Raw genomic sequence first — 55,120 nt, 5'->3', positions numbered from 1 at the left:
GAAATCAAGGAGAGACAACTCGGGTGTGCAACAACAGGGGCAATGATACGGGCCGGAGCATGGGCAGCCGGCCCCAGGTTCATCAGGCCAGATAGGCGCGCAGCATCCAGACCAGTTTTTCCTGCTGCTGCACATAGTCGGAGAGGATGGATGCAGTCCCTTCATCACCGGCATCGGCGGCCTGACCCAGGATGCGGCGCTGGGCAACCAGCAGTTCGCGGAAGCTCGCCAGCAGGGATTCCACGCAGGCACGACCGTCATGCAGCCCCTTCTGCTCGGGGATGGCGGACACCTGGATGTAGTCGCTGAAGCTGTGCAGGGGCACGCCATCCAGGGTCAGAATGCGTTCGGCCAGGGCATCGACTTTCAGCAGCAGGTCGTTGTAGATCTCTTCGAATTTCAGGTGCAGCTCGAAGAACTGGTTGCCGCGGATGTTCCAGTGGAAGCCACGGACGTTCATGTAGAGGATCTGGTAGCTGGCCAGCAGCTTGTTGAGCTCGGCGGCCAGAGCTTGTGATTGAACGGTATCAAGACCAATGGGGCTCTTCATGATTCACCTCCAGGTGGTAAGCATTATCGGGAACGGAGTCAGCTTATCCAGAAGCAGACTCAAAGGACAATCGTCTGTGCCTTGCCGATCCATAGCCAATGGCTATCGTCGGCAAAAATGCACCGGCGTTCATTGCTCAAGCCGTTCGATATAGAGGATCACCTCGCCGAGATGAATGCCGAACTTGCTGATCTTCGCGCGGTTGATCAGGCGATCGTCGTCCAGCAGATACATCCAGTCATCGAAGCTCACCCTCACCACGCTCTCATCCGGCAGAGCCAGATCGAGTTGATAACGCCAGTTGAGGGCAAAGCCCTCTGTCTTGCCTACCGCCTCCCCCACCACGTCTGAAGCCGTGCCGCGCCAGTGGCCATCCGCCCCCTTGCTCAAAAACCAGGTGCGGGTCTGCCGACGGCCATCATCGAAGTAAAACTGCTCGAACAGCTCCCCCTTGCCCTCTCGCCAGTGCCCCTGCATCTCGACCCGAAAGCGACTGGTCACTTCGCCGCTGCGGTCCGTCACCAGGCCGTGGGCCACCAGCTTGCCATTGAAGAAACGGGCGAGATCCCAGCCCGGCCGGGAGCCGCGATAATCATCAAGACCCGCGCCGCAACCAGAGAGCCACAGCAGGGGCAGCAACCAGGCAAGACGCCACCAGGAAGAGAACTTCATGGAATACTCCATCAGGATTGGCCGCGCAGGCGGCGTGTCAGAGCGGGATCCCGGCTGTCGTCAGTCAGCCAGATGGCAAGAAACGCGGGGGCGAAGGCGGGATCATCAAGAGAGCCAAGGAGGCGATCTCGCAACCAGAAGTGGCCCGCCCCCTGCTCGTCCACATAAAAAACCAGCTTGTCGCCGGGGGAGACATCCGGCCAGAGCGTGGCCAGTCGAGCCAGCCAGCGTTGGCGCTCACTCTCGCTGCCAAGGCCGAGCCGCTGCCACTCGGCGGCGGTCGCCTCCAGCAGATCCTGGCGCTCGATGGCCCTCGCGTAGGTAATGCTGAGGGCCTGCGGGTAGCGCCCCGGCTGATAGCGGCCACTCTCGCTGTAGAGGGTGGCGTCATAGAGCTTGAACCAGAGCCAGCGCATCTCCCCCTGCCCCACGGTACGCAGCCCCTGCCAGGGGGCGGCAACGCTCTGGGCGGTCGCAAGCAGTGGCAGGCTCAAGGCCGCCAGCAGCAGACTAGTTCCACCCCATGTGCCAACGGGCGGGATCCTCCAGTTCATGCCAGTCCATCTCCTGTTCCTGCAGGGTGTTGATATCCTGCATCACCACGCTCGCCAGATGCCCCTGGGCATCGCGCTGGCAGGCCACCACCAGGTAGAAACGCTCGGCCAGCTCGCACTGGCCATCCCTGGTCCACTTGGAAAACAACAAGGTGTCGGTCGAAAAGGTGTTCATCTCGTCTCACCCTCCAGCTTGACCGTTACCCACAGGAGTACGGGTAACCACCACATCCAGATCACCGCCAGCAGCACTGCGCTTGTCCAGATGCCCCAGGGTAAGTTTACTGCCCCCATGGCGGCCCCCGCCATATAGGAGGAGGCGCCCCCCACCATGCCGAACAGCCCCTGTTGCCAGCGCGGCAAGAGGCGAAGCCAGGGAAGGCCGTGGGAGAGGGTCAGGGCGAAACCGCACCAGAGCAGCAACAGCCAGAGCGGAAAACCGGACGGAAAGTGAAACAGGCCGAGGCGCCAGAGCAGGATGTCGAGCAGGCAGCCTGCCAGGGCGACCGGGATGAGGCGCCAGTCCTGCCCGCGGCGGGGGGAGAAGATGAAATGGAGCAGCAGCATCCCGAGCAGCGGGCCCGGTTGCTGCCATCTCACCGCCAGCAACCAGTAGAGGTTGAATCCCAGCAGGTGGGCCCACTGCCACATGATCAGCGACCGTGTGCCGGCAAGTCCCCGGACCAGCCATGGGGCCCCGGCTTGGCGGCCTCCAGTTGTACCAGGCTGATGGCCCGCTCCCAGAATCCCCCTTCACAGTAGGCGAAATAGAAGTGCCAGAGCCGGATGAAATCCTGGCTGTAACCGAGCTTGGGCAGCTCTGGGGCCAGCGCCAGGAAGCGTTCGCACCAGTGGGCCAGGGTACGGGCATAGTGGTGGCCGTGATCGTGCAGCCGTACCAGCTGCATGTCGGTCTCCCGCGCCAGCAGACCCGCCATCTGGGAGACGCAGGGCAGGCAGCCTCCCGGGAAGATGTAGCGCTGGATGAAGTCCACCCCGCGCAGATACTGGGCGTGACGCTGATCGGCGATGGTGATGGCCTGGATCAGCAGGCGTCCGCCGGGCTTGAGCAGGCGCGACAACTGGCGGAAATAGTCGGGCAGGAAGGCGTGCCCCACCGCCTCGATCATCTCGATGGAGACCAGCTTGTCATAGCGTCCCTCCAGCTTGCGGTAATCCTCCAGCAGCAAGGTGATGCGATCCCCCAGCCCCTCCCGCTCGATCCACGCCTTGGCATAGTCGTGCTGGGCCCGGGAGATGGTAGTGGTGGTGACCCGGCAGCCGTAGTGACGGGCCGCATAGACGGCGAGACCGCCCCAGCCGGTGCCTATCTCCAGCAGGTGGTCATCCGGCCCAAGCTCAAGCCGCTCACAGATGGTGCGCAGCTTGGCCTGCTGCCCCTCCTCCAGGGTGGCATCCGGGTGGGGATAGATGGCGCTCGAATACTGCATGTGATCGTCGAGAAAGCCCTGATAGAGGGTGTTGCCAAGGTCATAGTGGGCGGCGATGTTGGCGCGCGAACCGGTCAGGGTATTGCGATTGAACCAGTGGCGCACCTTGTTGAACGGGAAGCTGAGCCAGCCGAGGCGCCGTTCCAGGGCGTCGAGCAGCGGCAGATTGCGGGCCAGCAAGCGCACCAGTGCCACCGGCTCCGGGCTGGTCCAGAGACCCTCCACCCAGGTCTCTCCTGCGGCGATGCTGCCCCCCAGCAGCAGGCGGCGATAAAACGCCGGATCCTGCACCACCAGCTCGGCATGCAGGTCGCTGCCCGCCTTGCCGAAACGGTGGCACTCGCTGCCGTCGTGGAGCACCAGCTGGCCCTGCTCAAGGCGCGCCAGCAATTTGAGCAGCAGTTGCTTGGCCTCCTTGTCGATGAAAGAGGCAGAGAGGGTTGATTGAGCAAGTTCCATTAGCGGCTCTCCGAATGGGTCAAGAGTGAGGTCGTTCGGTTGGGATGAACCCGCACCATGGGCTGCTGACAACACCAGGAAGCGGAATTAAACGGGTGTGTCAGCGTCACGGGCGGCTCTCCGGATGGGTGAAGACGGGGGTGCGTTTGATAAAAAGGCGCAGGGCCTGCCAGTAGATCCCGAGCAGCACCTTCAGGGTCATCCAGGGCCAGCGAACCAGCAGCGCCGCCAGCCCCTTGCGCGACAGCGGCGCGCGGCGCAGGGCCAGGGTGGCGTCAAACAGCTTGCTCTCACCGGATACGGGGTGGCTCTCGATATGGATCAGCGCCTCCTCTTTCGGCGCCCGGATGCGCCAGTGGTAGCGCATCCCCAGTCCCATGAAGGGGGAGACATGAAAATCCTTGTCATGGGGGGAGAGCGCCGCCAGATCCAGCAGGTAGTAGTGGCGCTCGTTCCAGGGGGTATTGGAGACCTCCGCCAGCAGGTAGCGGGTCTCCCCCGCCCGATCGCAGAAGTAGAAATTGACCGGGCTGAAATAAAACCCGAGGCAGCGCACGTTGCCAAGGAGCAGCACCCGCCCGCCGGGCTCCGCATCCCCCCCAAGGGCCGCCACCTTGTCCCAGACCGCCTGCTTGAGGGGCCCTTCGCTGCCCCGCAGATAGTCCTCGCGGCGAAACGAGAGCAGTCCGGCCCGCTCCACGGCAAACCAGCGCCCCTGCTCAAGCCCGGGCAGTTCGTCCAGATCCAGCCCCAGCATGAAGAGGCTGTATGAAAAAGCGTGGGCCCTGGGGGCGAAGCGGCGATGGCGCACCGAGCCTTGCCAGATGGCGCTGATCCCCTCCCCCATTCCCTCGTCCCCTTGCGTCAAGGCCGCGGCGCCGCTCATAGCTCGGCCCCGAAGCGTCTGGCCACGTCCAGGGCGCTGCGCACCCCGTCCTCGTGAAAACCGTTGTACCAGTAAGCCCCGCAGAAGTGGGTGCGCTGATGGCCACAGATCTCGCCCCGTCGCTGCTGGGCGGCGATGGAGCCCTGATTGAATACCGGATGATGATAGACGAAACGGCGCAACACCTTGCTCTCGTCCACCCGTCCACGGGGATTGAGGCTGACGCAGAAGGGCGCTGGGGAGCTCACCCCCTGCAGGATGTTCATGTTGTAGCTCACCAGGGGGCGCGCCCCGTCATCCTCACCGAGCTGGTAGTTCCAGCTCGCCCACGCTTTGCGGCGCATCGGCAGGCAGGAGGCGTCGGTGTGCAGCCAGACGTCGTTGGCCTGATAGGGCATGTTCCCGAGGATGGCCCTCTCTGCGTCGCTCGCATCCGCCAGCAGGGCCAGGGCCTGATCGCTGTGACAGGCGAAGATCACCTCGTCAAAATGGGCCTCCTGCCCCTGGCTGGTGACCACGACGCCATCCGCCACCCGGCGCACCGCCTCCACCGGGGTAGCGAGGCGGATGCGCGACTGCCAGCCCGCCGTGAGCGGCCCTATGTACTCTCGCGAGCCTCCCGGGATCACATACCACTGGGGCCGGTTCGCCACCTCCAGCAGCCCGTGGTTGGCGAAAAACCGCAGGAAGAAGCTCAAGGGGAAGGCACGCATGTCCGCCAGGGTGGAGGACCAGATGGCCGCCCCCATGGGCAGGATGTAGTGGCGGGCGAAATAGTCGCTGAATTTCCCCGCCAGCAGGAAGTCCCCCAGGGTCAGCTCGGGGGTCAGCTCCCGCTGGCGATGCGCGGCCAGCCAGGCCCGCGCCTCCCGGTTGAAGCGCAGTATCTCGGCGACGAAGCGATAGAAGCGCGGGCTCAGCAGATTGCGGCGCCGGGCGAACAGGGTATCGAGGTTGTGGCCGTTGTACTCCATCCCCTCGGGACTCTTGACCGAGAAGCTCATCTCGGCGGGTTGGCGCCCCACCCCGATGCGTTCCAGCAATTTGAGGAAGTTGGGATAGGTGCGGTCATTGAAGACGATGAAGCCGGTGTCGATGGCATAGTGGCGCCCAGCCTGTTCCACCTCCACGGTGGCGGTGTGGCCTCCCAGGGTCGGCGCCGCCTCGAACAGGGTGATGTCATGCAGCTTGTGGAGCAGAAAACCGGCGGTGAGACCGGAGATACCGGAGCCGACGATGGCGATCTTTTTCTTCATGAAGGGCGTCCTTTCGAAACGAGTGTGCGGCCAAGGCGCAGCCAGAGCCCCGTCGGCAGGGCGCCGAGCAGGCGCAGCAGCCAGATGAAGCGACGGGGAAAGTGGATCTGGTGGCGACCGGCGGCAAGCCCCGTCATGATGGCGCGGGAAGCCTCTTCCACCGTCACCAGACAGGGCATGGGAAAATCATTCTTGTCGGTGAGCGGCGTCTGCACGAAGCCCGGGCGGATCAGGGTCACCCCGATGCCCTTGCTGGCCAGATCCAGGCGCAACGTATTCGCCAGATAATCGAGGGCCGCCTTGGAGGCGCCATAGGCTTCGGCCCGTGGCAGGGGCAGCCAGCTCACCGAGGAGCTGACGATGGCAAGCCGTCCACCCGCTCCCAGCCGCGGCAGCAAGGCGGCCAGGGCGTTGCCGGTGGCGATGAGGTTGGTCTCGATGACCCGGGCAAACAGGGCGCCGTCAAAGCCTTCTGCCGGATCCATGTATTCACAGTTGCCCGCATTGAGGATGAGCAGGTCGAGGGCGGGCAGGCTTGCGGCCACCCCGGCCATGGTGGCGCTGTCGCGCGCATCGAATCGCAAAGGGGTGATCCCCAGGTCGGCCAGTGCCTGCAAGCGCACTTCGTCCCGGCCACAACCCCACACCTGCCAGCCGGCGCGCCGATAATCCAGCGCCAGCTGGCGGCCGATGCCCGAGGTGGCCCCGGTGATCAGCACCCGGCCACTCATGTCCCCAGCCTCCCCTTGATGGCCCGTACCACGGGCCCCAGCAGCGGCAACTGCTCGTAGAGCATGGCCCCGAGATCGAAGTAGTCCCGGTGCAGGCACACCTTGCCCCAGGAGTCGAACGTCAGCCGGGTGGCACCCTCGACCCTGACGGCCCGGCCACCGGCAATCCTGGGGTGGGAGAAGGTCATGACCCAGGCGAGCCAGGCTTCGTTGCCCGACTGCTGCTGACTCGTTATCTCGAAACTGCACTGGGCAAGGCGCTCATAAAGGGAGGAAAAGTAGCGGGTGAGCGCGGCCAGCCCCTCTATCCGGTGCGCAGGATCGATGAAGAGCACCTCATCGGCATAGACCTCCGGCAAGCGGTGCAACTGATGTTTGTCCAGTTGCAGGTAGAGGATGACAAAGCGGGCCAGCGCGTCATTCATGCTAGTTTTTCTCCAGTTCGCGGAACATCTCGATGGCGCTCACCCGTGCAACGGCATGATCCACCATGGGGGCCGGATAATCCTGCCGCCCATTGAGCCGCAACCAGTCGTGGGGCTCGTGGAGATAGGCAGCAGGCACATCCGCCAGCTCAGTGACCCAGGTACGAATGAACTCCCCTTGTGGATCAAATCGTTGCCCCTGGGTGGTGGGGTTGAAGACCCGGAAATAGGGCGCCGCATCGGCCCCGGTCCCCGCCGCCCACTGCCAGCCACCATTGTTGGCCGCCAGATCCCCGTCGATGAGCCGACTCATGAAGTAGTCCTCCCCGAGCCGCCAGTGGATGTGGAGATCCTTGGTGAGGAAGCTCGCCACTATCATCCGCAGCCGGTTGTGCATCCAGCCGGTGGCGTTGAGGCAGCGCATGGCCGCATCGACCACGGGGTAGCCGGTGCGCCCCTCGCACCAGGCGGCGAAGGCATCCGGATCCCAGCTCCACGGCAGGGCCGCCGTCTCCGGCTTGAAGGGGCGGTTCATGGAGAGGCTCGGGATCAGCACCAGCAAGTGGCGGTAGAACTCGCGCCAGATGAGCTCGTTGAGCCAGACAAAACCGGGTTGGGCCTTCGACTGGGGCCGGTAGCCGAGACGCTGCTGCAGCGCCCCCACGCACTGGCGAGCACTGATGATGCCCGCCGCCAGATAGGGGGAGAGCACGGAGGTGCCCGCCAGCGCCGGAAAGTCCCGGGTCTCGCCGTAATCGAGCACCGCCTGATCCAGAAAAGCGTGCAATCGGCGGCTCGCCTCGGCCTCCCCCACCGGCCAGCGGGTGTCCGGCGTCAGATCCCCCAGCCCGTCGTCCACCCACTCCCGCTCGGCCAGGGGCAGCCACGGCAACGGCTCGCCGCGTGGTGCGGGGGCACGGTGAATGACGAAGCCATCCTCCTCGAGAGCCTTGAGCCAGGCGCGGCTGAAGGGGGTGAAGACCTTGAACATCTCCCCCGACCCGGTCAGTACCCGACCGGGCGGCAGCACGCAGCAGCCGTTGAACCAGTGGCTGGTCAGGCCCTGCTCCCCCAGCGCGGCGCTGACAGCGTGGTCGCGGCGCAGCTCGTCAATCTCGATGGCCTGGTTGGCGTAGAGCTGGCTCACCCCGAGCTCCCGGCAGAGCGCCGTCAGCGCCGTCGGCACCTCGGCAAAGGTCTCGACCCGCAGCAGATGAAGCGGAATGCCGAGGGCCGCCAGCTCGCGGCCCATGGCATCCACCTGTACCAGCATGAAGCGCTGGCGGACCGGGGCCAGCTTGTGCGCCTGCCACTGGGTCGGCGAGACGATGAAGAGTGCGGCGACCGGTTCATCTCCGGCGCAGGCGTGGCGCAGGGCCGGGTTGTCGGCCAGACGCAGATCGTTGCGAAACCAGACCAGCCTCATGACGGTGTTCTCCCGCCCTTGCCCTTCGCCTTGGCAGTGCGGGTCGTCGCACTGACCTCTGCCAGGGTGGCGTGCCAGTTGCGGGCACGCCGCCACGGCTCATCGTAGAGGCGTCCCAGCTCGCCAAAGAAGCGGGTACCCGCAGGCCATTCGGCGGCCTGGTCCTGCTTGCCGAGCCCGGCCCCCAGCAGGATCAGCCAGGGGGGTGTGGCGCGCCCCTCCAGCAGGGTGGCATGGCGGGGCTCCACCGCCCCCAGCAGTTGCACCTCATATCCCTGACCGATGAGCTCATACGCAGCCCAGACCAGATCCAGCGGCCCCACCTGCCCCCAGCTTGCCAGGGTGACGAGGACGCCCTTCTCCTGCTCGATGAGGTGGCGGGCGAAGCGGGTATGCAGCCAGCCGAGCCACACCTGTTGCAGCAGCTCGCCATCGGGGCGCTCGCGCCACAGCCCCAGCAGCCGCTCCACCAGGGGCTGCAGCACCCGGTTGCGCACCAGCTCGAAGGGGTAGCTCGCCAGCAGATCGCCAAGCTCGGCCTCCGCCTTGCGCTGGTTGAAGGCAAGCAGCGCCTGGCTGAACTGCTCCAGGGTCTGCTGCCAGTGATCGCTCACTGGCGCACTCTGGGGCTCGCTCAACAGCCCCTTCACCTGACCTATGCTCACTCCCCGCTCCAGCCAGCTCAGGATCTCGCCTATCTGGCGGATATCCTGCTCGCTGTAGAGGCGATGGCCCTTCTCGGTTCGGGCCGGTTGCACCAGCCCGTAGCGGCGCTGCCAGGCGCGCAGGGTGACGGCGTTGACGCCGGTGAGGCGGGAGACCTCGCGAATGGGGTAGACGCCCTCGTCGGGGAGAGGCGCGGCTGCTTGTGATTCATCAGACATGAGAGAGTCCATCAGACGTTGGGAAGAGGCCCCGGTCATCCACCAGGGCCTGCACAGAGGGTTCAGAGCCCGTAGCGCAGCTTGAGCGTGTCGGGATGAAGGTCGAGGTAGGCCTGATCGGCCAAATCCAGCCACACCTTCACAGCCCGTAACGCAATTTCAGCGTGTCGGGATGGGGATTGAGGTACACCTGCTCGGCGAGATAGGGGTTCGGGTACTCGCGCAGGTAGTGGCGGATCAGGGTAAGGGGCACCAGCAACGGGAAGACCCCGGTGCGGTACTTGTCGATGGTGTCGCACAGCTCCTGCTTCTGGGCCGGGGTCAGCACCCGCTTGAAGTAGCCCTGCAGGTGCATCAGCACATTGGTGTGGCTGCGGCGGTTGGCCCGCAGGGTCAGCGCCGCCATCAACCCCTGGATGTAGCTGTCGGCCACCTCCTGCAGGTTGGCCTTGCCAAGGTTGGCGAGCAGGCGCCCCAGCGCCCGGTAGTGGGTGGTGGCGTGGGAGAGCACCAGGTACTTGTAGCGTGAATGGAAGCGGATCAGGGCTGAGGCGGTGATCCCTCGGGCGCAAAGCTGCTGCCAGTCGTGGTAGGCAAAGACCCGCAGCACGAAGTTCTCCCGCAGGATGGGGTCGCACAGGCGGCCATCTTCCTCCACCGGCAGCAGGGGGTTGGCCTCCATCAGCGCCTTGGCGAAGAGGCCGACCCCCTCCTTGGCGCTCCCCTCGTTGTTGGCGCCATAGATGCGCACCCGCTCCATGCCGCAGCTGGGGGACTTGGCGCAGAGGATGTAGCCGGAGAGGAAGTCGAGCTGTCGTGCCTTCTGCTCGCTGAAGGCAATCAGCTTGTCGGTGACGTCGAAGCTGCCGTTGCTTGCCTCGGCCCGCACCTCGCCCTGGCGCTTCACCAGCCGGATGGCGGCGCGGGGTGCGCCCAGGCCAATGGCCATCTCGGGGCAGACGGGGTGATAGTCGAAATGGGCGCCCAGATCCCGTTCGCAGAAACTGGATCGTTTGTGGCCCCCGTCGAAGCGCACTTCCTGGCCGAGCAGACAGGCACTGATACCGACCTTGATCTTGTACATGATGAAGCCCCTTGTATAAGCCTTGAGTAAGTTATAGCAGTTATACAAAAAATTGGAAGCTGTATAACTATTGCGAACTGATACGGCCAGGGGGCGGCGGGCGGATCAGCCCCCATAAAAAAAACCCATGACCGAAGTCATGGGTAAAGGTGAAGACCCTGCAGGAAGGATGATCAGAAGCTGTATTTCACACCCAGGCTGGAGATGGAGCCTTTTTGCAGATCCCAGTTGCGATAGGTGTAGTCGGCGGTGAGGGCCAGGTTCTGGGTCAGCTTGTAGGCCGCCCCCGCCTTGAAGTCGTGCATGTCGTCGGTCATGTTGGCGTAGCGATAGCCGGTGGAGAGCTCGACGGCGCCGATGTCGTAGCGCAGGCCCACTTCTCCGTAGAGGCTGCCGCTCTTCTTGCGGGCCAGGGTATCCCAACCGGAGTGGTTCACGTCGGAGGCCAGCTCCCGTTCCAGGCTGTAGCCCATCAGGCCGGTTTCACCGTAGAGGTTCAGGCCGGTGCTGAGGGGGGTGTAGACACCCATCCCCAGGCTGGAGATGGCCATGCTGTCGTTGCCGCTGCTGCGGGAGGTGTATTCGCTGCCGATCCGGCCATAGACATTGCTGGTGAAGCTCTTGGAGAGATCCAGGCTCAGGCCGCCGAAGTCGCGGTTCTCCCCATCCTTGCCACCGATGTAGTCAGACTTGGTGTGGGCCCAGGTGGCAGATCCCTTGGCATAGCTGAAGGCATCTTGCGCCAGGACGGAGGTGGAAGAGAGACCGGCCAGAACCAGAACAGACAGTGCGATCTTTTGCATTTTGTTGACTCCATGGGTTGAGTTAGGCGGACCTAACTGGAATGGAGCCATTGTGACGGGCAAAGGGGGCAACGCCGAGGAGCAAGCTGTTGCCAAACCATGTCAGATGTAAGCGGATATTGCTGGTGGTTACCGGTGCAACACTCTGCGGGGGAGCGAGGGCTCCCCCGCCGTCATCCTAGCGGAACTCCACCTCGTCGATCTGCACCCGCACCAGCGGCTTGCCGGTGAGGCCAGCGGGTCGTGCCAGCTCGATGGCCCGGGAGGCGCGAGCCTCCCCCTTGCGCAGGTAGGAGTCAGGCAGGCGGTTCTCCCCGACCCAGAAGCGCACGGGCTCGCTCGAGAGCTGCACCCCGTCGGCGCTGAACAGGGTCAGGCTGCCGTTGACGCGCACCACGTTGCGACTGCCGGTGTTGCTCACCACGAACTGCAGGCTGAGGGGATCGTCCCCCGCCACCTGGTCCAGCTTCACCGTGATGCCGTCCCGGGTCGCCTGGGAGAGCAAGTCGGGATGGGCCATGGCCTGCTCGGTCAGCACCGGGGCCACGACACTCGCCGTCACTGCCTGACCGGCTACCGTGGCTGCCGGCTTGACCAGCAGGTATTCCCAGGTGAAATCGTCATTGAGTTGCACCTGGCGACCATCCGGCAAGGTGATCTGGTGCAGGGGAGCCGCCTCGGCCAGCAGAGGGCACAGACAGAGGGCGACCAGCAGTCGGGAGAGGGGTTTCATGGGCAGGCACTCGATAAAGGATGCGAAGGGGGCAGTATAAAGAGTCGTGCCCTCCTTGCCTATGACCCCCCTCACGTTACGCCCCGGCTCAGATGACCAGGGGGTGGGGATCCTCCAGCGTGGCCAGATCCAGGGTCACCAGATCGAACTGGGCACTCCTGAGGGCCTTCTGGATGGTGGGCTGCATGTCGAACACCAGGGCCCGCAGCCGTTCGGGCACCCGGATCCTCGCAAGGGTGGTGACCCTGTCACCCAGGGTATGGAAGAAGACCTGGGCTCCCCCCAGCCCCATGTCCACCAGCATCTGCTCGGCCATGTCGACCATCCGCAGGTGCCGCCTGTCCAGGGAGGTCATATCGACAAACCGCCGGCTCAGGCAGGCCTCCCCCACGTCTCCCCAGAGCGCCAGTTGCCGCTGGTGAAAGCCGTAGCGAAAATCCCGGTTGGTCATCCCCTGCTCGGCAAAGATCCAGAGGGTGTTGGCGGGCAGGCTGTGGAATCGGCGCAGGTACTCCCGCTTCTCCTCCACCGAGGCCGACATCAGCAGCGGCGGGCCCTCTTCATGTTCGAGCTGCTGGCAGAGGTAGCGCACCGGGTCGGTCACCTCGGCGAGGTGGCCCAGGTGGGCGCTGAAGATCATCTCGTCGGTCTTGAGCACCTGATGGGGGATGCCGTAGTGCCGGCAGTAGCGCTGTGCCCTGGCCACCGACTGGCGGCTGAGGGTGGGGTTGTCCAGGGTGATGGCGCGAAATCGCACCCCGCTGGCCCGGCACAGATCCATGCTGTAGCAGGATTCCAGTCGGCCGGAGAAGGAGACAAGCAGTTCGCTGTAACCGGCCAGGGTGTTGATGAGCCTCTGTTCCCTGGCTTGAAAGGTCTGATCGTATCCCCGATGCAGCGCAACGACATTGGCATCCATAACAACAACTCCGGATGATGAACTGGATACCATTTTGCCCGCCCCAAGCTGAATATACACTTAAAGAGTGCGGGTAAAACTGTACATTATTTGCTCCAAATCAACGCTTCCCCCACTTTTTTCGCTGCGAAGCGAAACTGGCTCCCCTCAGGCAGGCAACAACCCCTGATCGATCAGATGCGCCCGGCACCGGGCCGGATCGGTGAAGATCAGCCCCCGCAGACCGAGCGCCTCGGCCGCCGCCACGTTGGCCGGGCTGTCGTCGATAAAGAGGCACTCCCCAGCCTTGAGGTCGAACGACACCAGCAGATAACGGTAGATGTCGGGCTCGGGTTTGAGCATCCGCACCCGGGCCGACACCACCTTGCCGCTGAAGAAGCGCCAGAAGGACTGATGCTGCTCCAGCCAGTCGATGCTGGCGTGCCCCATGTTGGAGAGGGCATAGAGGGTGTGGCCTGCACCGTGCAGTTCTTCGATGAGCGCCACCATGGCGGGATCCGGCACAAGGGAGGACGGCACCGCCTGCAAGATGGCCAGATTCTCCGCCATCGACAGGCCGGTGCGCCCCTGCGCCTGACGGGCCATGGTGTGCAGAGAGAGGGTCCCCCTGTCCACCTCCAGCCAGTCCGGGTGGTTGAACAGCTGCTCCGCGATCGCTGTCGCCCCCTCGGGTCCGCGCACCCCACTCACTATGGCCACCGGATCCCAGCGCACCACCACCCTGCCCAGATCGAAGATCACCGCCATCGTCTCGTCCCCTCTATGTGTTGTTGCCACGGATGTGGTTACAGCGGTTGCCATAAACAGGGACCAGAACGACGCTCACTCTCCCCCGGCAACCCGAGCCACCACCCTGCCCCGTTCAACGCCCCCGGGCAAGTTTTACTTGCATCGCACCGCCAAATCCCTTAATGGTTATGGCGTTACATTCAGGACACGCCCATGAACACACCATTCTTCTTTGTTTTCTCGTTTACCCGGCCCACATGAGGGAAGGCCCGTCGTCACATGAACCATTCGCGTAAACAGAAACCAAAGACGAATCGAGCCTCCCCAGCGGAGGCTTTTTTTTGCACCACACACCACAGAATCACTGGATAGGGAACCACCATGGCAACGCTCGACGAGATCAGACACGACATCACCCAGTTGGATCAGGAGCTGCTCGCCCTGCTGGCCAAACGCAAGACCCTCAGCATCGAGGTCGCCCGCGCCAAGCAGGCCAATCCCCGTCCCATCCGTGACCACCAGCGCGAGCAGGACTTGCTGGTCGCCCTGATCCAGAAAGGGCGCGCCCTCGGACTGGATGCCCAGTACATCACCCGCATCTACCACACCATCATCGAAGACTCCGTGCTCTCCCAGCAGGCCTACCTGCAGAGCCTGCTCAACCCCCAGCAGCAGGAGCCCATGACCAGCGTTGCCTACCTGGGACCGCGCGGCTCCTACTCGAGCCTGGCCGCCCGCAAGTACCTGGCCCGCTACAAGGATCAGGTGATCGAGGTGAACTGCCAGAACTTCCGCGAGGTGCTGGACACCGTGGAGTCGGGCCGTGCCGCCTTCGGGGTGCTGCCCATCGAGAACACCAGCTCGGGCTCCATCAACGAGGTGTACGACGTGATGCAGCACACCACCCTCTCCATCGTGGGTGAGCTCACCTATCCCATCGAGCACTGCATCCTCACCGCCGTGCCCACTGAGATCGAACGCATCAAGACCTTCTACGCCCATCCCCAGGTGTTCCAGCAGTGCTCCCATTACCTCAGCAAGCTGGAAGGAGCGCGCCACGAGATCTGCGACTCCTCCTCTAGCGCCATGATGAAGGTGAAGGAGCTGGCAAGCCCGGAAGCGGCGGCCATCGGCAGCGCCGCCGGCGGCGAGCTCTACGGCCTGGACGTGCTGGCCGAGCAGCTCGCCAACCAGAAGGAGAACTACAGCCGCTTCATCGTGGTGGCGCGCAAGCCCATCGACGTGGCGCCCCAGATCCCGGCCAAGACCACCCTCATCATGTCCACCTCCCAGAAGCCGGGCTCCCTGGTGGAGGCGCTGCTGGTGCTGCGCAGCCACGAGATCAACATGACCAAGCTGGAATCCCGTCCGGTGCAGGGCAACCCCTGGGAGGAGATGTTCTACCTGGATGTCTCCGCCAACCTGCAGACCCCGGCCATGCAGGCCGCCCTGCTGGAGCTGACCAAGATCACCCGCTACATCAAGGTGCTGGGCTGCTACCCGAGCGAAGACGTCAAGCCGACCGCCGTGCCGCCCGTCTTGATGGGAAGCTGATGGGAAGGGGATCCCGCCCCTGCCACACAAAGGCGAGCCCCGGCTTGCCTTTGTGCTCTCTGCGCCCTCCCCGTGAGACGCGGCCCAGTCCCGCCCTTCCCTTCCGGCGTTAAACCGCCCTCCACCCCCTTCCTCGTGGACCCGGGATCCTGGCGCGGCTGTCTTTCCACTCACCATCAGGCCATCTTCCTCCCGTTGCGGCCCCCTTTTGCCGCCTGCCGGGCCTTTCTATCGTTTGGCTTTATTTAACGACATGGTGATATCGTTAGATTTCCCTAAACAAAAAAGGCCGCCATTCCGACCCCCGGGCACCTCTTGTGCGATCTCAGCCCCCTTTTTCCTCGCCACAGGCCGGATCCCGACCGGCCCATCAACTCCGTTTCTCCTGCCGAAGACCAGTTCCCCCCCAAGACGCCAACCCCGGTTATCCTCTCCAGGCGCTATACCGCCCACGCGCCAACCCCGGTTACCCTCACCGCAGGCCCTATCCCGTCCAAGGCACCAACCCCGGTGATTCCCCGCAGATCCGAGCCCTTTCCCGACCAAACAAAAAGGCGAGCCTGCGCTCGCCTTTGTCTGTGCCGTGATGAACGCCCGGCTCATGCCGGCGCCCCCCGGACCCGCCCTAGAACTGGCCCGCCATCAGCTGGTTCAGGTGATAGAGGTTGCGGGTGTCGAGCTCCAGCTCGGTGGCATAGGTGTTGCCACGGGGATAGGTCGCCACCACCCGGGCACCGCGCACCATGCCCGCCACCGACACATCCAGGGAGTTGGAGGTCTGGGTCAGGTCCTTGTAGCTGCTCTGGCCGCGCACCTGCTGGCCGTTGAGCTGCTCCGCCAGCTCCCGGTAGGCGTCCATCTTGGAGGCGCGGATCGCCTGCAACATCTTCTCGGACTGGGAGGGACCGGGCTGGATGTCGATCACCGCATACCCCACCGCCTTGAGCACCGGGAAGTCATCGGGCTTCTCGCCCACGTCATAGTTCACCACCCGGTTGCCACTGCACGCCGTCAGCAACATGGCCATCAGGCAACCCAACAAGATTTTCATCGCTGTTTCCCCGTTTTCCTGTTCACCACACCCGATGTTTCACGGCTCAATGTCAGCCAGCCCGCTTCACGCTTCATGACGCGCCACCTCAAGGGATCAGGTTGACCAGATGACCGGACGGGCTCTGGCCCCCCCGCATCAGGTAACCGCGATTGATGGAGGCCCGGCCAAAGGAGTTGCTGGCACCGGACAAATATTGTTTCGGGATCAGGCTCTGGGCCGTGGTCTCGACCATCTTGGTGCGCAGATCGATGATGCGGGCGTTGACCAGGATCCCCTGCTGATTGCGGCTGAAGGTGCCGGTCAGGATGCGGGAGATGGGCAGCCGGGACGAGAGATCCTTGTAGTTGCGGCTCATCACGAAATCCCCCTGCGGGGTCACCTGGATGTTGCCCGTGGTCTTGAAGTCCACCACCACCTCACCGCGCCGGTTCAGCTCGTAGATGAAGCTCTCCTCGATCTGCTGTCCCATCCAGTTGGTGTCCTTCAGGGTGTCGAGATCGACAAAGGAGGCGACCGCAATGGGCTCGGTCAGGGTCGTGAGGGACTTGCGCTCCATCAGCTGATCCGTCATACGGGCCACCAGCCAGTTGAGCTCCATCCCCTTAGCCGCCTGGCGAGGGTCTCCCAGCTCCCGATTGATGGGGTCGGCCGACCCGCAACCGACCAATGCCAGCGCCACCGCCAGCACCGTGATAACTCTCTTCATGGATACCTTTCCTGTATCTGCACCTGACCTGTTATCGGTCGCAACCGCCAACACTTGAGGCGGGAATGCGCGCAGGATCCTCGATGATCCCCGGGCAAAGGCGCGCACTGTGCCACCGGAGCCCGCCGTACGGGCTCCGGCCAGGGAAGAAGGCATGGTTCTTGCTTTTATTTGGTCACCCGCTCCGGTGCAGACCGGATCTGTGTCCAGGATCCCTGACCCGCCCCACCGGCGGCAGCGGGGTCGCCCACTCAAGGTGTTTGTTATGAAAGTTTCGCTGCTGTTCACCCTGCTGCTGGCCAGCCTGTCGGCCAGGGCCGAACTTATCGAGGCCCAGGGCAGTGCCGCCATTCTGGGGGGCGACGAGGTCTACGCCCGCGAGCAGGCGACCCGGGATGCCCTGCGCCAGGCGCTGCTGGCCAGCGGTGCCTCCGTCTCCAGCATCCAGCGCCTGGAAAACGGCAGCCTGCGCTCCGAGCAGATCCAGATCCGCTCCGGCGGCGACATCCGCCAGTACCGCCTCAAGCGCGAAGAGGTGCGCAACGGCCGCATGTACATCACCCTCGTGGCCGACATCCAGGCGGAGCGGCAGATCTGCCAGACCCAGCACTACGCCAAGGATTTGACGCTGGTGCGCCTGCGCATGCGCTACCCGGACCAGGCGAGCACCGGTGCCCTGGACGACATGCCCGCCGATCTCTCCCGCCGGCTGTTTGAAACCCTGGCGACGACGCCCCAGGTGGTCGCTCGCCAGTGGCTGGACGAGAATCTGCGCATCGACCCTCTCCATCTGCAACAGGGGGATCGCAGCGCCCTCGAGGAGATCAAGGCCCTGAGCCTGCGCACCGACAGCCAGTATCTGGTGCTCGGCAGCATCGACGACCTCTCCCTCGAGCCCCAGGGCAACGCCCTCACCAGCTGGTATGAGGATCCCGTGCGCAATTTCTCCATGCAGCTCTACCTGTTCGACGGCATCAACGGCAGCCTGCTCGGCCGCAAGGAGTACAAGGGCCGCGCCAACTGGACCTTCTCCAAGCGGGAACAGGTGGGCAGCAGCGGCGGCCAGTTCTGGCAGTCGAGCTTTGGCCAGGAGGTGGGCTACCAGTTGAAGGAGGCGGCCCAGGACATCGCCGCCGAACTCGCCTGTGCCCCCGTCACCGCCCGGATCGTGGCCCAGCACGAGCGCGGCCCCCACATCAACCTGGGCCGTCGCAACGGGGTCAAGCTCGGGGACCAGTTCCGGGTCCAGCACAGCGCCGACTTCGTCGACCCCTATGGCAAGTCCAGGGTGATGCGCAACCCCGCAGACGGTCTGTTCGAGGTGGTGCAGGTGTTCGAGGATGGCGCCATCATCAGCAGTCAGAACAAATATTCGCCGTTCAATGTCCAAATCGGTGACCTGGCCGTATTGGAATAGGAATCAAGGGTTTAAAAGCACAATGCTTCTTGTATAATGCCCGCCACAAGGTTCCCGTAGCTCAGCAGGATAGAGCGGTCCCCTCCTAAGGGACAGGCCACTGGTTCGACTCCAGTCGGGAACACCATACACAGCAAGGGGCTGGCATCGTCATGATGCCAGCCCCTTGTGCGTTTCTGCGCCATTTCCCCTGCATCCATGGCGGCCAGGTCCCGCCCCCCTCTTCAATGTCTCACTGCCACCAACAACCCCGCGAGCCCCACCAAAAATGATCCCGGCCATCCCCCGGTAGTTCCCACTCCCGGTGGCGGCACACCGTCATCTACCCTTGAAGGGCGCCGTCCGGCAGGACGGCCTTCCATTCGCCGAGACACAGAGAAGGACATCATGGGCAGCAAACGAAAATCCAGAACGGAAGAACCGGTCGTGGCCGAGGCGCAAAAGCCCCTTGGCAACAAGGCATACGAAAAAGCGCTGCGCCTCTTGCACGTGGAGCTGGTCAGGCTGCAGCAGTGGGTGGTGCACAAGGGGCTCAAGGTCTGCATCGTCTTCGAGGGGCGCGACGGGGCCGGCAAGGGGGGCACCATCAAGGCGATCACCGAGCGGGTCAGCCCCCGGGTCTTTCGGGTCGTCGCACTGCCCGCCCCCACGGAGCGGGAGAAGAGCCAGCTCTACTTCCAGCGCTACATCCCCCATCTGCCGGCGGCGGGGGAGATCGTCATCTTCGATCGCAGCTGGTACAACCGGGCCGGGGTGGAGCGCATCATGGGTTTTTGCAGCGAGGAGGCGAGCGACAAATTCCTGGCTGGCACCCCCATGGTGGAAAAAGCCCTGGTGGACTCTGGCATCATTCTGCTGAAGTACTGGCTGGAGGTGACTCCACAAGAGCAGGAGCGGCGGCTGCGGGATCGCATCGACGATGGCCGCAAGATCTGGAAGCTCTCCCCCATGGACATCAAGTCCTTCGATCGCTGGGATGACTACACCCGGGCACGGGATGCCATGTTCATCGCCACCGACACCGCCTGGGCCCCCTGGTTCGTGGCCCACTCCGAGGACAAGAAACGGGTGCGCCTCAACATCATCTCCCACCTGCTGGCGCACATCCCCTACGAGGCGCTGCCGACGGAGCCGGTGAAGCTGCCCAAGCGCAAGATAGGCAAAGTCAAACCATCGGAGCACCCGCTTCGCATCGTGCCAGCCCTCTTCTAGCCAGAGGGGGTGAGCCCTGGCTCACCCCCTTTCCCTTCCTGCCCCAAGGGACAACCGGCGCTGCCGGTATCATCCAATGGCTTGTTGTTGCTCACGTTTTCCCGTTTGCCTCCCCTATACTTCAGCGACATTCAGGTCTGGCCGAGCGAGGAGGCCCCCATGTTGCGACTGTTTGCCCTGCTGCTTGTCTGCCTGGTGCTCCCGGTGCGGGCGCTGACCCTGACCCCGGTGGCGGGGGAGCTACGCCACCCCTGGGGACTGGCCTTGCTGCCGGATGGCGGCTACCTCGTCAGCGAGCGCCCTGGGCGCCTGCTGCGCATCGACGCGGGTGGCAACCGCCATGTGGTCTCCGGCCTGCCGCCCCTCGCCGCCACGGGCCAGGGGGGTCTGCTCGATCTCGCCCTGGACAGCGATGGCTGGCTCTATCTCAGCTACAGCGAGCCGGGGGACGGGGGCGCCGGCACCGCCGTGGCCCGGGCCCGGCTGCAAAAAGACGCCCTCGTCGACTGGCAACTGCTGTTTCGCCAAGAGCCCAAGGTGGCTGGCGGCACCCATTTCGGCTCTCGCCTGGTGCTGACGGATGACCACCTCTTCATCACCCTGGGGGATCGCTACACCGAGCGGGAGCGGGCCCAGACGCTGGACAACCACCTCGGCAAGACAGTACGCCTGCACAAGGATGGCCGGGTCCCCGCCGACAACCCCTTCGTCAAGACGCCGGGGGCCCTGCCGGAGATCTGGAGCCTGGGCCATCGCAACATGCAGGGGGCGGCCCTGCGTCCGGGCAGCCAGCAGTTCTGGGCTCACGAGCACGGTCCCCAGGGCGGGGACGAGGTCAACCTCATCCTGCCAGGCCACAACTACGGCTGGCCCAGAGTGACCTTTGGCGAGGAGTACGGGGGCGGCAAGATTGGCGTGGGCCAGAGCGCGCCGGGCATGACGGCACCGCGCTGGATCTGGGTGCCCTCCATCGCCCCCTCGGGCATGGCCTTTTATCAGGGGAACCTGTTCAGGGAGTGGCAGGGGGATCTGTTCGTCGGCGCCCTGCGCGGTCAGGCCTTGTTGCGCCTGCACCTCGACGGAGACAAGATAGTGTCGGCAGAGCGGCTGCTGACCGATCTGGGGGAGCGGATCCGTACCGTCAAGGAGGGCCCCGACGGCGCCCTCTACCTGTTGACGGATTCAGACCAGGGGCGCCTGCTCAAACTGACCCCATAGCATGAAAGGAGCAAGGATGAAGACGAATCGCATGCTGCTGGTGCTCTGCACCAGCCTCTGGTTGCTGGGCTGCAACACCATCCACGGGATGGGACGGGACATCGAGAAGGCGGGGGAGGTGATCCAGGGCTCCGCCAAGCTGACGGACGCACCGGCCGCAGAGGGTCGCTGATCCCGGCCGGGTGGCGCCATGGTTCGCCCCCTGTCGTCCCTTTCCTTATCCCTGTTCGGCGCTGGCCACCAGACTGGCCAGCGGCGCCATAGTCACCCTGACCCCGTTCTGTGCCAATGCCTCGCGGGCGCTCTGGGGCAGTTGCTCGTCGGTGATCACCTGATCGATCGCATCCCAGCTCACCACGTTGAAAGTCCCCACCTTGCCATATTTGGACGAATCGCAGATGAGGATGCGGGTCGCCGCCGACTCCACCACGGCCCGCTTCACCGGCACCTTCTGTTCGCTCGGGGTGGAGATCCCCTGACTGTCCCAGGAGGAGGCTGACAGGAAGGCGATGTCCAGATGGAGGTTGCGCAGGAAGTGGGCGGTGGCCTCCCCGGCACAGGACTGGTTCTCGCGAATGACCTGACCCCCGGTGTGATAGAGGCGGCAGCGGCCGTGCTCGATGAGGTAGGCGCAGACCATGAAGTCGTTGGTCACTATCATCAAGTCTTCCCGAAGCGCCAGCTCCCGGGCCAGCTCCAGGGAGGTGGTACCGGCGTCCAGATAGACGGTGCTCCCCTCGCTCACCTGGGCGGCGGCGAGCCGGGCAATGGCCAGCTTGGCCCCCTGCATCAGGCTGCGCTTGGCGGCGTGTGAGGGCTCGCTCTTGATCCGCTGGGAGAGGCTGACCCCGCCGGAGACAGAGAGTACCCGCCCCTGCTCCTCCAGCTTCTGGATGTCGCGCCTGATGGTCATGTGGGAGACCTGCAGCCAGTCGGTCAGCTCCACTATGCTGACCACGCCGCGCTCTGCCAGCAGTTGCAGGATACGTTGCTGTCGCTCTACGGGAATCATCTTGCCTCGCGCCTCGGGAAAAGGAAGGTGCCATTCTATCCCAGCGACCTGGGAAAAAATGATAAATAACCTGAAACGGGCTCACAAATCACATTTATTCACAAAGTTAGCGCCAAAACTTGACCCAAAAGAATCTCAACCCTCTTAAATAACAAAAATTAACATGCAGTAAGTTATTTTTTGTGACGACTGCCTGATATTTCATCGCCGCAAGCCTCTACTATCTGCTCATCAGTCGTAATCGAGGAATCACGAGATGAGCACTCCCTATCATGTTGCGGTCATCGGCCTGGGCGCCATGGGCATGGGCGCCGCCCGTTCCTGCCTTCGGGCCGGGCTCACCACCTATGGCATCGACCTCAGCGAACAGGTCCGCGGCCAGTTGCAGCAGGCCGGTGCCGCCGCCGTCATGGCCGATGCCAGGCCCCTGGCGGAGACGCTCGATGCCGTGCTGTTGCTGGTGGTCAACGCCACCCAGGTGCGCCGCATCCTGCTCGGCGAAGCGGGGTTGGCTCGCCACCTCAAACCGGGCACCGCCATCATGGTCTCTTCCACCATCGCTGCCGAAGAGGCGAGCGCCCTGGCCGCCGAGCTGGCGCAGATGGGACTGCCGATGCTGGATGCGCCGGTTTCCGGTGGTGCCATCAAGGCCGATGCCGGCGAGATGACGGTGATGGCCGCAGGCTCCGACGCCGCCTTCGACAAGCTGGCCCCGGTGCTGGATGCGGTGGCCGGCAAGGTCTACCGGGTCGGCAGCGAGCCGGGCCAGGGCAGCACGGTGAAGATCATCCACCAGCTGCTGGCCGGGGTGCACATCGCGGTGGCCGCCGAGGCCATGGCCCTGGCCAGTCGGGCCGGCGTGTCCCTGGATCTCATGTATGACGTGGTGACCCATGCCGCCGGCAACTCCTGGATGTTTGAAAACCGCATGCCCCGGGTGCTGGCCGGTGACTACCAGGCCCGCTCCGCAGTGGACATCTTCGTCAAGGATCTCACCCTGGTGGCGGACACCGCCAAGGCGCTGCGCTTCCCGCTGCCGCTCGCGAGCACGGCGCTGAACATGTTCCTCGGCGCCAGCAACGCAGGGCACGGCCAGGAAGATGACAGCGCCGTCATCAAGATCTTCTCAGGCATCACCCTGCCGGGTCAGGAGGAGCAAGCATGAAACTCGGAGTCATCGCAGACGACTTCACCGGCGCCACCGACATCGCCGGTTTCCTGGTGGAGAACGGCCTCTCCACCATCCAGTTTGCCGGCATCCCGGCAGAGGCGGATCTGACCGGGGTCGACGCCGTGGTGATCAGCCTCAAGAGCCGCTCCTGCCCGGCCGATGAGGCAGTGCGCGACTCCCTGGCGGCCCTCGACTGGCTCAAGGCCCGCGGCTGCCCGCGCATCTACCAGAAATACTGCTCCACCTTCGACAGCACGGCGGCGGGCAACATCGGCCCCGTCACCGACGCCCTGCTGGCGGCGCTGGAGAGCAAGTTCACCCTGATCTGTCCGGCCCTGCCGGTGAACGGTCGCACCGTCTATCAGGGCAACCTGTTTGTCGGCACCCAGCCGCTCGCCGAGTCCGGCATGCGCCATCACCCCATCACCCCCATGACCGACAGCAACCTGCTGCGGCTGATGGAGGGGCAAGCCCAGGGCCGCGCCGGTCTGGTGCCGTTCAATACCATCGCACAGGGTCCCGGCGCCATTGCCGACGCCTTTGAGCAGCTAACGCAAGCTGGTGTGCGCTACGCCGTGGTCGACACCCTGACCGAGCAGCACCTGCTGGACATCGCCACCGCCGCCCTCGACATGCCCCTGGTGACCGGCGGATCCGGCCTCGCCATTGGCCTGGCTCGTCAGCTTGGCAGCGGCGATCTGCAGGGTGCCCGCGAAGCGGGCTGGCCCAGAGGCAGCCGCGCCGCGGTGCTGTCGGGCTCCTGCTCCGAGATGACCAACCGTCAGGTGGCCCGCTATCGCCAGCACGCCCCTGCCCTGGCGCTGGATGTGGTGCGCTGCCTCGAAGAGGCCGACTACCCCGCCGAGCTGGCGCGCTGGGTACTGGACCAGTCCCGGACCCCGGCCCCGCTGGTCTACGCCACCACCAGCCCGGTTGAGCTGGCCCGCATTCAGGAAACCCACGGCCAGCAGGCGGCCAGCGACGCGGTGGAACACTGCTTTGCCCACCTCGCCCAACTGCTGCAAGGCGCCGGTGTGGACCGCTTCATCATCGCCGGTGGCGAGACCTCGAGCCGGGTCACCCAGGCCCTCGGCGTCAAGGCGTTCCACATAGGCCCGCAGATCGCCCCCGGTGTGCCCTGGGTGCGGGCCATCGACGCCCCCCTGTCGCTGGCCCTCAAATCCGGCAATTTCGGGAGCGACGACTTCTTCGACAAGGCTCAGGAGTATTTCCATGACTGAACAGGCACTGCGCGACACCATGGTGATGCTGGGGGCTTCCCTCTTCCAGCGCGGTTATGCCACCGGGGGCGCCGGCAACCTCTCCGCCCTGCTGCCGGACGGTACCCTGATCGCCACCCCGACCGGCTCCTGCCTGGGACGGCTCAGCGCCGACAGGCTCTCTCACGTCAACCTGCAGGGGGAACACCTGGGAGGTGATCGCCCCTCCAAGGAGGTGGCCTTCCACCTTGCCATCTACCACAACAATCCGGACTGCCGGGCCGTGGTGCACCTGCACTGTACCCACCTGACCGCCCTCTCCTGTCTGGAGGGGCTGGATCCGGCCAACGTCATCCGCCCCTTCACCCCCTACTACGTGATGCGGGTCGGCCAGTTGCCGCTCATCCCCTACTACAAACCGGGGGATGCCCGCATCGCCGAGGAGCTGGGGCGCCGCGCCCCCGAAGGCAACGCCTTCCTGCTGGCCAACCACGGCCCCGTGGTGACGGGCAAGGATCTGGTGGATGCGGTCAACAACATGGAAGAGCTGGAGGAGACGGCGCGCCTGGCACTGATGCTTCATGGCCACGCCATCCGCTACCTGAGCGAACCCGAAATTGATGAATTGAGGAGGATGAAACCATGAGCAAGTTTGCTGCCAATCTCACCATGCTGTTTACCGAGGTGCCGTTCCTGGAGCGCTTCGCCGCCGCCCGCGACGCAGGCTTCGAGGCGGTGGAGTTCCTCTTCCCCTACGAGTGGCCGGCCGCAGAGCTGGGCCGCCGCTTGCGCGAGCAGGGGCTCTCCCAGGCCCTGTTCAACATGCCGCCGGGCAACTGGGGCGCGGGGGAGCGCGGCATGGCCGCCATCCCGGGGCGGGAAGCGGAGTTTCGCGCCCACCTGCCAAGCGTGCGTGACTATGCCCTGGCGCTCGGCTGCACCAAGGTACACGCCATGAGCGGCATCGTGGACCCTGCTCATAGCCTCTCGGCCCACCGCCAGACCCTGATCGACAACATCCGCTTCGCCGCCGACTTCCTGGCCGAAGACGGCATCAAGGTACTGCTCGAGCCCCTCAACGATCGGGATGTCCCCGGCTACTTCCTGGCCCACCAGCTCGACGCCCTGGCCCTGGTGCAGGAGATAGACAGACCCAACGTGGGGGTGCAGCTCGACCTCTATCACGCCCAGATCATGGACGGGGATCTCACCCGTCTCATCGGCAAGCTGGGCCCGGCCATCGGCCATGTCCAGATCGCCTCGGTGCCGAATCGCCACGAGCCGGACGAGGGGGAGATCGCCTACCCCCACCTGTTCAAGGTGCTGGCGCAGGCGGGCTACCACGACTGGATTGGCTGCGAGTACAACCCCAGAGCCGGCACCCGGGAAGGGCTGGCCTGGCTGACACAACAATAACGACCCTGAACATGAACGAGTCTGAGGATAACAAGATGCAGATCATCATCACCGGCGGCGGTGGCTTCCTGGGCCAGAAACTGGCCAAAGCCCTGCTGCAAGGCCCCCACCCCTTCACCGAGCTGCTGCTGGTGGACATCCAGCAGCCGCAATCCCCCCTGCCGGACCCCAGGGTTCGCTGTCTGCGGGCCGACCTCACCGAAGCCGGTGTCGCCGAGTCCCTCATCAGCGAGCGGACCGCCGTGGTCTACCACCTGGCGGCCATCGTCAGCAGCCACGCGGAGCAGGACTTCGATCTGGGCTGGCAGGTCAACCTGGACACCACCCGCACCCTGCTGGAGGCGTGCCGCCATGCCCGGCCCGGCATCCGCTTCGTCTTCACCAGCTCGCTCGCCGTCTATGGCGGCCCGCTGCCGGAGCTGGTGAATGACGGCACGGCGCTCACCCCCACCTCCTCCTACGGCGCCCAGAAGGCCATGGGGGAACTGCTGGTCAACGACTACAGCCGCAAGGGCTTCGTCGACGGTCTGGTATTGCGCCTGCCCACCATCTGCGTACGGCCGGGCAAGCCGAACCGCGCCGCCTCCTCCTTTGTCAGCAGCATCATCCGCGAGCCGCTGCAAGGGGAGAGCGCCATCTGCCCGGTGAGCCCGGATCTGCGCCTGTGGCTCTCCAGCCCCGCCACCGTGGTCGCGAACTTCCTGCTGGCGGCCAGACTTCCCGCCACCGGTGACGCCCGCAGCATCAACCTGCCCGGCATCAGCGTGACCGTCGGCGAGATGCTGGAGGCCCTCGCACGGGTCGGTGGCCAGGCGGCCCGGGATCGGGTGCAGTTTGCCGCCGATCCGGCCATCGAGCGCATAGTCGCGAGCTGGCCGGGACGCATCGACAACCAGCGGGCCAGCACCCTCGGCTTCGCGGCAGACAGGACGTTTGCCGACATCATCGACAGTTTCATCACCCATGACATGCAGGAGGCATCATGAGCGACATCCCAACCCCCATCATCGGTCTCATCATCGCGGTCTTCGTGCTGGTGTTCCTGGTCATCCGTACCCGGGTGCATGCCCTGATCGCCATGCTGGCGGCGGCCTGCATCGCCGGGATCACCGGCGGCATGAGCATCGACAAGACCCTCACCGTGATCACCCAGGGCTTTGGCTCCACCCTCGGCAGCATCGGCATCGTCATTGGCCTCGGGGTCATGATGGGTCGCCTGCTTGAGGTCTCCGGCGCCGCCGAACAGATCGCCTACAGCTTCATCAAGTGGCTCGGCAAGCGCCGCGAGGAGTGGGCCCTGGCCATCACGGGCTACATCGTCAGCATCCCCATCTTCGTGGATTCCGCCTTCGTCATCCTCTATCCGGTGGCCAAGGCGCTGGCGAAAAGCGGCAAGCGCTCCCTGCTCACCCTGGGGGTGGCGCTCGCGGGCGGCCTGGTGGTGACCCACCATACCGTGCCGCCGACCCCGGGCCCGCTGGGGGTTGCCGGCCTGTTTGGCGTGGACATCGGCGCCATGCTGCTGACCGGCATGGCCCTGGCCATCCCCTGCGTGCTCGGCATCGTCTTCTACGCCCAGTGGCTCGACAAGAAGTACCCCGAGTTCGGTGCCCAGGCCGCCCAGACCCCGGACGAGCTGCAAGCCACCTATGAGCAGTACCTCAAGGAGAAGGAGGGCAAGACCCTGCCGAGCCTGACCCTGTCGCTGCTGCCGATCCTGGTGCCCATCGTGCTCATCTTCGTCAAGGCCATCTTCACCACTCTGGCCACCCTGGAGGGCATGGACGGCCTGATGGCGACCCCCCTGGTGCAGGGCATCAACTTCATCGGCACCCCCATCATCGCGCTGGCCATCAGCGTGCTGCTGGCGGTCTATACCCTGGTCCCGCACATGGACAGGCACGCCACCGCCGCCCGCCTGGAAGAGGGGCTGCAATCCGCCGGCATCATCCTGCTGGTGACCGGTGCCGGTGGGGCGCTGGGGGCCGTGCTGCGCGACAGTGGCGCGGGTCAGCAACTGGCCGAGCAGATCGCCCAATTGCCCATCTCCCCCATCCTGATCCCCTTCATCGTGGCGACCCTGGTGCGCCTCATCCAGGGATCCGGCACCGTGGCCATGGTGACGGCGGCCTCCATCTCCGCCCCCATCCTGGCGCAGATCCCCGGGGTCAACATGCTGCTGGCCGCCCAGGCCGCCACCATGGGGTCGCTCTTCTTCGGCTACTTCAACGACAGCCTGTTCTGGGTGGTCAACCGCATGATGGGGATCTCCGACGTCAAGCAGCAGATGATCGTCTGGTCCATCCCGACCACCATCGCCTGGGCCATCGGCGGCACCGGCGTCGCCCTGCTGAACCTGCTGTTCGGCTCCGGCGGCACCTGGTTCGACCCCGTGCTGCCGCTGTTGGTGCTGGCCCTCATCGTCTGGTACGTCAAGGGGCAGTCCCTGGCCCCGGCGGCAGGGGCCGTCCCGAGCCGGGAGTCATAACCCGCACCGTCACGGCAACGCTGTGTGACGAGGGCCAGTCTGCTAGACTGGCCCTCTTTTTCGTTCATTCATCTTGCAAAGGAGTGTTGGATGCCTGCGTCTTCCTGGTGGGACAAGTCCACCGGTTTTGCCCTGCTCACCATTTTGTTGTGGGCCTCCCTCGCCGCGCTCACCTCCCGGATCACCAGCGTCTCGCCGCTGGTGCTGGTGGGGCTGGTGCTGCTGTTCTGCGGGGCGGGCACCCTGCCATTCTGGCGCCAGTGGCGCGCCAGCCCCCTCACCTGGCTGGTGACCATCACCGCCCTGCTGCTCTATCACCTGCTGCTGTTCACAAGCTTTCGCCACGCCCCCGTGCTGGAGGCAAACCTCATCAACTACCTCTGGCCCCTGTGCATCATCCTGTTCACCCCCTTGCTGCTGCCGGGCCATCCCCTGAGCCTGCACCATCTGCTGGCCGGGGCCCTGGGTCTCGCGGGATCGGTGCTGGTGATGGTCGATGGTCACCTGCAACTGCAACAGGCCCATCTGCCCGGCTACCTGCTGGCCCTCGGCGCTGCCATCGTCTGGGGCGCCTATTCCGTGCTCTCCCGCCGCCTGCCTCCCGCTCCCGCCGTGGTCACAGCCGCCGCCTGCCTGCCCGCAGGCCTCTTGGCCCTGCTGCTGGCATGGATGCTGGAAGGCCCCTTGCCATTCGCCCGGATCCCCCAGGGAGACTGGCTGCTCATCGCCGGGCTCGCCCTCGGCCCCATGGGGGCGGCCTTCGTCACCTGGTATCTGGCGCTGCGGGACGGGGATCCGCGCCGCATCGGCGCGCTCGCCTACCTCACTCCCTTGCTGAGCACCCTGCTGCTTGTCTGGCTCAACGGCGAGGCGCTCACCCCGCGCCATCTGCTGGCGGGGGGGCTCATCATGGGCGGCGCGCTGCTCGGCCTGCTGGTGAAGAGCCCAAGTCAACGGGAGCTGGCACGGCCACTGTCATAAAAACGCCATCAGACCTGATTAAGCTCGCGCCCATTGCGTGATTCAAGCAGGAATCTGATGTGAAAATTGCCCATTTTGCCTCCCTCTCTTCCCTCGTCTTGCTGCTGGTGGCCGGTGTCCAGGCCACCGCGCTCTATCATGGCTGGCAACAATTCAACCACTCGGCCCAGGCCCAGCGTCTGCAGGAGCGCCTGCAACAGCAACTGAGCGGTCCGTTGCAGGGGGCGCTTCGCGACTATCTCGGCAGCGGGGATCCCCTGCTGCTGGCCCAGGCCCAGGGAGTGCGCCAGCAGGCGCTGGCCCTGCTGTCCCGCCTGGAGGATCCCCAGACCCAGCCGCTAAACGCCCGGCTTGAGCAGATGAAAACCCGCATTGACGGCGACTATCTGGCGGCGGGCAAGCTCTCCGGCAACAGCCAGTGGTTGCTGCAAAATGCCGAGAACGAGTTGACCACCCAGGCCAAAGCCTTGCTCCGTTACGGCCAGCAGGGAGCAGCCGCCGGGCGGGATCCGGCCCTGGCCGAGCAGTATCGCCAGGGGGCGGCCGACATCCTGACCGCCCTCCCCTCCCTCGCCCACCAGCGCCAGAACTACATGGAGCAGGCGAGTGCCAAGCGTCTCGAAGGGCTGCAATTCGAGCTGGCTGCCCTGCAAAAGCAGGCCGACTCCCTGGCCGCCCTGCCGAGCATGGAGCTTTTCGAGGAGGCACCGGCCGACGAATTCACCCTGGGAGAGCCGATACGCAAGGAGCTCGGGGATCAGCCCAAAGCCGAGCTGACCTCCCTGCTCAAGCGCTATCCCCAGGAGCTGGAAAACAGCCGCAAGACGCTGCAACAGCAGCAGGCCGCTCGTCAGATGGTGCAGCAGGACATCACCCAGCTGCTGCAAGCGGGGGAGCAATTGGGTGAACAACTCGCCGCCGCCCGTCAGACCATGAACCGGGAGCTGGCCACCGTGCTCGGCGTGCTGGCGCTCTGCCTGGTCGTGGTGGCCCTGCTGTTCGCCCTGGTGCAGCGTCGCTGGCTGGTCAGGCCCCTGCTGCAACTGCGGGCAGCCTTCCTGCAGCTCGACGCCACAGGTCAGGCCCAGCTGCTGACCCCGGGGCGCGAGCGCAACGAACTGGCGGACATCGTCGCGAGCTACAACCGCCTGATACAGCGCCTGCAACAGGATCAGCAGCAGAAAGAGGGCCAGCTATCGGCGGTGTCGCAAAGTCTGCAAGGGATGGTCAACCAGGTGCAGGAGATCCATCACAGCACCCGCACCACGGAGCAGGCGGTGGACGAGAGCGACACCATGATGCAGGAGCTCAACCAGCTCGCCAGCGAGGTGCACCAGGTCGCCGCCGAAATCGCCCAGCACGCCCAGCACAATGAACACTCCATGAGCCAGAGCGAGCGGCTGGTCGGGGGCATGCTGACGGCTACCGCCCAGACCGGGCTCGCCATCGACGAGAGCAGCGGCGCCCTGGCCCAGCTGACCCGCTCGGTGGAGGACGTGACCGCCATCGTCGACGTCATCGGCCATATCTCCCAGCAGACCAACCTGCTGGCCCTCAACGCCGCCATCGAGGCGGCCAGGGCCGGGGAGCAGGGACGCGGCTTCGCGGTGGTAGCCGACGAGGTGCGCCACCTCTCCGCCGACACCCAGCGCTCCCTCGGCCAGATCACCGAGATCCTGGCCAGCCTCACCCAGGCGGGGGATCAGCTCGCCACCGTGCTGGCCCGCATCACCGCAGAGGCCGCCGAGCAGCGCCAGCAGGCGGAGCAGCTGCGCCAGACCACCCTGACGGTGCGGGAGATGGCGCGCAGCACCGCCGTCATCGCCCTGCAAGGCGCCGACAATGCCAAGAGTCAGGAGCACAGGCTGGCGAGCTTCGCCGCCCTCATCGGTCGCATCAGCCAGCACGCCCGCCAGGGTAGCCGCCTCTCGGTACAGGTCTCGGAGCACATCCACCACCAGGCCCAGCAGATCCCCCGGATCCTGAGTCAGAGCTGATAACCCCCGGGCAAGGTTCGCACCAGACCCGGGGCGCGCTCCCTGTCAATCTCCCCGCGGCCCGGCCTTGCCGCAACCCTTCCCCTGATACTCCCGTCACGTCTTCACGGGCGATGACGGGTTGCCTCATCCATTCAGTCACAGGCTCCCTCACCCCTTTCACATCCCTGGTCCCCCTGTCTGTCGGGGCGACGGCTCACGCTCGTGACAGTGGGCATCCCGCCGGACCCATCTTTTTTTGTGATACAAAATTATATGTTGCCACCGGGTTAACAAAGAAAGTTCTGCCTTGACGGCAAGATCTGCGCAGGAGAACGGTGAAACCACCATGAAAGCGTTGTCATTGCCGACATGCGTGGCCTGAGAGTGCCCACACCAAGAATCATGATTATTTGCACTCGGTCATATTTTTGAAACTTGCCGGGAACTTTACATTGATATTTCGCACCGCGAACGTACTCTTGGTGATGTCAGATCGCCAAGGATCGACAGCCAAAAAATAACGACTGTAACGATGCAGATAGCCCCGACCGATGCGCCAAGGCATCAGGCACAAGGGCTCGACAGAGAACCATTTTTTTGCCCTTCGGGGTGTTGATTGCAATGCCAATACCGAGCGGCGGGTGCCTACCCGGCTGCCGGATAAAAAAGCTAAGTCCATAAAATCAGGAGCAATAACAAATGGAAAAAGTGATCTTCAAGCGCGCCGCGTTGAGTGCTGCCGTGGTCGCGGCACTGGTCGCCCCCGGCATGGCGTTCGCCGCTCAAGACATGATGAGCCCGGAATACGGCAAGTCCTACAGCGCCTTCATCGACGAAGGCAAGCTCACCGGTGGCCTGTTCTACTTCCAGCGTGAGCGTGATCGCGTCCAGGCAGGTCCGGGTCAGGATGGCAAATACCACTCCAACCTGAGCCATGCCACCACCCAGGCAGCCCTGAACTTCAACTCCGGCTATGCATGGGGTGTGGTCGGCGTCGACGTGGGCGGCTTCGGAGCCTACGACCTGGCCGTTGACGAGAGCAATGGCGTCAACGAAGAGAACGAGTTCTCCTTCTGGGGCGACAAGTGGGGTTCAGGTGGTGACGGCGTTCCCGAGAACGGCTTCAGCCTCTCCAACGCCGCCCTGAAATTCAAATTCGGTGACGCCGTCACCGCCAAGGGTGGTTACACCCAGCTCTATGTCCCCGGCATCCTCGGCGTCAACTGGTCCTATCAACCCGGTACCTACCGTGGTGGCCAGATCGAAGGCACTTTCGGCGGCCTCTACCTGACCTACGCCATCGCCGACGAGTACAAGGCTCCCTGGTTCAAGAACACCACCGGCTTCTCCAAGAGCAGCCCCTATGCCAGCGATCCCTTCACCGATGCGAACAAGATCGACTACATCCACGGTCTGGCCGCTCGCTACGCCTTCGAGAACGGCACTGCCGTCACCGCCGGCTTCGGTCAGTCCGAAGGCTACATGGACAGCTACCACTTCAAGCTGGCCCACAAGTTCGACGTACTGGGTGGCCTGAACACCAGCTACCAGTTCTACGGTTCCGACACCGAGAACAGCGACTATGACGGCCTGGCCTGGCAACAAGCCCTGACCGCCAGCTGGGCAGCCGGCCCCTATGGCTTCCGTCTGGAAGGCCTGTGGACCAAGGCTGAAGGGGATCTGGGCAACTACCTGCCCCGTCTGACCCGCGGCTACGGCAACTCCCAGGGCGCGAACGAAATCTGGTGGGATTCCCGCTCCGACTGGAACCACAACGACGAGAAAGCCCTGTTCTTCGGCGTGACTCGTTCCCTGGATGATCTGGTGGGTGCACCGGGCTGGGGCGTGGGTGTCTCCGGTGCCTACGGCTGGGATGCCAACAACGGCGACAAGTCCCTGGAAGGCGGCAAAGAGTGGGCAGCCAACTTCGACGTCATGTACACAGTGCAGGACGGCAAGCTGAAGGGCACCCTGTTCAAGCTGCACTACACCGACTACAACAACGAACAGGACGACAAGGGCAGCTGGTACTACCCGAACATGTTCAGCTCCGAGCATGACGTCAAGTTCCACATCATCATGCCGTTCACCATCATGTAATCAGGCATCTGACGTGACCGAAAACCGGGCCTCTGGCCCGGTTTTGTTTTTGGTGGCACCACGCTACCATGCCCGCTTCGGGCCACCTGCCGGCCGCCAACCAGGACCATGCTCATGCCCCATCCCTTCGTGCTCGTCACCGGCTGCTCCAGCGGCATCGGCCTCGCCGCCGCAAGAAAGCTCGGCGCCCGGGGCTTCACCGTCATCGCTTCCGCCCGCAAGGCCGAGGATGTGGCCCTGCTGCAGCAGCAGGGTCTGTTGGCGGTGCAACTGGATCTGGCGGACAGCACCAGCATAGAGCGAGGGGCGGCAGAGGCGCTGGCCCTGGCAGAGGGGCGCCTCTACGGCCTCTTCAACAACGGCGCCTACGGCCAGCCCGGTGCGCTGGAAGATCTGCCTACCGAGGCGCTGCGCGAGCAGTTCGAGACCAACCTCTTTGGCTGGCATCACCTCATTCGCCAGATATTGCCCCCCATGCTGGCGGCAGGCGAGGGGCGCATCGTGCAGAACAGCTCGGTGCTTGGCCTGGTGGCCATGAAGTATCGTGGCGCCTACAACGCCAGCAAGTTCGCGCTGGAAGGCTATACCGACACCCTGCGCCTGGAACTCGCGGGCAGCGGCGTGCACATCAGCCTGATCGAACCCGGCCCCATCGACACCCGGTTTCGCGCCAATGCCCGGGAGGCCTTCCTGCGCCACATAGACCCCGCCACCAGCCGCCATCAGGACGCCTATGCCCAGACGCTGGCCAGGCTGGAGCGTGAAGGGGGTGCCCGGGGCTTTACCCTGCCAAGCGAGGCCTGCATCCCGCCGTTACTGCATGCGCTCACGAGCAAGCGTCCCAGGCACCGCTACCCGGTCACCTTCCCGACCAAATTGTTTACCGTGCTGCGCCGCCTGCTGCCAAGCCGCTGGCTTGACAAGCTGCTGATCAAATCAGCCTGATAAAGGGGCCCTCGGCGGGCCTCCTCTTGACATGCACCGGTCTTAGCAACGATGCCTGCTCAATAGTGCTGGCCGTTGCTGTAGTAGTGACTCTTGACGATGGGCAGCACCTGCACCACCACATAGGTCTGCTCCCCCAGCACCCCTTTCAGGTGGCGGGTGATGAGGGCGGCGGCGGCATCCTGCATCTCCTGCGGTCGCTCGAACCAGACCAGCTCCACGAAGGGGAAACCGGCTTCGGGCTGGCCATCTCGTACCCACTGGCTCGGCACGCACTCCAGGGTGACGAACTCCGGCTTGCCACCGGTCAGGGCGCAGAGATCCGTCATCAGGGGGGCGCTTATCCGCTGCAGGGTGTCGACAGAAACTGCCCGAAAACGAAGGTGGGGCATGGGAAACCTCTTGGCTGTGACAAATGAGGACTTATCATAGAGCACTCATCCCGCTCACATAAGGTGCCTCATGAGATTCCATCCCACGCTGCTCTCCTTCCTGCTCTGCCTGCTGCTGCCGCTCCATGCCATGGCCGATCCGGCCTTTTACCGCATCAACAAGGGCAACGAACAGCACTGGCTGCTGGGGTCCATCCACGCGGGCAAACCCTCTCTCTATCCCCTGCCGGACCCGGTGGAGCGCGCCTGGCAGCAGAGCCGCGCCCTGGTGATGGAGGTGGACATGACCCACATCAGCCAGGAGCAGTGGCAGGAGATGGGCGCCATCACCCGGCTCGTCGACGGCAAGACCCTCAAGGATCACCTGCCCATAGACCTCTACCGTCGCACCCTCATCGCCGCGGGCCAGAATGGTCTGAACGAGAGCATGCTGGCCCCGCTGCGTCCCTGGTTTGCGGCCATTACCCTGACCCAGGCGGCCCTGGAGCGCACCGGCTATCGCGGTGAATACGGTGTCGACCAGCACTTCGCCAAGCGGGCGAACGACGGCGGCAAGCCCATCGTCGGGCTGGAGACCCTGCTGGAGCAGCTCGGCTATCTCGCGAGCGTCGGCGACAACCAGACCCTGATGCTGGAGAGCACCCTGGACGAGCTACCCGACATCCAGCAGGGGTTCGACGCCGTGATGACCGCCTGGCAGAACGGGGACGAGGCCACCCTCATCAATCTGCTCAGGAAGGAGATGGCGCCGCCCAAGCTGCAAGCCTGGCTGGAACAGACCCTGCTGGCAGAGCGCAACCGCAACTGGGTCAAGAAGTGGCCCAGCCTGCCGAACGAGAGCTTTATCGTGGTAGGGGCCCTGCATCTTTACGGCGAGCATGGGCTGCTCGCCCTGCTGGAGCAGCAGGGCTGGCGCATCACGCCCCTCACCGAACCGACCCTGGAGAAAGCAAAGTAGCGTCCAGTCCGGCGACCTGACGCGCCGGATGCGCGTCGGCTCACAGAATTTGCTGCCGATTAAATAACCAGAGAGGGAGTTGATCGAGATCATCCCCTCCCTCCTGAAGAGGTATCTATCATGCCTGTCACCGCCCAGTGACAGGAGTGAACGAGATGGAATTCTGGATGAACCTGATGTTCGGCAACAGCGTGGGGCTGATGTCCATGCTGGTGATTTTCGGCACCTTCCTGCTCATCAGCGCCTATGCGGTCTATTTCATCTACAAGGTGATGCACGCAGAGCCGCCCAAAGAGGGGCAATAACCAGGCTCGCTCAGACCGCCCTCCCCGGCAGGGCCGGGGCCCGCGAGCGTTGCCATTCTAAGGCCCACCAAGGCCCGCTATACTGGCTCCCTCATTTTCATGCGGGGAGCCTGCCGTGTCTCATAACGACGAACTCTCACTGTTCCTGCAGGAAGTGGCCGACGTGCGGCCCCTTCGCAGCGACCATATCGCCCCCGTTGCGGGCAACAGCCAGCCCACCGAGGCGCAACTCGCGCGCCGGGAAGCCGCCACCGCCGAACAACTCACCCTGGATCACCTCGGCACGGAAGCAGTCGAGATGCTGGACCCCCATGCCATCGTCGGCTTCAAGCGTGACGGCGTGCAGGAGGGGGTCTACAAGAAGCTGCGCCTTGGCAAGTACGAGCTGCAAGGCTCCCTCGACCTGCACCACAAGACGCTCAACGAGGCCCGTATCGCCCTGGTGCAGTTCATTGCCGAATGCGAAGTGCGGGATATCCGCTGCCTGCTGATCCTGCACGGCAAGGGGGAGCGCAGCACCCCACGTGCCTTGCTCAAGAGCCATGTCAGCGCCTGGCTGCCACAGTTGCCTTCGGTGATGGCCATGCACAGTGCCGAGCGCCGCCACGGCGGCAGCGGTGCGCTCTACGTATTGCTGCGCAAGAGCGAGCGCAAGAAGGCGGAAAACCGCGAACGGCACCAGAAGCGCCTCGGCTGACTGCCTGAGGGTGGCACCAGGGTGGATGGCAGTGCTAGCATCGGGCGGCCCCGATCATGCCAGGTACGGGGTGCATACCATCAGGGACGATAACAAGGACAATCCCATGTCATACCAGAAACTCGAACAACATCAGCAACAACTGCACCGCCTCTCCCACCTCTCCGCCATCTGCGGCTGGGATCAGGCCGCCATGATGCCGGAGGGGGGCAACGAGGCCCGCGCCGAAGCGATGGCGGAGCTTGGCGTGCTGATCCACGGCAAGCGCACCGCCCCCGAGCTTGGGGAGTGGATTGCCAAGGCAGAGAGTGAACCGCTGGACGAGCACCAGCGTGCGAACCTGCGGGAAATCAAGCGCCAGTGGCAGGATGCAAGCCTGCTGCCGGGGGCGCTGGTGGAGGCGCTTTCCTTGGCCGGCAGCAAATGCGAACACGCCTGGCGTCGCCAGCGCAAGGAGAACGACTGGGCAGGTTTTGCCCCGAACCTTGAGGAAGTGGTGCGCCTGTCGCGGGAGGTGGCTCGCCTGCGCGCCGACGCGCTCGGGGTGCGTCCCTATGACGCCATGCTGGCGCTGTACGAGCCCGGCATGACGAGCGCGAGGCTGGATCAGATCTTCGGCGATCTGACGAGCTGGCTGCCCGGCCTCATCCAGACCGTGAGCGAACGGCAGAAGAGCGACGTGCTCCTTACGCCGCAAGGCCCCTTCCCGATCCCAACGCAGCAGGCGCTCGGTCAGGAGGTGATGGGGCTGCTCGGCTTTGATTTCGCGCACGGCAGGCTCGACGTGAGCGGCCACCCGTTCTGCGGCGGCGTGCCGACGGACGTGCGCATCACCACGCGCTACAACGAGCAGGAGTTCGTCTCCAGCCTGATGGGCATCGTCCACGAGACGGGCCACGCGCGTTACGAGCAGGGCCTGCCGCGCGCACTGCTCGGCCAGCCGGTGGCCGAGGCGCGTTCCATGGGCATTCACGAGAGCCAGAGCCTGTTCTGCGAGATGCAACTCGGCCATCACCCCGCATTCCTCGCGCTGATTGCACCGCGCATCCGCGCACACTTCGGGGCGCAGGCCGCGCTCGCACCCGCGAACCTCGAGAAGCTGTACAACAGGGTCGAGCCCGGCTTTATCCGCGTCGATGCGGACGAAGTCACCTACCCTGCCCACGTCATCCTGCGCTACGAGCTGGAGCGGGACCTGATGGAAGGGCGCATCGAGGTCGCGGACATCCCCGAGCTGTGGGACGCGAAGATGCAGCAGTGGCTCGGCTTGTCCACGAAGGGCAATTACCAGAACGGCTGCATGCAGGACATCCACTGGACGGACGGTTCATTCGGCTACTTCCCGAGTTACACGCTCGGCGCCATGTACGCGGCGCAGCTGCGCTTCGCGCTCGAGCGTGAACTCGGCGACATGGGCCAGCTCATCGAAGCGGGCCGCCTGCCGGAGATCTTTGGCTGGCTCGGCCGCCATATCTGGTCCCAGGGCAGCCTGCACGGCACGGACGAGCTCATTCGCCGCGCGACCGGTGAGGCGCTCAATCCCCAGTGGCTGCGCAAACACCTCGAACAGCGCTATCTGAAATAAGCGAGGTTGAACCCCCTCCCAGCCTCCCCCTTCACAAGGGGGAGGAGCTAACCCCGCCCCTGTTCACAGAGGGGGGCTGTTTGTCCCCTCCCCTTACGAAGGGGAGGGTTAGGGTGGGGTCCTGCCCCCCTAACCTTACAAAGGGAGGACTGGGATTCCTCGGATCGCACTATTTTTGCTATCCCTGTCCGTTTTTGGCTAGTCACCCCTCTCGCCCCCGCTTAGTCTCTGGGACATGCCCACAGCAACCCGAGCCATGCCATGACCACAGCGCCCCCGCATTCATCCCAACGGGACGAGATCATCCCGGGTCTCACCCGGGAGCAGTGCCACGCCGCACGCCTCGCGCGAGACGCGCGTTTCGATGGCCGCTTCTTCACCGGGGTGCTCTCCACCGGCATCTATTGCCGCCCCGTGTGTCCGGCGCGGGCACCGCACGAGCACAATGTGCGCTATTTTCGCTTCGCGGCGGCGGCGGAGCAGCACGGGCTGCGCCCCTGCCTGCGCTGTCGCCCCGAGATCGCACCGGCCCAGAGCGGCGATCTGCCACCGCTCGTCGCCAAGGTGCTGGCGCGCATCGAGCGCGGCGAGCTGGCGGAGCTCAGCCTGGGCTCCCTTGCAACGCAAGCCGGGATCACGGAGCGCACCCTGAGGCGCCAGTTCGAGCAACATCTCGGCGCCTCGCCGAAACAGGTGGAGCAGACGCGCCGCCTGCTGCTTGCGAAACGGCTGCTGACGGAGACGCGCCTGCCCATCACGGACGTGGCGTTTGCCGCAGGCTTTGCAAGCATTCGCCGCTTCAACGACGCCTGGCTGCAGGCGTATGGCATGACACCGGGCGCCCTGCGCAAGCAGGAAGGGGGCGCGCCGCAGGAGACACCGCAATCTAGCCTGCAACTGCACCTGCTGTATCGCCCGCCGTTCGACGTCCAGGCCATGCTCGCGTTCTACCGGTTGCGCGCCATTCCGGGGCTGGAGCGGGTGGATGAGCACGGTTACGAGCGTCGCCACCGGGTCGGCGAGCAGGAGGGGCTCATCCGCATCGAGCCCGTCGAGGGGGAGAGGCTCAGACTCACGGTGCGGGATCTGCCGCCGGGTGCGCTGCCGGACATCCTGTACCGCGTGCGCCGCATGTGGGATCTCGACGCCGACATGAGCCGCATCGGCGAACACCTGGGGCAGGATCCGCTGCTCGCCGGCATCCAGGGGCGCTGGCCCGGGGTGCGGCTGCCGGGGGGGTGGGATGAATACGAGGTGATGCTGCGCGCCATCGTCGGCCAGCAGGTGTCGGTCAAGGGTGCCATCACCATCATGGGGCGCCTGGTGGCGCGCACCCAGGCTCAGTTCGGCACCGCGCAGCTACCCACCCCGACCCAGCTGTGCGAGCTGGATCTCGACGGCATCGGCATGCCGGGCAGCCGCATCCGCACGCTGCAAGGGCTGGCCTCGGCGCTCGCAAGCGGCGCACTCACCCTCGCCACGGCAAGCGACGAGCAACTGCTCGCGCTGCCGGGCATAGGCCCCTGGACGGTCGCTTACTGGCGGCTGCGCTGCGGGCTCGACACGGACGCCTTCCCCGCCTCGGATCTCGTGCTGCAAAAGGCGCTGGGGGGCGGTGACAAGCTGCCGGTGAAAGAGGTGACAGCGCGCAGCGCCCCCTGGCAGCCGTGGCGCGCCTATGCCGCGAGCTGGCTGTGGCACGCCATGAGTGAACAACCGGCGCTGCTCACCCGGCCAACACAGACACAAGACGAGGAGAAGAGCCCATGATCCGCTATGACATGATGCCCACCGACCAGGGCGAACTGCTGGTCGCCATCGACGAGCGCGGCCTGGTCCATGTGGATTTCCTGGCCGGACTGCGGCCGCTGCCCGACATGCGGGACTGGCTACAGGACGGCGAGGCGCTCGCCCCCTTCCTCGCCGAGTTTCGGGACTACTTCGCGGGCCGGTTGCAGCGCTTCACCCTGCCGCTCGCCCCCAGGGGCACGGCGTTTCAGCAAGCGGTGTGGCAGGCGCTGTGCGACATCCCCTACGGGGAGACCCGCAGCTACGGCGACATCGCCCGCACCATCGGCAAGCCAAACGCGGTGCGGGCGGTGGGTGCCGCGAACGGCCGCAATCCGCTCTCCATCATCATCCCTTGCCACCGGGTGATCGGCCAGAATGGCAGCCTCACCGGCTATGCGGGAGGCCTGCCCATCAAGCAGGCACTGCTGACGCTGGAGAGGGCCTCTCGTTGATCCGGCGCAGCCCGGCCAGGGCTCACTGCCGCTGCGCCAGCCAGCCGTGAAACCCCAGCGCCTGAAAGAAGCGGTGCGCCGCCGCGAAACCGGCCCCTTGCAAGAGGCGCCGGGTCTGTCCCTCGTCCAGGGAGGTGAAATCCTCCCCGAGGCGGCGCACCATCTGCTCGCAGGCAGGAAGCGGCAAACCGGCGAGGGCGGCTTGCAACCCCATGGCCTTGCGCTCGAGCGGGTCCGTTGGCGCCATCAGATCCGCCAGCAGCAGGGGAGCGCCAGGATTGAGCTGGCGATAAATATCACCCAATAGCGCAGCTTTGGAAGCTTGCGCCATAAAATGCAGAACCAACAGACAGAGTGCGCCATCGCAAGGCTTATTCACCACAGGCAATGCGCCCAGGTGCCAGCGCACCCTCTCCCCCATGCCCGCCTGCTCGGCCCGCATCCTGGCCTGGGCCAGCATGTCCGCCGAGATATCCTGGGCCACAAAGGTCCAGCGGGGGCAGAGACGGCCAAGCAGCAGCAACTCGCTGCCCGTGCCCACCCCCACCAGCAGCACCCGGGCCTGCTGGCCCAGCGCGGCCATCAGCCGGGAGGCACAAAGCTGGTGCAGCAGCTCGTAGCCTGGCACCAGCAGGGGGATGCGGCTGTCATAGGCCTTCGCCCCTTCTCCTTCGAATCGCTCCGTCATCTTTTGCTCCTTTGGTGTGAGCCCCCTTGATAGGGGCTGCCGCCGGGAGAAGGTCAAGAGCCACAGGGGCGAGCCAGTTGCCAGCCCAGCCCTTCCCATGAAGGGAGGGCCCTAGCCCCCCTTGCCCAGCGCCGCTTTCAGAGCCGGATTGAAGACGCGCTGGAGGGAGGCGGGGTTGTTCAGCAGCTTGGCCACCGGGCGGCGCGGGCGCCTGACCAGCTCGCCGCCACAGTTGGGGCAGGTCAGGTGCAGATACTGATCGTTGCACTCGGCGCAGAAGGTGCACTCGAAGGAGCAGATGTAGGCCGTCGCCGTGTCGGCGGGCAGATCCCGGTCACAGCACTCGCAGTTGGGTCTGAGTTCAAGCATGGCAAGTTCCTGAAGCGCAAAGGGAAAGCGGGAAAGAGGGCAGCTCAGTCGACGATAAAGAGGCGAGCGCCCAGTTCGGTATAGGAGCGATGGGGTTCGGCGTTGTCCGCCACCTGGTAGCTCATGCCCGGCGTCAGGGTGAAGACGCGGCCATCCTGCAACTCGGTGTGCAGCTCCCCTTCGAGGCAGAGCAGCACATGGCCCTTGCTGCACCAGTGATCCGCCAGATACCCGGGGGAGTACTCCACCATTCGCACCCGCAGCTCCCCGAACTGCCGGGTGTGCCAGCGGGCGACGCCGCGCTCTCCCTTGTGTTCGGTCGGCGGGACCTCGGCCCAGTTCGTGGTGCAAAACGGCAGTGCATGGATGTTCATGACGGATCCTTTGTCAGAAGAAGGCTGGGGGAAGGTGCCTCACCACGGGATATCCGTGACTAGGCCGCGCCCCATACTGCCATCAAATCCGCTCCAGCCCCATGCCCACACGGGCAATCATCCTCTCTTCAGGCTGCCCATCACCTGCATCTCGCAGCGGTGGCAGTCAAAACGCAGGCGGAAACTCTCCTTGCCCATCTTGAGCTCCAGGGGCTCGGCCTTGAGACCGGGCACCTCCTTGGGGCAGAGCTGCTGGCTGTAGCGGATGCAGTGCTTCGTTGTCATCAGCACCACTTCCCGCTCCTCCTTGTTCGCCTCATACGCGGGGGCGATGCTCCCCACCCCATGTTCGCGAAAGAACTGCTCCGCCGCGCTGTTCAGCACGTTGCCGAGGTAGGAGAGCCGATGCTGGGGATAAACGGCGCCTCGCAGGGGAATGCGCCGCTCGGGTCGCCGGTAGGCTGCCAGACGGGCCGCCTCCAAGGCGGCAATGCCGTCCCGGCGCAAGCCGTTAAGCTGTGAAGCCGCAATAAATAGCGGGCGAGTGAATGCCAACTCAATCTGGCGAGCCACAAACAGGGTTTTGCCGAGTTTGCCGAGCTGATCCCTGGCCTGTTGCAGCGCCCGTTCCGGGTTGTCGGCCGGCTGTTGGTCGCAGGAGAGCGTGACGGCGGCGCCAATGCCCTGCTCGTCCACAAGTTCGAGCCGCAGTCCCTCGTCGCACTCCGATAACCGCATATCGACCCGGATGCGGCGATCCGCGCTCCCCTTTTCGAGCTGCTTGCTGAAGGCCTGATCGTGGTTGCGAAAGATCTCGGTGCCCACCTTGAGACCGGGCATGGGTTCCGACAGGAGTAACCGCTTGCTCTGTGCCTTCTCTTCCACTTGATTGAGGCGCATGCCCACCAACTCGCCCCCCGGCTTGAAGAAGCCGAGGCCATCGCCGTTGTTGAGGGCAACGGCCTGGCCGTCGATCTCGATGCCATCGCGGGTCACGCTGGTGACGCGCCCGAGCGGCTCCCCGACGTATTTCGGGCTGCGCGGCGAGTCGATGCCTGGCTGTCGGCCATGGAGGAAGTAGTCGGTGCTGCCCCGGTTGAAACTCTTCTTGGGATCCGGCGTAAAGGTGTAGCTGCAACGACCGGCGGAAGCGGCCACCAGATCGGGGCGGCTCGCCAGGATGGTGTCCAGCTTCTGGCGATACCAGGCGGTGACGTTCTTGACGTAGTCGAGCCCCTTGAGGCGCCCTTCAATCTTGAAGGAGCGGATCCCTGCGGCGATCAGCGCCTCCAGGTTGTCGGTCTGATCCATGTCTTTCAAGGAGAGCAGGTGGCTGTTTTCCACCAGCACCTCCCCCGCCGACGTTTGCAGGGAACAGGGCAGTCGACAGAGCTGGGCGCACTCGCCGCGATTCGCGCTGCGCCCGGTGCGGGCGTGGCTGATGTTGCACTGGCCGCTGTAGGAGACGCACAGGGCACCGTGGATGAAGAACTCCAGCTGCACGCTCGTGGCGGCGCTTATCTCGCGGATCTGCGCAAGGGAGAGCTCGCGGGCCAGCACCACCTGGGAGAAGCCCACGTCCTGCAGAAACTTCACCTTTTCCGGGGTGCGGTTGTCGGTCTGGGTGCTGGCGTGCAGCGCGATGGGGGGCAAATCGAGCGCCAGCAGCCCCATGTCCTGCACGATCAGCGCATCGGCCCCCGCCTCGTAGATCTGGTGGGTCAGGCGCCGGGCCTGCTCCAGCTTGTGGTCGTGCAGCAGGGTATTGAAGGCGACGAAGACCTGGGCGCCGAAGCGGTGGGCATGGCGGGCCAGGGCCTCGATGTCCTCGAGGCTGTTGCCCGCTGCGCTGCGGGCACCGAAGGCGGGGCCCCCCATGTAGACGGCATCGGCGCCGTGGTTGATGGCCTCGATGCCATAGGCGAGGTTCTTGGCCGGGGCCAGCAACTCCAGGCGGTTGTGATGGTTTTGATCGCGCATAACGTCCGGTTCGAAGGGCTGCAAATGGCCGCCACTCTAGCCAGACTCCCCGCCCGCCGCCTTGATCCCGCTTAAGATCACCGCAGAATGCAGGATTGACCCGGTACAAGGACGTCTGGCTGCCCCCTCATCCCCCGGCCCTGAGAGAGTGCCGACTACGCTGGCACCCGACGCAGAGCTAGATCACGACCTTGAGGGCCAGCCCCAGCAGCACCAGACCGCTCACCTTGTCGATCACGGTGGATTTGGCCTTGAGCCAGGCGAGTACGGGTCCGCGAGAGAGCACCAGGGCCACCAGCACATACCAGAGCGCATCGATACCGCCTGCGGTCAGCATCATGATGCCCCCCTCACGCCAGCCGGTGTCGGCGTGCACGAACTGGCTGAACAGGGCGATAAAGAAGATGGCGAGCTGGGGGTTCAAGAAGGCCACCATAAAGCCCTCGAACGCCCCTTGACGTCCCCGTGGCGGGTGCTCCTCCTTGCCTGCCTCACCCCCTGCGGGCCTGGCCAGCAACGCCTTGATCCCGAGCCAGGCGAGAAACGCCGCGCCGCCGTAGCGGATGAGATCGAACAGCAGCGGGGTCTGGGTGATCAGGATGGCGAGGCCGAGGGCCGTGATCAGCGCATAGATGCCGACTCCCAGGCCGTGTCCCAGCGCCGTGGCAACCCCGTGGCCCTGCCCTCCCTGCACCGTATTGCGGATGATCAGTGCCAGGCTCGGCCCCGGGCTGATGGCCCCCATCACGCAAATGGCGGCCAGCGCCAGCCAACTCGTCAGCTCCATACCTTCTCTTCCTTCGTGTCGATTGTTGTCACCCGGGATCAGGGTAGGGGGTGGCTCGCTATGCCAGAAGTGAAAGTTATGAATAGAGTCCATAGCCAGTGGCTATAGAGTGGCACAACCCGCTGCCATCAGCGGCTCACCTGCGGCCCTCGGGCCAACTGCTTGCGACTCTCCCCCAGGGTGAATTGCAGGTGATCCCGCAGGAAGGGATAGGCCAGCTCGCGAAACCAGCGGTGAGCCGGATCCAGGTGATGGCGCTGGTGCCACAGCAGATGATACTGCTGGACCCGGGTGGCGAAGGGGAGATCGCAAAAACTCAGGGCATGTTCCTGGGAGAGCTGCCAGGCGATATGGGCCGGGGTGGTCATCAGACAGTCTGTGCGCAGCAGCACCTCCACCGCAGCCTGGAAGAAGGGCACACGGGCAAACCAGCGGCGGGAGAGCCCTCGGGGGGCCAGCACCTGCTCCACCGGGCTGTCCTTGTCACCGCCCCCGCTCACCTGCAGGTGGGGCCAGGCGAGGTAATCCTCCAGACTGGGCGCCATGCCAGAGAGCGGGTGATGACGCCCCATCAGCACCACCAGCCTGTCCTCCCCCTGATGCAGGCCGCGGATCTGGTCCGGCACCAGCTCCGTGATGGTGGAGACCATGTCCAGCTCCGATTGCCAGAGCTGGGGCAACTGGCGCTTGTCCCACAGGCTGTACTCCAGCGCCGCTCGGGGGGCGGCCCTCGCCAGGGCAGCACAGATGTCCGGCAGGATGTGCTGGGCCACGTAGTCGGAGGAGGCGAGCCGAAACACCCGCTCGCAGCGCTCGGGGGCAAATTCCGGCGCCTCGTAGAGCCGCTCCAGGGCACCGAGGGAATCGGCAAGCTGGGCCGCCAGGGCCTCCGCCCGCGGGGTCAGCAGCCAGCGCTGCCCTTCCCGCACCAGCAGCTCGTCGCCAAACTCGCTGCGAAGCTGGCCGAGCTGCTTGCTGATGGAGGGCTGGCTCAGGTTCAGCAGCTCCGCCGCCCGGCTGATATTGCGGGTCTCCAGCAGCACCTTGAGGGTGGGCAAGAGATTGAGATTCGCTTTGTGCACAGGAGTCACCTCGGGAAGGGGTCGCCGGGATCGGGCCTTCATCTTACGGCAAGGAGAAGAGGAAATTTAAGCAAAATCACGGTCTTGCTCCCGCCACTCCCCTTACACTGGGGGGACCGCAGGATGACAGTGAACGCCCCGTGCGGCATAATTTCGCCACTTTCCGCCCCAGGGCGGCCATCACGACAAGCGACGACAAGATGACATACGCCACTATCACCGGGTGGGGAAAATGCCTGCCCCCCGCCTCGCTGACCAACGATGACCTCGGCACCATCATGGATACCTCGGACGAGTGGATCTACCCGCGCACCGGCATCAAGGCCCGCCGGGTCTCCCATGTCAGCACCCAGGCGCTCGCCACCCTGGCCGCCCGTCGCGCCCTGGCGTGCGCAGGTCTGGACGCCGCCGCCCTCGATGGCATCATCCTGGCGACCGCCACACCGGGCACGCTGGTCCCCAATGGCGCCTCCGCCGTGCAGCAGGCCCTCGGCGCCCACAAGGCGGCGGTGTTCGACCTCAACGCCGCCTGCACCGGCTTCGTCTATGCCCTCTCGGTCGCCACCTCCCTGGTGCAGACCGGCATGATGCAAAGGGTGCTGGTGATCGGTGCCGAGCGGCTGACCCAGTTGCTGGACTGGGCCAAGCGCGACACCGCCGTGCTGTTCGGGGATGGCGCAGGCGCCGTCATCATCGAGGCGAGCGAGCAGGAGAGCGGCCTGATTGCCAGCAAGCTCGGTTGTGACAGCGAAGCGCGGGAGATACTGCACGTGCCGAACTTCGGTACGGATCGGGTGCGTTTCGCCGACATTGACGGCCTCTTCACCTTCAACTTCGAGGGGCAGGAGATCTTCAAGCGCGCCGTGCGCGGCATGGGCGAAGCCACCGGCACCGTACTGGCCCAGGCCGGCATCGCCCCCGAGCAGATCGACCTCATCGTGCCGCACCAAGCGAACGTGCGCATCATCGAGACCCTGGCCAAGCGGATGAACGCCCCCATGGAGAAGGTGATGGTCAACATAGAGCAGTACGGCAACACCTCCGCCGCCACCGTGCCCATCGCCCTGTGCGAGGCGCTGGAGCAGGGTCGGGTCAAGCCGAACAGCTACCTGCTGACCGCCGCCTTCGGGGCCGGGCTGACCTGGGGCGCCGCCCTCATCAAGTGGGGGGATCGCGTCACCCCGATCGCGAGTTGCGACGAGGTGCTGCCCCCCTGCGAGCAGAGCGCCCTCGAACTCATCGCCCATGCGGTGCAGGGTTGCCAGCAGGCTCGCCCCGCCGACGCCTGAGCGAGCGCCAGCGCCCCATGATCCGCCAGGAGTCCCGTGGCTCCTGGCAGCCAGCCCCCCACGCCCCCTCGCCGTTTCGGCAGCGACATAAAAGTCATTGAAAAGTGTGAATTTTGAGCGAAACATATCAAAAAATGACCACTTGACACTTTTTTGTCGTCAGAATGCGGCCAAGGGGTTCACAACCTTGCCGGATCTGGTAGTATGCGGCCTCGCACTTGGGGAGGGGTTCCCGAGCGGCCAAAGGGATCAGACTGTAAATCTGACGGCTCTGCCTTCGAAGGTTCGAATCCTTCTCCCTCCACCATTCAAGTGCGTCAAGTAAGTAAAAATCAGGAAAATACCCCGTGGAGGGGTTCCCGAGCGGCCAAAGGGATCAGACTGTAAATCTGACGGCTCTGCCTTCGAAGGTTCGAATCCTTCTCCCTCCACCATCTTCCTGAACACAATATGCAATGCCCCTGTGGAGGGGTTCCCGAGCGGCCAAAGGGATCAGACTGTAAATCTGACGGCTCTGCCTTCGAAGGTTCGAATCCTTCTCCCTCCACCATCCTTCAGACAACCCGGCCTCGCGCCGGGTTTTCGCTTTTCTGGATAGAATCCACATGGCGCTGTCAGATCTGACAATTGCCCTCCCCGCACTTTTTAGAAACAGTGGAGCCTCATGTCGCAAGGAGTGCACACAGATGTTTGAAATCTGGGATGAAACGGGTCGCGAGCACGGGCTGACACTGCCCGAGCTGCAACTGCGGCTGCGGGATTATCAGGGAGACGTGATGGTGCGCTACCTCAACCGCCTCGGCCTGCCGAGCACCCTCTTCCTGACCATCCGTCAGGGATGCGCCTATCAGCGCTTCAAGGCGGGCTCCCCCATGCTCGACTGGTCCTGGCTTGCCCAGGCCATGCACGCAGCCCCCCTGGCTGGCGCCGCACCTGCACAGGGCCATGCCCTTCCCTGACCCCCTCCTTTCTGCCCACGCCCATTATCAGACTCTTCCTACAGCCTCCCTTTAGACCCTCCCTGTATGATGCGCAGCCATGTTCCCGTCAGGTGAGAGCCATGTTTGCGTTCAAAGAAGAGTATCCCGTGAGTGCCATGGTCAGCATGGCGGATATCGTCGTCCCCTTTTATCAGCCCATCATCGGCCAGGATCGTCAGGTCAAGGGGTATGAGGTGCTGGCCAGACGCTGGGATGCCGGCAGCCAGGGTTATCAGGGCATCGATTTTGCCGCCCTCGGCGAAGATGACGCTTTGCACCTGGATATCGTCATGCTCAGGGCCATCATGCGCGATCTGCCCGTGCTCGCCCAAAAAGGCCCCTATGCGCTCTCCATCAACCTCAATCCGGCGCTCTCCAGCCCCACCTACCGCAATCTGCTGTTGCTGGTGCTGCTCCAGGCCCGCAAGCTGGGGATCGCCATCTGGTTCGAGGTGCTGGAACACGTCAGGATCAAGCACCAGCACAGGGAGATGATCGAGGTGTTGCGAGCCCATGGCGCACACATCGCCTGTGACGACTTCGGCTCCCTGGCATGCAACTTCCAGCGCCTGATGATGCTCCCCTACGAGATCGTGAAGCTGGATCGTTCCCTGCTGCTCCAGGCTGTACGCAGCACCCATGCCCTCAACATGCTGACGGGGCTGGTGAAATACCTGCAACGACTCGGCATGGCCGTGGTGTGCGAGGGAGTGGAGACCCAGGCCCATATCGAGGTGGCGAACCGGCTGGGCTGCGACTACCAGCAGGGCTACGCCTACGCCATTCCCTCCCCTCTCTCCCGCTGGGCCTGAGCCGAGCGCTTGCGTGTCACGGGGAAACCCGGGCACCTTTCCCATGAAATTCGGCAGGGTGCTGCCATTTTCCTGCCAAAGATGGCAGGCTGTCCCGGCCACACTGACGCCGAGGCCCACCATGGTTCGCTTTGCCACCTTCAATCTCGCCTTCGATCGCACTGCACCCGGCATGCTGGGGGAAGAGCTCGCCCTGACCCGCACCGAGCAGGATGCCCTGCTGGTCCGCCTCGCCGACGGCACCTTGAGCGGCGCCGAGAAGACCAAGGCCCTCGACGTGCAGCAGATCCGCAACATCGCCGAAATCATCCAGCGTACCCGGCCGGACGTGTTGCTGCTGAGCGAATTCGACAATGACGGCAAGGGCCGCGACACCACGGACCTCAACGCCTTCAACGACAACTACCTGGCCCACGCCCAGCACGACGAGGTGACCGCCATCAGCTACCCGGTGCTGCAGAACTTCGCCACCAACACCGGCCTGATGAGCGGCCATGACCTCAACCTGGATGGCAGAGTGAGCGGGCCGGACGACGCATGGGGCTTTGGCAACTACCACGGCCAGTACGCCTTCGCCGTGATGTCCCGGTATCCCATCGATACCAAACAGATCCGCACCTTCCAGACATTCAAGTGGAAGGAGATGCCGGGCGAAGCGAACCCCGTCATCGACGACTGCAACAATGCCAAGGCGCCGATCCCGGCCAGCCGCCAGTGTGGCGATGCCTGGTATGACGACGCCGCCTGGCAGGCCTTCCCGCTCTCGTCCAAGAACCACGCCGACGTGCCGGTGCGCATCAAGCGTGGCAACAAGGAGGAGGTGATCCACTTCCTTATCTCCCACCCGACTCCGCCCATCTTCGGCAACGCGGCGCGCCACAACGTCAAACGCAACCGGGCGGAGATAGCCTTCTGGCAGGACTATGTGGCAGGGGCAGGCTACATGGTGGATGACACCGGCAAGGCGGGTGGCCTGCCCGAGGGCGCCAGGTTTGTCATCGCCGGGGATCTCAACGCCGATCCCCAGATTGGCGATGGGGATCTCACCGCCATCCAGGATCTGCACAACCATGTGCTGGTCAACCAGGCCGTCACCAACGGCGCCCTGATCCCGGTCAGCCAGGGCGGCCCCGAGTGCCTCGCCAGCCAGCCGGATCAGTGCAAGCGCAACAACAACCGCCCCACCCCGGAGCGCATCACCAGCAGCAGCGGCCTGCAGCTCGACCACGTGCTGCCCTCCGCCAATCTGAACGCGGTCGCCTCCGGCGTGTTCTGGCCGGCCAGCTTCGAGCCGGGCTACCACCTGGTGTACGATGCCAAGCTGGGCATCGCCAAGGGCGTCAGCTCGGATCACCGCCTGGTGTGGGTCGTCGTCACACTGTGACAGTGACGCAGAGCAGACAAGCAACGGGGCCCGAAGGCCCCGTTTTCATTGGTTTGTCATACCAGCTTCTCCACCCGGGCCGGCAGCCCCTGGCGGGCCGACGAGCCGATGGCCCAGTCCACCAGGGGATAGCGGCCATGGCGGCTGGGATCCAGCACCGCCAGATCATTGAGGTTGACCCCGGCTCCGCGCAGCGGGTTGGCAACCACTTTCTGGCCGTCGATCCAATGTTCCCGCGCCCCCAGCTCCTTGTGGCCGAAGCCGTGCTCGATGGCGATGGCATCCGCCTGTACCCCTGCCACGCACTCGGCCACCCCGATCACGCTGCCATCCGGGGTGCTGACCCGTACCCTGTCCCCGCTCTCGATCCCCAACTGCGCCGCCGTCTGCGCATTGAGCCGCACCCGGTTGCTGGGGTTCACCTGGCGCAGACGATCCGAGCCAATGCTCATGGAGCTCATGGTGTGGGACTTGTAACTGGTGAGCAGCAGCGGCCACTGGGCCGGCTTGAACGCCTCATTGAGTGGCGTGCCGTCCGCCAGCTGGGGGCGGAAGAAGCGCGGGGTACCGCTCAAGTATTGCCCGCTCTGGCTGTGACGGCGGCTGCCCACCTCGGGGTTCCACACCATCAGCGGCTTGGGCCAGCGCTTGCTCGGCTGACCCGCGTCATCGCGCCCCTTGGCCGCCGGCTCGAAGCGCCCGCCACGGGCGAAGAGATAGGCGGCGTTGGCCGCCCCGTAGAGGGAGAAGTCCGCCGCCCGGTTCAAGCCGTGCACCTTGCCGTCCGCCCCTTTGAGCGCCCCCTCGCCAAAGCCCGGCAGCCCCAGCCGTTTGGCCACCGCGATAAAGAAGGACTCCATGCAGACCGGCTCCCCCTCGGCAGTCTTGGCGACACGGGGCTCCACGATGGGCCAGCGACCGGTGGAAACCTTGGTCATCACCCCGTGCCAGGCGGTGGCCCAACCCCAGGACTCGTAGGTCAGGGTGTCCGGCACCAGGTAGTCCGACAGCGCCGACGACTCGTTGATGAAGCTGTCGATGCTGACAATGAGCGGCAGCACGGCAGGGTCTTTGAGCTCTTCGCCGATGGCCTTGGCGAGCCCGGCCTGGCCGTAGAGGGGGTTGCCCATGTGGTTGATCCAGGCCTTGAGCCGGTAGGGGTAGCCGTTCACCGCCGCAGTCAGGTGTTCGCCGAGCAGTGGGCCCGAGATCGGGAACCAGGGCTCTTGCGCCGGATAGGGGTTCTGGCCTGCCTCGCGCTTGCGCCGATATTCAGAGGTCTTCTCGTAGGGGAACTTGGAGCGCGACAGGAAGACCCCGGCGGGTTTGACCATGCCGGGGAAGCTCGCCAGATCGTAGCGCGGCCCCGCCCCGAAGGGATCGAACTTGCCGCCGCTCGCCACGGCGCCGCCCCGGGCATTGAGGTTGCCGATCATGACGTTGAGCATCATGATGGCCCAGGCCGAGTAGAAGCCGTTGGCGCTCATGGTGCCGCCGTGGGAGACCACGGCAGCCCGGGTGCCGTGGCTGGTGAACTCCCGCGCCAGCGCCTCGATATCGCTCACCGGCACGGCGCACTCGGCGCTGTATTGTGCGAGGGAGTGCTCCCGGCACGCCTCGGCCAGCAACTGGAAGCTGCTCTTCACCATCAGCTCCCCCTTGGGGCCCTGAATGGGGCGATCCACCCAGAGGTTGGCCCGCTCACACTGGCCGGCGGGTCTCGGCTCGCCGCTGTTCGCCTCCTCTACCAGCATGGCGTCCCCCTCCCCATAGGCTTCCCCCTCAAAGGGCAAACCGAGATCGCTGGCCCGCAGCATCTGACCGAAGCGCGGGTGGGACTTGTCGCAGAGCACCAGGTGGCTGGCGTTGCAAAAACCGCGATAGCCGGCCCGCTCGGCGGCAGCGGCATTGGGGGCTGCCAGAAAGGACTCGGCGAAACGCTGGTTGTCGATGATCCAGCGCAACATGGCCATGGCCAGCGCCGAGTCGGTGGCAGGGCGGATGGGCAGCCAGCGGTTGGCGGGGGCGGAGGGCATGTTCACCGTGTTGGGCAGGCTGGGGGCCACCACCACGCAGGAGAACGGCTTGCCCGGTCGCGCCCGGTTTGCCGCCAGCTGACGGGACTGGCGCTTGAAGGGATTGCCCGATTGCTGGGGCGAGGTGCCCATGAACAGCAGGAAGTCGCTCTCGTCCCAGTCCGGCTTGAGGTGGGCGTTCTTCTCCAGATCGTCCAGCAGGGCACCGGCCCCGACCCGGAACGACAGGCCGCAGTAAGCGCCGTGGTTGGCGAAGTTGCGGGTGCCGAAGCTGTTGAAGGTGAAGCGCTTGATGAAGTGATCTCGCCCCTCGTCCGAGGCGTTGCTCACCAGCAGCTGGTTGGCCCTGGGGCCGTACTCCGGGTTGGCCGGGTCGAGCGGCTCGGCGAGGTTGCGAATGGCCCGCAGCCCCTCAACCAGGCCCTCGCCAAACAGATCGCCCCCCTCCACCACCTCGGCCACCAGCTGCTCGAAGGGGATGCTCTGCCAGCGGCCGCTGCCACGGGGTCCCACCCGCTTGAGGCAGCGGGTGACCCGCTGCGGGCTGTCGAGCTGCTCCAGCATGGCATTGCCCCGCGCGCAGGCGGTGGAGCGCCCGTCCAGCCCCCCCTTCCTGGTAGCCACTGGTGGCGAGCAGCGCCTGCTTGACCGGGGTCTTGAAGTCGATGTGATGGCGGGCGGAGAGGGGGTGATAGGGGTTGCCCAGGATCCGCACTATCTGGTCGCGCTCGTTGTCGATGCGGGCCCGCACTCCGCACAGGGTCCAGCAGCCGAGGCACATGGTGTTGGCAACCCGCTGGGCCGGGTTGGGGTGCAGCTCCCCCTGCTCGTCAACCCGGTACTCCACGGCCAGCGAGTTGCCATGGATGGGATCCCGGGTCGGCTGGCCCGAGCTGCCGGTGGCGAGGCCGCTCGCCACCTGCTTGAGGGTGTCGCTGTAACCGGCGACGAACAATCCGGTGCCGCCGGCGATGGCGGCGCCCTTGAGAAACTTGCGTTTGCTGTGATCCATCAGAGTGCCTCGCGTGCAAAAGTTGTGGATGCCTTGATGGCAGAGGAAGCAGAGGGGTGCACCAGCTCCGAGAGGGCCACCAGCAGGGCCAGCAGCAGACCGAAGGTGCCGAGAATGCCGAGCACACCGGCCGGGCCCCAGGCGATTTCATAGAGGTAGACGCCGGCCCCGTACTTGGGTGCGAGCTGCCCCTGGATCAGCACCAGCCAGCGCAGGCCCCACACCAGGTGCAGCCCCAGCAGCGCCAGCCCCCAGAGTGCCAGGCGGGCAGAGATCCTTGGCCGCAGCAGCATCAGCAGGCCGGCCAGCCCCAGGGTCAACAGCAGCCAGTGGGCCGCCAGCCGCCAGCTCGGGTCGAGCCGATAGAGGGCCGCGGCCTCTGCCGCCGAGGCGCCGCCAAACAGGGCCCAGCCCAGCAGGGAGAGCGCCAGCAGGCTCAAGGTCCAGCCGCTCTGGCGCAGCAGGGTCGACTCGGTCTGGGCATGCCAGCCCGCCAACAAGCGGTTGAGCAGCAGCAGGGCACTCTGGGCCCCCAGCACGGCGCTCAGGGTCAGCAGCCAGGGCAACCAGGGGGTGTGCCAGAGCGGGCGCGCCGCCACCGCCATGGTCTCGAGCCCGGTGTAGAGGGCGATGCTGAGCCCGCTCACGGCCGCCAGCAGGGAGAGGGGCCGCTGCCAGGATTTCCCCGACCAGCTTCCCAGGCAGAGCAGCCGGGCAAGGCGGGCTATGTTGTCCCCTTCTGCACCGCGCCGGGCCAGGGCAGGCCTTAGCAGCAGCCAGCCGAGCAGCATGGAGAGCAGGCTGAACAGCGGCAGCAGATAGGCGCCATACCACATGACGGAGCCAAAGCGCGTCTGGGCGTAGAAGTGCCAGGCCCGGGCCGGCTGGTGCAGATCCGCGGTCAGGGCAATGGGGGCCACCAGGCCGGCCGCCACCATCAGCACCGCCGCCAGGGTCTGCAGCCGCGGGTCCGGCGCCTTGCGCCACAGCTCAAACGCGCCGAGCCAGAGGGCTCCGTAGGCGAGGCCGATGAGGAAGAAATATTGCACCGCCCAGGGCAGCCAGGTGATGGGCTGAGCCGGGGCCAGCAGTTCGTTAATGACCATGGGCTATCTCCTTGCCATCGTCGGAGAGCAGGGTGCGCAGGGCCGGGTTGCCGTCGACCTTGCTGACGAAGGCCTCGTCCATGCCGAGATAAAAGACCCGCGGCTGGGTATTGGCCTCCGGCTTGAGCACCTTGAGCACCGGCTCGTGTTCGCGCAGCAAGCGGCTTATCCGGCTCTTGGGATCGTTCAAATCCCCTATGATGCGCGCCTCGCCGACACAACTCTCGACGCAGGCGGGCAAGAGCCCCGCCTCCAGCCGATGGGCGCAGAAGGTGCACTTGTCGGCGGTGTTGGTCTCGTGGTTGATGAAGCGGGCGTCATAGGGGCAGGCCTGCACGCAGTAGCCGCAGCCGACGCACCAGTCGTTGTTGACCACCACGATGCCGTCATCGCGCTGGAAGGTGGCGCCGGTGGGGCAGACATCGAGGCAGGCGGGCTCGGCGCAGTGGTTGCAGAGCCTTGGCAGCATCAAGAGGGAGGCGGGAGCCGCGAGGGCGGCCACGTCGCTCACCTCGTACTGGCTCACCGTGGTGCGAAACTGGCCGAGTGGAGGCTGGTTTTCGATGGTGCAGGCCACGGTGCAGGCTTGACAGCCGACGCAGCGGCGCAGGTCGATCAGCATGCCGTAACGCTTGCGCCCGTCCCCCCGGCTGATGGCCGCCCGCCCGTTGCGGGGAGCGGGAACGGACTGCGCCTGAACCTGGGTGACGGGGATCAGGGCCGCCCCTGCGGTGAGGGCGGCGATCCCGGATAACAATCGGCGCTTGCTGGGCTCCATGGCATCTTTCCTTCTGCTGAGCTGGCTTGAAAGGGGTTGGGCCGATTGTCCTCAACGCAGGAAGTCGCCTCTATTGTGGTTTTCCACATACCGGGAGCCGGGTTGATCCAGCGCAATAAAAAGGTTCATCGCGGCTTTCCGGGGAAGGCCGCCTTGATTTTCAGAAAAAAGTATTCTGAGTCCCTAAATCCATATGCCATGCGCTTTATCACTTTGATCTTGTTGTTC

At 64.9% G+C, this 55,120-nt stretch carries 56 protein-coding genes, 4 tRNA genes, 1 pseudogene and 1 other annotated feature; of the genes and pseudogenes, 29 read left to right on the top strand and 32 right to left on the bottom strand.

Going from position 1 to position 55,120, the window contains the following annotated elements:
- Nucleotides 1-82: 82 nt before the first annotated feature.
- From PG883_RS09890 to PG883_RS09810, 17 genes are all read right to left on the bottom strand, one after another.
- A complete protein-coding gene (locus tag PG883_RS09890; protein WP_010673329.1) occupies nt 83-550 on the bottom strand; it encodes a Dps family protein in 468 nt (155 codons plus the stop codon).
- A 129-nt stretch (nt 551-679) separates the two neighbouring features.
- On the bottom strand, nt 680-1,222 hold the full coding sequence (locus PG883_RS09885) for a DUF3833 domain-containing protein (RefSeq protein ID WP_080768134.1): 543 nt from the start codon (nt 1,220-1,222) through the stop codon (nt 680-682).
- Between the two features lie 11 nt (nt 1,223-1,233).
- Nucleotides 1,234-1,776: a chalcone isomerase family protein gene (locus PG883_RS09880; RefSeq protein ID WP_052816342.1), complete on the bottom strand. Its 543-nt coding sequence runs from the start codon at nt 1,774-1,776 to the stop codon at nt 1,234-1,236.
- Complete coding sequence (locus tag PG883_RS09875; protein ID WP_010673326.1) at nt 1,733-1,951, bottom strand: TIGR02450 family Trp-rich protein; 219 nt, start codon at nt 1,949-1,951, stop codon at nt 1,733-1,735. Before PG883_RS09875 ends, PG883_RS09880 begins: the two co-directional genes overlap by 44 nt.
- Nucleotides 1,948-2,427 carry a DUF2878 domain-containing protein gene (locus PG883_RS09870; protein ID WP_052816343.1) on the bottom strand — a complete coding sequence of 160 codons (480 nt, stop codon included), beginning with the start codon at nt 2,425-2,427 and terminating at the stop codon, nt 1,948-1,950. The genes PG883_RS09875 and PG883_RS09870 overlap by 4 nt, the downstream gene beginning before the upstream one ends.
- Before the next feature lie 2 nt (nt 2,428-2,429).
- Complete coding sequence (locus tag PG883_RS09865; protein WP_052816344.1) at nt 2,430-3,686, bottom strand: SAM-dependent methyltransferase; 1,257 nt, start codon at nt 3,684-3,686, stop codon at nt 2,430-2,432.
- Between the two features lie 106 nt (nt 3,687-3,792).
- A complete protein-coding gene (locus PG883_RS09860) occupies nt 3,793-4,572 on the bottom strand; it encodes a DUF1365 domain-containing protein (protein WP_039041353.1) in 780 nt (259 codons plus the stop codon).
- Complete coding sequence (locus PG883_RS09855; protein ID WP_270807163.1) at nt 4,569-5,828, bottom strand: NAD(P)/FAD-dependent oxidoreductase; 1,260 nt, start codon at nt 5,826-5,828, stop codon at nt 4,569-4,571. The genes PG883_RS09860 and PG883_RS09855 overlap by 4 nt, the downstream gene beginning before the upstream one ends.
- The gene (locus tag PG883_RS09850) at nt 5,825-6,559 is read right to left on the bottom strand and encodes an SDR family NAD(P)-dependent oxidoreductase (protein ID WP_052815739.1); all 735 of its coding nucleotides are present in this window, start codon (nt 6,557-6,559) and stop codon (nt 5,825-5,827) included. Before PG883_RS09850 ends, PG883_RS09855 begins: the two co-directional genes overlap by 4 nt.
- The gene (locus PG883_RS09845; protein WP_010673320.1) at nt 6,556-6,984 is read right to left on the bottom strand and encodes a nuclear transport factor 2 family protein; all 429 of its coding nucleotides are present in this window, start codon (nt 6,982-6,984) and stop codon (nt 6,556-6,558) included. The genes PG883_RS09850 and PG883_RS09845 overlap by 4 nt, the downstream gene beginning before the upstream one ends.
- Nucleotide 6,985: 1 nt before the next feature.
- Entirely contained in the window at nt 6,986-8,410 is a 1,425-nt protein-coding gene (phrB, locus tag PG883_RS09840; RefSeq protein WP_052815738.1) for a deoxyribodipyrimidine photo-lyase, read from the bottom strand.
- Nucleotides 8,407-9,294 (bottom strand): MerR family transcriptional regulator, encoded by an 888-nt coding sequence (locus PG883_RS09835; protein WP_052815737.1) that lies wholly within the window; start codon nt 9,292-9,294, stop codon nt 8,407-8,409. The genes phrB and PG883_RS09835 overlap by 4 nt, the downstream gene beginning before the upstream one ends.
- A 139-nt stretch (nt 9,295-9,433) precedes the next feature.
- The gene (locus PG883_RS09830; RefSeq protein WP_010673317.1) at nt 9,434-10,378 is read right to left on the bottom strand and encodes a YbgA family protein; all 945 of its coding nucleotides are present in this window, start codon (nt 10,376-10,378) and stop codon (nt 9,434-9,436) included.
- 173 nt (nt 10,379-10,551) lie between these two features.
- Nucleotides 10,552-11,181 (bottom strand): outer membrane beta-barrel protein, encoded by a 630-nt coding sequence (locus tag PG883_RS09825; protein WP_039041374.1) that lies wholly within the window; start codon nt 11,179-11,181, stop codon nt 10,552-10,554.
- Nucleotides 11,182-11,359: 178 nt separating this feature from the next.
- Nucleotides 11,360-11,914, bottom strand: a complete 555-nt coding sequence (locus tag PG883_RS09820; RefSeq protein WP_049637018.1) for a DUF3157 family protein — start codon at nt 11,912-11,914, stop codon at nt 11,360-11,362.
- Nucleotides 11,915-12,002: 88 nt separating this feature from the next.
- Nucleotides 12,003-12,833: a hypothetical protein gene (locus PG883_RS09815; RefSeq protein ID WP_041211243.1), complete on the bottom strand. Its 831-nt coding sequence runs from the start codon at nt 12,831-12,833 to the stop codon at nt 12,003-12,005.
- Nucleotides 12,834-12,980: 147 nt separating this feature from the next.
- On the bottom strand, nt 12,981-13,580 hold the full coding sequence (locus PG883_RS09810) for an HAD family hydrolase (protein WP_052815736.1): 600 nt from the start codon (nt 13,578-13,580) through the stop codon (nt 12,981-12,983).
- Between the two features lie 191 nt (nt 13,581-13,771).
- Nucleotides 13,772-13,905: a sequence feature (Phe leader region), on the top strand.
- Between the two features lie 38 nt (nt 13,906-13,943).
- Between PG883_RS09810 and pheA the strand changes: the two genes are divergently transcribed.
- Nucleotides 13,944-15,116, top strand: a complete 1,173-nt coding sequence (gene pheA / locus PG883_RS09805; RefSeq protein WP_010673312.1) for a prephenate dehydratase — start codon at nt 13,944-13,946, stop codon at nt 15,114-15,116.
- A 625-nt stretch (nt 15,117-15,741) separates the two neighbouring features.
- Here the strand turns inward: pheA and PG883_RS09800 are convergent.
- Complete coding sequence (locus tag PG883_RS09800; protein WP_010673311.1) at nt 15,742-16,167, bottom strand: LPP20 family lipoprotein; 426 nt, start codon at nt 16,165-16,167, stop codon at nt 15,742-15,744.
- 88 nt (nt 16,168-16,255) lie between these two features.
- Nucleotides 16,256-16,876, bottom strand: a complete 621-nt coding sequence (locus PG883_RS09795; RefSeq protein WP_052815735.1) for a FlgO family outer membrane protein — start codon at nt 16,874-16,876, stop codon at nt 16,256-16,258.
- A 265-nt stretch (nt 16,877-17,141) separates the two neighbouring features.
- Between PG883_RS09795 and PG883_RS09790 the strand changes: the two genes are divergently transcribed.
- The 5 genes from PG883_RS09790 to PG883_RS09770 all read left to right on the top strand — a co-directional run bounded on the left by PG883_RS09790 (nt 17,142) and on the right by PG883_RS09770 (nt 20,895).
- A complete protein-coding gene (locus tag PG883_RS09790; RefSeq protein ID WP_039041370.1) occupies nt 17,142-18,293 on the top strand; it encodes a flagellar assembly protein FlgT in 1,152 nt (383 codons plus the stop codon).
- Nucleotides 18,294-18,343: 50 nt separating this feature from the next.
- A tRNA-Arg gene (locus PG883_RS09785) sits at nt 18,344-18,420 on the top strand.
- 260 nt (nt 18,421-18,680) lie between these two features.
- Complete coding sequence (gene ppk2, locus PG883_RS09780; RefSeq protein WP_042864304.1) at nt 18,681-19,505, top strand: polyphosphate kinase 2; 825 nt, start codon at nt 18,681-18,683, stop codon at nt 19,503-19,505.
- 159 nt (nt 19,506-19,664) lie between these two features.
- Nucleotides 19,665-20,723, top strand: coding sequence for a PQQ-dependent sugar dehydrogenase (locus tag PG883_RS09775; protein WP_052815396.1), 1,059 nt, complete (start codon nt 19,665-19,667; stop codon nt 20,721-20,723).
- Nucleotides 20,724-20,739: 16 nt separating this feature from the next.
- Complete coding sequence (locus PG883_RS09770) at nt 20,740-20,895, top strand: entericidin A/B family lipoprotein (protein ID WP_010673301.1); 156 nt, start codon at nt 20,740-20,742, stop codon at nt 20,893-20,895.
- Between the two features lie 45 nt (nt 20,896-20,940).
- Here the strand turns inward: PG883_RS09770 and PG883_RS09765 are convergent, their stop codons facing one another.
- Complete coding sequence (locus tag PG883_RS09765) at nt 20,941-21,735, bottom strand: DeoR/GlpR family DNA-binding transcription regulator (RefSeq protein ID WP_052815395.1); 795 nt, start codon at nt 21,733-21,735, stop codon at nt 20,941-20,943.
- 256 nt (nt 21,736-21,991) lie between these two features.
- Here PG883_RS09765 and ltnD point away from each other — a divergent pair, with 256 nt between their 5' ends.
- From ltnD to PG883_RS09715, 10 genes are all read left to right on the top strand, one after another.
- Nucleotides 21,992-22,900, top strand: coding sequence for an L-threonate dehydrogenase (gene ltnD / locus PG883_RS09760; RefSeq protein WP_052815394.1), 909 nt, complete (start codon nt 21,992-21,994; stop codon nt 22,898-22,900).
- On the top strand, nt 22,897-24,147 hold the full coding sequence (gene otnK, locus PG883_RS09755; RefSeq protein ID WP_052815393.1) for a 3-oxo-tetronate kinase: 1,251 nt from the start codon (nt 22,897-22,899) through the stop codon (nt 24,145-24,147). The genes ltnD and otnK overlap by 4 nt, the downstream gene beginning before the upstream one ends.
- Nucleotides 24,140-24,772, top strand: coding sequence for a 3-oxo-tetronate 4-phosphate decarboxylase (gene otnC, locus PG883_RS09750; RefSeq protein WP_039041066.1), 633 nt, complete (start codon nt 24,140-24,142; stop codon nt 24,770-24,772). Before otnK ends, otnC begins: the two co-directional genes overlap by 8 nt.
- On the top strand, nt 24,769-25,542 hold the full coding sequence (gene otnI, locus PG883_RS09745; protein WP_052815392.1) for a 2-oxo-tetronate isomerase: 774 nt from the start codon (nt 24,769-24,771) through the stop codon (nt 25,540-25,542). Before otnC ends, otnI begins: the two co-directional genes overlap by 4 nt.
- Nucleotides 25,543-25,553: 11 nt before the next feature.
- Nucleotides 25,554-26,528 (top strand): D-erythronate dehydrogenase, encoded by a 975-nt coding sequence (denD, locus tag PG883_RS09740; RefSeq protein WP_236729462.1) that lies wholly within the window; start codon nt 25,554-25,556, stop codon nt 26,526-26,528.
- The gene (locus PG883_RS09735; RefSeq protein ID WP_041211233.1) at nt 26,525-28,030 is read left to right on the top strand and encodes a GntP family permease; all 1,506 of its coding nucleotides are present in this window, start codon (nt 26,525-26,527) and stop codon (nt 28,028-28,030) included. The genes denD and PG883_RS09735 overlap by 4 nt, the downstream gene beginning before the upstream one ends.
- A gap of 90 nt (nt 28,031-28,120) precedes the next feature.
- Complete coding sequence (locus PG883_RS09730; protein WP_039041063.1) at nt 28,121-29,011, top strand: DMT family transporter; 891 nt, start codon at nt 28,121-28,123, stop codon at nt 29,009-29,011.
- A 59-nt stretch (nt 29,012-29,070) separates the two neighbouring features.
- Nucleotides 29,071-31,008 carry a methyl-accepting chemotaxis protein gene (locus tag PG883_RS09725; RefSeq protein WP_052815389.1) on the top strand — a complete coding sequence of 646 codons (1,938 nt, stop codon included), beginning with the start codon at nt 29,071-29,073 and terminating at the stop codon, nt 31,006-31,008.
- 681 nt (nt 31,009-31,689) lie between these two features.
- Entirely contained in the window at nt 31,690-33,090 is a 1,401-nt protein-coding gene (locus tag PG883_RS09720) for an OprD family outer membrane porin (RefSeq protein ID WP_270807162.1), read from the top strand.
- A gap of 114 nt (nt 33,091-33,204) precedes the next feature.
- Nucleotides 33,205-34,035 carry an SDR family oxidoreductase gene (locus tag PG883_RS09715; protein WP_270807161.1) on the top strand — a complete coding sequence of 277 codons (831 nt, stop codon included), beginning with the start codon at nt 33,205-33,207 and terminating at the stop codon, nt 34,033-34,035.
- A gap of 59 nt (nt 34,036-34,094) precedes the next feature.
- On the opposite strand, the gene PG883_RS09710 is transcribed toward PG883_RS09715, so the two are convergent.
- Nucleotides 34,095-34,427 carry a DUF1904 family protein gene (locus PG883_RS09710; protein WP_010673289.1) on the bottom strand — a complete coding sequence of 111 codons (333 nt, stop codon included), beginning with the start codon at nt 34,425-34,427 and terminating at the stop codon, nt 34,095-34,097.
- Between the two features lie 70 nt (nt 34,428-34,497).
- On the opposite strand from PG883_RS09710, the gene PG883_RS09705 reads away from it, so the two are divergent.
- The 6 genes from PG883_RS09705 (at nt 34,498) to PG883_RS09680 (ending at nt 40,215) form a co-directional block, all read left to right on the top strand.
- Nucleotides 34,498-35,385: a TraB/GumN family protein gene (locus tag PG883_RS09705; protein ID WP_270807160.1), complete on the top strand. Its 888-nt coding sequence runs from the start codon at nt 34,498-34,500 to the stop codon at nt 35,383-35,385.
- A gap of 155 nt (nt 35,386-35,540) precedes the next feature.
- Nucleotides 35,541-35,690, top strand: coding sequence for a DUF3149 domain-containing protein (locus tag PG883_RS09700; RefSeq protein WP_010673287.1), 150 nt, complete (start codon nt 35,541-35,543; stop codon nt 35,688-35,690).
- Between the two features lie 115 nt (nt 35,691-35,805).
- Complete coding sequence (gene smrA / locus PG883_RS09695; protein WP_010673286.1) at nt 35,806-36,387, top strand: DNA endonuclease SmrA; 582 nt, start codon at nt 35,806-35,808, stop codon at nt 36,385-36,387.
- A gap of 106 nt (nt 36,388-36,493) precedes the next feature.
- Complete coding sequence (locus PG883_RS09690) at nt 36,494-37,972, top strand: carboxypeptidase M32 (protein WP_270807159.1); 1,479 nt, start codon at nt 36,494-36,496, stop codon at nt 37,970-37,972.
- Nucleotides 37,973-38,233: 261 nt separating this feature from the next.
- The gene (locus PG883_RS09685) at nt 38,234-39,742 is read left to right on the top strand and encodes a DNA-3-methyladenine glycosylase 2 (protein WP_270807158.1); all 1,509 of its coding nucleotides are present in this window, start codon (nt 38,234-38,236) and stop codon (nt 39,740-39,742) included.
- Entirely contained in the window at nt 39,739-40,215 is a 477-nt protein-coding gene (locus tag PG883_RS09680) for a methylated-DNA--[protein]-cysteine S-methyltransferase (RefSeq protein ID WP_201890686.1), read from the top strand. The genes PG883_RS09685 and PG883_RS09680 overlap by 4 nt, the downstream gene beginning before the upstream one ends.
- A 22-nt stretch (nt 40,216-40,237) precedes the next feature.
- On the opposite strand, the gene PG883_RS09675 is transcribed toward PG883_RS09680, so the two are convergent.
- The 6 genes from PG883_RS09675 to PG883_RS09650 form a co-directional block, all read right to left on the bottom strand.
- The gene (locus PG883_RS09675; RefSeq protein ID WP_270807157.1) at nt 40,238-40,903 is read right to left on the bottom strand and encodes a class I SAM-dependent methyltransferase; all 666 of its coding nucleotides are present in this window, start codon (nt 40,901-40,903) and stop codon (nt 40,238-40,240) included.
- A gap of 111 nt (nt 40,904-41,014) precedes the next feature.
- Nucleotides 41,015-41,272: a DUF1272 domain-containing protein gene (locus tag PG883_RS09670; protein WP_167825289.1), complete on the bottom strand. Its 258-nt coding sequence runs from the start codon at nt 41,270-41,272 to the stop codon at nt 41,015-41,017.
- A 44-nt stretch (nt 41,273-41,316) separates the two neighbouring features.
- Nucleotides 41,317-41,646, bottom strand: a complete 330-nt coding sequence (locus PG883_RS09665; RefSeq protein ID WP_041214635.1) for a DHCW motif cupin fold protein — start codon at nt 41,644-41,646, stop codon at nt 41,317-41,319.
- 117 nt (nt 41,647-41,763) lie between these two features.
- Nucleotides 41,764-43,626 (bottom strand): peptidase U32 family protein, encoded by a 1,863-nt coding sequence (locus tag PG883_RS09660; protein ID WP_270807156.1) that lies wholly within the window; start codon nt 43,624-43,626, stop codon nt 41,764-41,766.
- A 178-nt stretch (nt 43,627-43,804) separates the two neighbouring features.
- On the bottom strand, nt 43,805-44,413 hold the full coding sequence (locus tag PG883_RS09655) for a LysE family translocator (RefSeq protein ID WP_270807155.1): 609 nt from the start codon (nt 44,411-44,413) through the stop codon (nt 43,805-43,807).
- Nucleotides 44,414-44,541: 128 nt separating this feature from the next.
- Nucleotides 44,542-45,495: a LysR family transcriptional regulator gene (locus PG883_RS09650; protein WP_270807154.1), complete on the bottom strand. Its 954-nt coding sequence runs from the start codon at nt 45,493-45,495 to the stop codon at nt 44,542-44,544.
- Nucleotides 45,496-45,695: 200 nt separating this feature from the next.
- On the opposite strand from PG883_RS09650, the gene PG883_RS09645 reads away from it, so the two are divergent.
- The 7 genes and pseudogenes from PG883_RS09645 (at nt 45,696) to PG883_RS09615 (ending at nt 49,960) form a co-directional block, all read left to right on the top strand.
- Nucleotides 45,696-46,784, top strand: coding sequence for a ketoacyl-ACP synthase III (locus tag PG883_RS09645; RefSeq protein ID WP_042880524.1), 1,089 nt, complete (start codon nt 45,696-45,698; stop codon nt 46,782-46,784).
- A 222-nt stretch (nt 46,785-47,006) separates the two neighbouring features.
- Nucleotides 47,007-47,091, top strand: a tRNA-Tyr gene (locus tag PG883_RS09640).
- 42 nt (nt 47,092-47,133) lie between these two features.
- A tRNA-Tyr gene (locus tag PG883_RS09635) sits at nt 47,134-47,218 on the top strand.
- Nucleotides 47,219-47,249: 31 nt separating this feature from the next.
- Nucleotides 47,250-47,334 (top strand) — tRNA-Tyr (locus tag PG883_RS09630).
- Nucleotides 47,335-47,470: 136 nt separating this feature from the next.
- Nucleotides 47,471-47,743 carry a hypothetical protein gene (locus tag PG883_RS09625; RefSeq protein WP_010673275.1) on the top strand — a complete coding sequence of 91 codons (273 nt, stop codon included), beginning with the start codon at nt 47,471-47,473 and terminating at the stop codon, nt 47,741-47,743.
- Nucleotides 47,744-47,844: 101 nt separating this feature from the next.
- Entirely contained in the window at nt 47,845-48,576 is a 732-nt protein-coding gene (locus PG883_RS09620) for an EAL domain-containing protein (protein WP_069651796.1), read from the top strand.
- 81 nt (nt 48,577-48,657) lie between these two features.
- A pseudogene (locus tag PG883_RS09615) lies at nt 48,658-49,960 on the top strand (endonuclease/exonuclease/phosphatase family protein).
- Between the two features lie 56 nt (nt 49,961-50,016).
- Here PG883_RS09615 and PG883_RS09610 read toward each other — a convergent pair.
- The 5 genes from PG883_RS09610 to PG883_RS09590 all read right to left on the bottom strand — a co-directional run.
- On the bottom strand, nt 50,017-52,326 hold the full coding sequence (locus PG883_RS09610) for a molybdopterin dinucleotide binding domain-containing protein (RefSeq protein WP_270807164.1): 2,310 nt from the start codon (nt 52,324-52,326) through the stop codon (nt 50,017-50,019).
- A gap of 82 nt (nt 52,327-52,408) precedes the next feature.
- Nucleotides 52,409-53,008 carry a hypothetical protein gene (locus PG883_RS09605; RefSeq protein WP_270807153.1) on the bottom strand — a complete coding sequence of 200 codons (600 nt, stop codon included), beginning with the start codon at nt 53,006-53,008 and terminating at the stop codon, nt 52,409-52,411.
- Nucleotides 53,008-54,114, bottom strand: a complete 1,107-nt coding sequence (nrfD, locus tag PG883_RS09600; protein ID WP_268013531.1) for an NrfD/PsrC family molybdoenzyme membrane anchor subunit — start codon at nt 54,112-54,114, stop codon at nt 53,008-53,010. The genes PG883_RS09605 and nrfD overlap by 1 nt, the downstream gene beginning before the upstream one ends.
- Complete coding sequence (gene dsrO / locus PG883_RS09595) at nt 54,104-54,892, bottom strand: sulfate reduction electron transfer complex DsrMKJOP subunit DsrO (protein ID WP_270807152.1); 789 nt, start codon at nt 54,890-54,892, stop codon at nt 54,104-54,106. The genes nrfD and dsrO overlap by 11 nt, the downstream gene beginning before the upstream one ends.
- 125 nt (nt 54,893-55,017) lie before the next feature.
- On the bottom strand, nt 55,018-55,120 hold a 103-nt coding region (locus tag PG883_RS09590; RefSeq protein ID WP_164882044.1), incomplete at its 5' end, for a transposase.

This window comes from Aeromonas sp. QDB25, from assembly GCF_027707725.1.
Classification (GTDB): Bacteria; Pseudomonadota; Gammaproteobacteria; order Enterobacterales; family Aeromonadaceae; genus Aeromonas; species Aeromonas caviae.
This window is presented reverse-complemented; position numbering and strand designations above follow the sequence as displayed.

Excerpts from the sequence above, each read along its gene's own strand:
- PG883_RS09890 (WP_010673329.1), bottom strand. The coding sequence starts at position 550 with ATGAAGAGCCCCATTGGTCTTGATACCGTTCAATCACAAGCTCTGGCC.
- PG883_RS09885 (WP_080768134.1), bottom strand. The coding sequence starts at position 1,222 with ATGAAGTTCTCTTCCTGGTGGCGTCTTGCCTGGTTGCTGCCCCTGCTG.
- PG883_RS09880 (WP_052816342.1), bottom strand. The coding sequence starts at position 1,776 with ATGAACTGGAGGATCCCGCCCGTTGGCACATGGGGTGGAACTAGTCTG.
- PG883_RS09875 (WP_010673326.1), bottom strand. The coding sequence starts at position 1,951 with ATGAACACCTTTTCGACCGACACCTTGTTGTTTTCCAAGTGGACCAGG.
- PG883_RS09870 (WP_052816343.1), bottom strand. The coding sequence starts at position 2,427 with ATGTGGCAGTGGGCCCACCTGCTGGGATTCAACCTCTACTGGTTGCTG.
- PG883_RS09865 (WP_052816344.1), bottom strand. The coding sequence starts at position 3,686 with ATGGAACTTGCTCAATCAACCCTCTCTGCCTCTTTCATCGACAAGGAG.
- PG883_RS09860 (WP_039041353.1), bottom strand. The coding sequence starts at position 4,572 with ATGAGCGGCGCCGCGGCCTTGACGCAAGGGGACGAGGGAATGGGGGAG.
- PG883_RS09855 (WP_270807163.1), bottom strand. The coding sequence starts at position 5,828 with ATGAAGAAAAAGATCGCCATCGTCGGCTCCGGTATCTCCGGTCTCACC.
- PG883_RS09850 (WP_052815739.1), bottom strand. The coding sequence starts at position 6,559 with ATGAGTGGCCGGGTGCTGATCACCGGGGCCACCTCGGGCATCGGCCGC.
- PG883_RS09845 (WP_010673320.1), bottom strand. The coding sequence starts at position 6,984 with ATGAATGACGCGCTGGCCCGCTTTGTCATCCTCTACCTGCAACTGGAC.
- phrB (WP_052815738.1), bottom strand. The coding sequence starts at position 8,410 with ATGAGGCTGGTCTGGTTTCGCAACGATCTGCGTCTGGCCGACAACCCG.
- PG883_RS09835 (WP_052815737.1), bottom strand. The coding sequence starts at position 9,294 with ATGTCTGATGAATCACAAGCAGCCGCGCCTCTCCCCGACGAGGGCGTC.
- PG883_RS09830 (WP_010673317.1), bottom strand. The coding sequence starts at position 10,378 with ATGTACAAGATCAAGGTCGGTATCAGTGCCTGTCTGCTCGGCCAGGAA.
- PG883_RS09825 (WP_039041374.1), bottom strand. The coding sequence starts at position 11,181 with ATGCAAAAGATCGCACTGTCTGTTCTGGTTCTGGCCGGTCTCTCTTCC.
- PG883_RS09820 (WP_049637018.1), bottom strand. The coding sequence starts at position 11,914 with ATGAAACCCCTCTCCCGACTGCTGGTCGCCCTCTGTCTGTGCCCTCTG.
- PG883_RS09815 (WP_041211243.1), bottom strand. The coding sequence starts at position 12,833 with ATGGATGCCAATGTCGTTGCGCTGCATCGGGGATACGATCAGACCTTT.
- PG883_RS09810 (WP_052815736.1), bottom strand. The coding sequence starts at position 13,580 with ATGGCGGTGATCTTCGATCTGGGCAGGGTGGTGGTGCGCTGGGATCCG.
- pheA (WP_010673312.1), top strand. The coding sequence starts at position 13,944 with ATGGCAACGCTCGACGAGATCAGACACGACATCACCCAGTTGGATCAG.
- PG883_RS09800 (WP_010673311.1), bottom strand. The coding sequence starts at position 16,167 with ATGAAAATCTTGTTGGGTTGCCTGATGGCCATGTTGCTGACGGCGTGC.
- PG883_RS09795 (WP_052815735.1), bottom strand. The coding sequence starts at position 16,876 with ATGAAGAGAGTTATCACGGTGCTGGCGGTGGCGCTGGCATTGGTCGGT.
- PG883_RS09790 (WP_039041370.1), top strand. The coding sequence starts at position 17,142 with ATGAAAGTTTCGCTGCTGTTCACCCTGCTGCTGGCCAGCCTGTCGGCC.
- ppk2 (WP_042864304.1), top strand. The coding sequence starts at position 18,681 with ATGGGCAGCAAACGAAAATCCAGAACGGAAGAACCGGTCGTGGCCGAG.
- PG883_RS09775 (WP_052815396.1), top strand. The coding sequence starts at position 19,665 with ATGTTGCGACTGTTTGCCCTGCTGCTTGTCTGCCTGGTGCTCCCGGTG.
- PG883_RS09770 (WP_010673301.1), top strand. The coding sequence starts at position 20,740 with ATGAAGACGAATCGCATGCTGCTGGTGCTCTGCACCAGCCTCTGGTTG.
- PG883_RS09765 (WP_052815395.1), bottom strand. The coding sequence starts at position 21,735 with ATGATTCCCGTAGAGCGACAGCAACGTATCCTGCAACTGCTGGCAGAG.
- ltnD (WP_052815394.1), top strand. The coding sequence starts at position 21,992 with ATGAGCACTCCCTATCATGTTGCGGTCATCGGCCTGGGCGCCATGGGC.
- otnK (WP_052815393.1), top strand. The coding sequence starts at position 22,897 with ATGAAACTCGGAGTCATCGCAGACGACTTCACCGGCGCCACCGACATC.
- otnC (WP_039041066.1), top strand. The coding sequence starts at position 24,140 with ATGACTGAACAGGCACTGCGCGACACCATGGTGATGCTGGGGGCTTCC.
- otnI (WP_052815392.1), top strand. The coding sequence starts at position 24,769 with ATGAGCAAGTTTGCTGCCAATCTCACCATGCTGTTTACCGAGGTGCCG.
- denD (WP_236729462.1), top strand. The coding sequence starts at position 25,554 with ATGAACGAGTCTGAGGATAACAAGATGCAGATCATCATCACCGGCGGC.
- PG883_RS09735 (WP_041211233.1), top strand. The coding sequence starts at position 26,525 with ATGAGCGACATCCCAACCCCCATCATCGGTCTCATCATCGCGGTCTTC.
- PG883_RS09730 (WP_039041063.1), top strand. The coding sequence starts at position 28,121 with ATGCCTGCGTCTTCCTGGTGGGACAAGTCCACCGGTTTTGCCCTGCTC.
- PG883_RS09720 (WP_270807162.1), top strand. The coding sequence starts at position 31,690 with ATGGAAAAAGTGATCTTCAAGCGCGCCGCGTTGAGTGCTGCCGTGGTC.
- PG883_RS09715 (WP_270807161.1), top strand. The coding sequence starts at position 33,205 with ATGCCCCATCCCTTCGTGCTCGTCACCGGCTGCTCCAGCGGCATCGGC.
- PG883_RS09710 (WP_010673289.1), bottom strand. The coding sequence starts at position 34,427 with ATGCCCCACCTTCGTTTTCGGGCAGTTTCTGTCGACACCCTGCAGCGG.
- PG883_RS09705 (WP_270807160.1), top strand. The coding sequence starts at position 34,498 with ATGAGATTCCATCCCACGCTGCTCTCCTTCCTGCTCTGCCTGCTGCTG.
- PG883_RS09700 (WP_010673287.1), top strand. The coding sequence starts at position 35,541 with ATGGAATTCTGGATGAACCTGATGTTCGGCAACAGCGTGGGGCTGATG.
- PG883_RS09690 (WP_270807159.1), top strand. The coding sequence starts at position 36,494 with ATGTCATACCAGAAACTCGAACAACATCAGCAACAACTGCACCGCCTC.
- PG883_RS09685 (WP_270807158.1), top strand. The coding sequence starts at position 38,234 with ATGACCACAGCGCCCCCGCATTCATCCCAACGGGACGAGATCATCCCG.
- PG883_RS09680 (WP_201890686.1), top strand. The coding sequence starts at position 39,739 with ATGATCCGCTATGACATGATGCCCACCGACCAGGGCGAACTGCTGGTC.
- PG883_RS09675 (WP_270807157.1), bottom strand. The coding sequence starts at position 40,903 with ATGACGGAGCGATTCGAAGGAGAAGGGGCGAAGGCCTATGACAGCCGC.
- PG883_RS09670 (WP_167825289.1), bottom strand. The coding sequence starts at position 41,272 with ATGCTTGAACTCAGACCCAACTGCGAGTGCTGTGACCGGGATCTGCCC.
- PG883_RS09665 (WP_041214635.1), bottom strand. The coding sequence starts at position 41,646 with ATGAACATCCATGCACTGCCGTTTTGCACCACGAACTGGGCCGAGGTC.
- PG883_RS09660 (WP_270807156.1), bottom strand. The coding sequence starts at position 43,626 with ATGCGCGATCAAAACCATCACAACCGCCTGGAGTTGCTGGCCCCGGCC.
- PG883_RS09655 (WP_270807155.1), bottom strand. The coding sequence starts at position 44,413 with ATGGAGCTGACGAGTTGGCTGGCGCTGGCCGCCATTTGCGTGATGGGG.
- PG883_RS09645 (WP_042880524.1), top strand. The coding sequence starts at position 45,696 with ATGACATACGCCACTATCACCGGGTGGGGAAAATGCCTGCCCCCCGCC.
- PG883_RS09625 (WP_010673275.1), top strand. The coding sequence starts at position 47,471 with ATGTTTGAAATCTGGGATGAAACGGGTCGCGAGCACGGGCTGACACTG.
- PG883_RS09620 (WP_069651796.1), top strand. The coding sequence starts at position 47,845 with ATGTTTGCGTTCAAAGAAGAGTATCCCGTGAGTGCCATGGTCAGCATG.
- PG883_RS09605 (WP_270807153.1), bottom strand. The coding sequence starts at position 53,008 with ATGGATCACAGCAAACGCAAGTTTCTCAAGGGCGCCGCCATCGCCGGC.
- nrfD (WP_268013531.1), bottom strand. The coding sequence starts at position 54,114 with ATGGTCATTAACGAACTGCTGGCCCCGGCTCAGCCCATCACCTGGCTG.
- dsrO (WP_270807152.1), bottom strand. The coding sequence starts at position 54,892 with ATGGAGCCCAGCAAGCGCCGATTGTTATCCGGGATCGCCGCCCTCACC.